General features: G+C 60.4%; 43 protein-coding genes and 8 pseudogenes. 24 read left to right on the top strand and 27 right to left on the bottom strand.

What is annotated here, in order from left to right:
• Positions 1-308, top strand: a 308-nt coding sequence (locus PMN64_RS16490) for a DUF1772 domain-containing protein (protein ID WP_411781376.1), incomplete at its 5' end; no start/stop codon positions are given.
• Between the two features lie 92 nt (positions 309-400).
• On the top strand, positions 401-1,588 hold the full coding sequence (locus PMN64_RS16485) for a hypothetical protein (protein ID WP_411781375.1): 1,188 nt from the start codon (positions 401-403) through the stop codon (positions 1,586-1,588).
• A 61-nt stretch (positions 1,589-1,649) separates the two neighbouring features.
• Here PMN64_RS16485 and PMN64_RS16480 read toward each other — a convergent pair.
• From PMN64_RS16480 to PMN64_RS16450, 7 genes and pseudogenes are all read right to left on the bottom strand, one after another.
• A pseudogene (locus PMN64_RS16480) lies at positions 1,650-1,858 on the bottom strand (Hsp70 family protein); the annotation flags it as partial.
• A 106-nt stretch (positions 1,859-1,964) separates the two neighbouring features.
• Positions 1,965-2,219 (bottom strand): Hsp20/alpha crystallin family protein, encoded by a 255-nt coding sequence (locus PMN64_RS16475; protein WP_411781379.1) that lies wholly within the window; start codon positions 2,217-2,219, stop codon positions 1,965-1,967.
• Positions 2,176-2,286 (bottom strand): annotated as a pseudogene (locus PMN64_RS16470) (Hsp20 family protein); the annotation flags it as partial. The pseudogene PMN64_RS16470 and the gene PMN64_RS16475, both read right to left, overlap by 44 nt.
• Positions 2,287-2,514: 228 nt before the next feature.
• The gene (locus PMN64_RS16465; protein WP_411781374.1) at positions 2,515-3,168 is read right to left on the bottom strand and encodes a BON domain-containing protein; all 654 of its coding nucleotides are present in this window, start codon (positions 3,166-3,168) and stop codon (positions 2,515-2,517) included.
• A 667-nt stretch (positions 3,169-3,835) separates the two neighbouring features.
• Positions 3,836-4,453 carry an HdeD family acid-resistance protein gene (locus tag PMN64_RS16460; RefSeq protein ID WP_225646004.1) on the bottom strand — a complete coding sequence of 206 codons (618 nt, stop codon included), beginning with the start codon at positions 4,451-4,453 and terminating at the stop codon, positions 3,836-3,838.
• Between the two features lie 405 nt (positions 4,454-4,858).
• A complete protein-coding gene (locus PMN64_RS16455) occupies positions 4,859-5,929 on the bottom strand; it encodes an NADP-dependent oxidoreductase (RefSeq protein WP_411781373.1) in 1,071 nt (356 codons plus the stop codon).
• 138 nt (positions 5,930-6,067) lie between these two features.
• Positions 6,068-6,415: a hypothetical protein gene (locus tag PMN64_RS16450; RefSeq protein ID WP_411781372.1), complete on the bottom strand. Its 348-nt coding sequence runs from the start codon at positions 6,413-6,415 to the stop codon at positions 6,068-6,070.
• Between the two features lie 13 nt (positions 6,416-6,428).
• Here PMN64_RS16450 and PMN64_RS16445 point away from each other — a divergent pair, with 13 nt between their 5' ends.
• The 4 genes from PMN64_RS16445 to PMN64_RS16430 all read left to right on the top strand — a co-directional run bounded on the left by PMN64_RS16445 (position 6,429) and on the right by PMN64_RS16430 (position 11,086).
• On the top strand, positions 6,429-7,547 hold the full coding sequence (locus tag PMN64_RS16445) for an AI-2E family transporter (RefSeq protein ID WP_411781371.1): 1,119 nt from the start codon (positions 6,429-6,431) through the stop codon (positions 7,545-7,547).
• Positions 7,548-7,834: 287 nt separating this feature from the next.
• Positions 7,835-9,028, top strand: coding sequence for an HlyD family efflux transporter periplasmic adaptor subunit (locus PMN64_RS16440; protein WP_411781370.1), 1,194 nt, complete (start codon positions 7,835-7,837; stop codon positions 9,026-9,028).
• A 1-nt stretch (position 9,029) separates the two neighbouring features.
• Positions 9,030-10,589 carry a DHA2 family efflux MFS transporter permease subunit gene (locus PMN64_RS16435; RefSeq protein ID WP_283090018.1) on the top strand — a complete coding sequence of 520 codons (1,560 nt, stop codon included), beginning with the start codon at positions 9,030-9,032 and terminating at the stop codon, positions 10,587-10,589.
• Between the two features lie 23 nt (positions 10,590-10,612).
• Entirely contained in the window at positions 10,613-11,086 is a 474-nt protein-coding gene (locus tag PMN64_RS16430) for a phosphate-starvation-inducible PsiE family protein (protein WP_225646010.1), read from the top strand.
• Between the two features lie 471 nt (positions 11,087-11,557).
• Here PMN64_RS16430 and PMN64_RS16425 read toward each other — a convergent pair whose 3' ends face one another.
• The gene (locus PMN64_RS16425; RefSeq protein ID WP_411781369.1) at positions 11,558-11,980 is read right to left on the bottom strand and encodes a hypothetical protein; all 423 of its coding nucleotides are present in this window, start codon (positions 11,978-11,980) and stop codon (positions 11,558-11,560) included.
• Positions 11,981-12,164: 184 nt separating this feature from the next.
• Positions 12,165-13,028: an SDH family Clp fold serine proteinase gene (locus PMN64_RS16420; RefSeq protein ID WP_411781368.1), complete on the bottom strand. Its 864-nt coding sequence runs from the start codon at positions 13,026-13,028 to the stop codon at positions 12,165-12,167.
• 316 nt (positions 13,029-13,344) lie between these two features.
• On the opposite strand from PMN64_RS16420, the gene PMN64_RS16415 reads away from it, so the two are divergent.
• The 3 genes from PMN64_RS16415 to PMN64_RS16405 all read left to right on the top strand — a co-directional run bounded on the left by PMN64_RS16415 (position 13,345) and on the right by PMN64_RS16405 (position 15,535).
• Positions 13,345-13,629 carry a hypothetical protein gene (locus PMN64_RS16415; RefSeq protein WP_283090021.1) on the top strand — a complete coding sequence of 95 codons (285 nt, stop codon included), beginning with the start codon at positions 13,345-13,347 and terminating at the stop codon, positions 13,627-13,629.
• A gap of 438 nt (positions 13,630-14,067) precedes the next feature.
• Positions 14,068-14,748: a dienelactone hydrolase family protein gene (locus PMN64_RS16410; RefSeq protein ID WP_283090022.1), complete on the top strand. Its 681-nt coding sequence runs from the start codon at positions 14,068-14,070 to the stop codon at positions 14,746-14,748.
• A gap of 262 nt (positions 14,749-15,010) precedes the next feature.
• Positions 15,011-15,535, top strand: coding sequence for a DedA family protein (locus PMN64_RS16405; RefSeq protein WP_283090023.1), 525 nt, complete (start codon positions 15,011-15,013; stop codon positions 15,533-15,535).
• A 243-nt stretch (positions 15,536-15,778) separates the two neighbouring features.
• On the opposite strand, the gene PMN64_RS16400 is transcribed toward PMN64_RS16405, so the two are convergent.
• Together PMN64_RS16400 and PMN64_RS16395 are read right to left on the bottom strand one after the other, a co-directional pair.
• Positions 15,779-16,897 carry a site-2 protease family protein gene (locus PMN64_RS16400; RefSeq protein ID WP_411781367.1) on the bottom strand — a complete coding sequence of 373 codons (1,119 nt, stop codon included), beginning with the start codon at positions 16,895-16,897 and terminating at the stop codon, positions 15,779-15,781.
• Positions 16,898-17,396: 499 nt separating this feature from the next.
• The gene (locus PMN64_RS16395; protein ID WP_411781366.1) at positions 17,397-18,071 is read right to left on the bottom strand and encodes an HAD family hydrolase; all 675 of its coding nucleotides are present in this window, start codon (positions 18,069-18,071) and stop codon (positions 17,397-17,399) included.
• Positions 18,072-19,009: 938 nt separating this feature from the next.
• Between PMN64_RS16395 and clpB the strand changes: the two genes are divergently transcribed.
• Positions 19,010-21,649: an ATP-dependent chaperone ClpB gene (clpB, locus tag PMN64_RS16390; RefSeq protein ID WP_411781365.1), complete on the top strand. Its 2,640-nt coding sequence runs from the start codon at positions 19,010-19,012 to the stop codon at positions 21,647-21,649.
• A 457-nt stretch (positions 21,650-22,106) separates the two neighbouring features.
• Here clpB and PMN64_RS16385 read toward each other — a convergent pair.
• A pseudogene (locus PMN64_RS16385) lies at positions 22,107-22,220 on the bottom strand (IS5/IS1182 family transposase); the annotation flags it as partial.
• A gap of 234 nt (positions 22,221-22,454) precedes the next feature.
• Between PMN64_RS16385 and PMN64_RS16380 the strand changes: the two are divergent.
• Positions 22,455-25,322, top strand: coding sequence for a PAS domain S-box protein (locus tag PMN64_RS16380; RefSeq protein ID WP_411781364.1), 2,868 nt, complete (start codon positions 22,455-22,457; stop codon positions 25,320-25,322).
• A gap of 766 nt (positions 25,323-26,088) precedes the next feature.
• On the opposite strand, the gene PMN64_RS16375 is transcribed toward PMN64_RS16380, so the two are convergent.
• Complete coding sequence (locus PMN64_RS16375) at positions 26,089-27,354, bottom strand: DUF1236 domain-containing protein (RefSeq protein ID WP_411781363.1); 1,266 nt, start codon at positions 27,352-27,354, stop codon at positions 26,089-26,091.
• A gap of 319 nt (positions 27,355-27,673) precedes the next feature.
• Between PMN64_RS16375 and PMN64_RS16370 the strand changes: the two genes are divergently transcribed.
• Complete coding sequence (locus tag PMN64_RS16370; protein WP_411781362.1) at positions 27,674-27,907, top strand: DUF6894 family protein; 234 nt, start codon at positions 27,674-27,676, stop codon at positions 27,905-27,907.
• A gap of 395 nt (positions 27,908-28,302) precedes the next feature.
• Here the strand turns inward: PMN64_RS16370 and PMN64_RS16365 are convergent, their stop codons facing one another.
• Positions 28,303-28,917, bottom strand: coding sequence for a response regulator transcription factor (locus PMN64_RS16365; RefSeq protein WP_411781361.1), 615 nt, complete (start codon positions 28,915-28,917; stop codon positions 28,303-28,305).
• Positions 28,907-30,799, bottom strand: a complete 1,893-nt coding sequence (locus PMN64_RS16360) for an ATP-binding protein (protein ID WP_411781360.1) — start codon at positions 30,797-30,799, stop codon at positions 28,907-28,909. Before PMN64_RS16360 ends, PMN64_RS16365 begins: the two co-directional genes overlap by 11 nt.
• 800 nt (positions 30,800-31,599) lie before the next feature.
• On the opposite strand from PMN64_RS16360, the gene PMN64_RS16355 reads away from it, so the two are divergent.
• Positions 31,600-31,782 (top strand): hypothetical protein, encoded by a 183-nt coding sequence (locus PMN64_RS16355; protein ID WP_411781359.1) that lies wholly within the window; start codon positions 31,600-31,602, stop codon positions 31,780-31,782.
• Between the two features lie 118 nt (positions 31,783-31,900).
• On the opposite strand, the gene PMN64_RS16350 is transcribed toward PMN64_RS16355, so the two are convergent.
• Positions 31,901-32,347, bottom strand: coding sequence for a CarD family transcriptional regulator (locus PMN64_RS16350; RefSeq protein WP_411781378.1), 447 nt, complete (start codon positions 32,345-32,347; stop codon positions 31,901-31,903).
• A gap of 594 nt (positions 32,348-32,941) precedes the next feature.
• Here PMN64_RS16350 and PMN64_RS16345 point away from each other — a divergent pair.
• The 3 genes from PMN64_RS16345 (at position 32,942) to PMN64_RS16335 (ending at position 34,795) form a co-directional block, all read left to right on the top strand.
• Positions 32,942-33,187, top strand: coding sequence for an isochorismatase family protein (locus tag PMN64_RS16345; RefSeq protein ID WP_283090030.1), 246 nt, complete (start codon positions 32,942-32,944; stop codon positions 33,185-33,187).
• A gap of 208 nt (positions 33,188-33,395) precedes the next feature.
• The gene (locus tag PMN64_RS16340) at positions 33,396-33,719 is read left to right on the top strand and encodes a hypothetical protein (protein ID WP_411781358.1); all 324 of its coding nucleotides are present in this window, start codon (positions 33,396-33,398) and stop codon (positions 33,717-33,719) included.
• Between the two features lie 14 nt (positions 33,720-33,733).
• Positions 33,734-34,795 (top strand): carbohydrate porin, encoded by a 1,062-nt coding sequence (locus PMN64_RS16335; RefSeq protein ID WP_411781357.1) that lies wholly within the window; start codon positions 33,734-33,736, stop codon positions 34,793-34,795.
• A gap of 27 nt (positions 34,796-34,822) precedes the next feature.
• On the opposite strand, the gene PMN64_RS16330 is transcribed toward PMN64_RS16335, so the two are convergent.
• A complete protein-coding gene (locus PMN64_RS16330; RefSeq protein ID WP_411781356.1) occupies positions 34,823-35,338 on the bottom strand; it encodes an inorganic diphosphatase in 516 nt (171 codons plus the stop codon).
• 73 nt (positions 35,339-35,411) lie between these two features.
• A complete protein-coding gene (locus PMN64_RS16325) occupies positions 35,412-35,927 on the bottom strand; it encodes a ferritin-like domain-containing protein (protein ID WP_411781355.1) in 516 nt (171 codons plus the stop codon).
• 161 nt (positions 35,928-36,088) lie between these two features.
• Between PMN64_RS16325 and PMN64_RS16320 the strand changes: the two are divergent.
• The 5 genes and pseudogenes from PMN64_RS16320 to PMN64_RS16300 all read left to right on the top strand — a co-directional run.
• Positions 36,089-37,580, top strand: a pseudogene (locus PMN64_RS16320) (FAD-dependent oxidoreductase); the annotation flags it as partial.
• Positions 37,581-37,747: 167 nt separating this feature from the next.
• Positions 37,748-39,018, top strand: a pseudogene (locus PMN64_RS16315) (DUF892 family protein).
• 529 nt (positions 39,019-39,547) lie between these two features.
• Positions 39,548-42,072, top strand: a pseudogene (locus PMN64_RS16310) (excinuclease ABC subunit A).
• A gap of 96 nt (positions 42,073-42,168) precedes the next feature.
• Positions 42,169-42,465: a hypothetical protein gene (locus PMN64_RS16305; RefSeq protein ID WP_411781354.1), complete on the top strand. Its 297-nt coding sequence runs from the start codon at positions 42,169-42,171 to the stop codon at positions 42,463-42,465.
• Positions 42,466-42,476: 11 nt separating this feature from the next.
• Positions 42,477-43,334 carry an SDR family oxidoreductase gene (locus PMN64_RS16300; RefSeq protein ID WP_411781353.1) on the top strand — a complete coding sequence of 286 codons (858 nt, stop codon included), beginning with the start codon at positions 42,477-42,479 and terminating at the stop codon, positions 43,332-43,334.
• Between the two features lie 13 nt (positions 43,335-43,347).
• On the opposite strand, the gene PMN64_RS16295 is transcribed toward PMN64_RS16300, so the two are convergent.
• The 4 genes and pseudogenes from PMN64_RS16295 to PMN64_RS16280 form a co-directional block, all read right to left on the bottom strand.
• Complete coding sequence (locus tag PMN64_RS16295) at positions 43,348-43,662, bottom strand: hypothetical protein (protein WP_283090039.1); 315 nt, start codon at positions 43,660-43,662, stop codon at positions 43,348-43,350.
• A 121-nt stretch (positions 43,663-43,783) separates the two neighbouring features.
• Positions 43,784-43,990: pseudogene (locus PMN64_RS16290) on the bottom strand (hypothetical protein); the annotation flags it as partial.
• 123 nt (positions 43,991-44,113) lie between these two features.
• Positions 44,114-45,061 (bottom strand): annotated as a pseudogene (ligD, locus tag PMN64_RS16285) (non-homologous end-joining DNA ligase).
• On the bottom strand, positions 45,058-45,513 hold the full coding sequence (locus PMN64_RS16280; RefSeq protein ID WP_411781352.1) for a hypothetical protein: 456 nt from the start codon (positions 45,511-45,513) through the stop codon (positions 45,058-45,060). Before PMN64_RS16280 ends, ligD begins: the two are co-directional and overlap by 4 nt.
• A 50-nt stretch (positions 45,514-45,563) precedes the next feature.
• Here PMN64_RS16280 and PMN64_RS16275 point away from each other — a divergent pair, with 50 nt between their 5' ends.
• The 3 genes from PMN64_RS16275 to PMN64_RS16265 all read left to right on the top strand — a co-directional run bounded on the left by PMN64_RS16275 (position 45,564) and on the right by PMN64_RS16265 (position 49,068).
• Complete coding sequence (locus tag PMN64_RS16275; protein ID WP_283090042.1) at positions 45,564-45,776, top strand: hypothetical protein; 213 nt, start codon at positions 45,564-45,566, stop codon at positions 45,774-45,776.
• 331 nt (positions 45,777-46,107) lie between these two features.
• Positions 46,108-46,614, top strand: coding sequence for a cell envelope biogenesis protein TolA (locus PMN64_RS16270; protein ID WP_411781351.1), 507 nt, complete (start codon positions 46,108-46,110; stop codon positions 46,612-46,614).
• Between the two features lie 231 nt (positions 46,615-46,845).
• On the top strand, positions 46,846-49,068 hold the full coding sequence (locus PMN64_RS16265; RefSeq protein ID WP_411781350.1) for an exonuclease domain-containing protein: 2,223 nt from the start codon (positions 46,846-46,848) through the stop codon (positions 49,066-49,068).
• Here PMN64_RS16265 and PMN64_RS16260 read toward each other — a convergent pair.
• From PMN64_RS16260 to PMN64_RS16240, 5 genes are all read right to left on the bottom strand, one after another.
• Positions 49,044-50,069, bottom strand: a complete 1,026-nt coding sequence (locus PMN64_RS16260) for a glycosyltransferase family 4 protein (protein ID WP_283090044.1) — start codon at positions 50,067-50,069, stop codon at positions 49,044-49,046. The genes PMN64_RS16265 and PMN64_RS16260 overlap by 25 nt on opposite strands.
• Positions 50,070-50,207: 138 nt before the next feature.
• On the bottom strand, positions 50,208-50,417 hold the full coding sequence (locus PMN64_RS16255; RefSeq protein WP_225646023.1) for a hypothetical protein: 210 nt from the start codon (positions 50,415-50,417) through the stop codon (positions 50,208-50,210).
• 271 nt (positions 50,418-50,688) lie between these two features.
• On the bottom strand, positions 50,689-50,922 hold the full coding sequence (locus tag PMN64_RS16250; RefSeq protein ID WP_411781380.1) for a hypothetical protein: 234 nt from the start codon (positions 50,920-50,922) through the stop codon (positions 50,689-50,691).
• A gap of 475 nt (positions 50,923-51,397) precedes the next feature.
• The gene (locus PMN64_RS16245) at positions 51,398-51,607 is read right to left on the bottom strand and encodes a hypothetical protein (RefSeq protein ID WP_283090045.1); all 210 of its coding nucleotides are present in this window, start codon (positions 51,605-51,607) and stop codon (positions 51,398-51,400) included.
• 936 nt (positions 51,608-52,543) lie between these two features.
• Positions 52,544-52,716: Hsp20 family protein (locus PMN64_RS16240; RefSeq protein WP_411781377.1), on the bottom strand; the 173-nt coding region annotated here is incomplete at its 5' end.

Raw genomic sequence — 52,716 nt, 5'->3', positions numbered from 1 at the left:
GCAATCGGCGCGGCACGCTGGTGCTGTCGGGTGTGGCCGTGCTGTCGGCCGCAATCGCGCTTGTACAGTTCAGGCAGAGTGGCGACGTTCGGTGGATCATTGGGGGCACTACGATTCTGGCAAGCTGGCCGTATACCTATTTTGTAATGATGCCAGTGAACGTCTGGCTGTTTGCTGTTCGAATCGGAAAACCGGTTTCGCCGCTGCGCAGGCTGATGCGGGACTGGGGGCTCTTGGAATGGGGGTACGCGCTGATCGGATTCGCAGCCTGTGGCGTCTTTGCGTGGGCGTTGGAATTGCCGCCCTGATTGATCGCCGTCAATGTCGGAGTGCCGCGCTTCGGCCAAGGTCGGTCTCTCAATGCCACAGGCGAGCGAAGGGTTCTGCCGGGCGAGGGTCAATGTTGCATATCGATATTCCAACGTTGGAGGAGTTCAGGGCGCTGGCGCAGATCAAGGGCGAGACCTGCGTTTCCCTGTATCTGCCGACATCTCCCTTGGGGAGTAACGCCCAGCTCAACCGTACTGTGTTCAAGGACTTGGCCAGGGACGCGCTATCGCAGCTCAAGGTAGGCGGCGCCGACAACAGCAAGATCGTTGCCTTCGAGGGGCAGTTCGATCACCTCGCGGGCGTAGAGCACAATGTCCAGGATGAAGACAAGATCAGAAGGCTCCAGCGTCGAAAGCCGGACCCGGTCGATTCGTTCTGGCATTACCTGTCTACTGGATTGGCGGTGCTCACCACGTCCGCGACAATGCGGACGTTCCGCCTGCCGGAGTCCCCAAAGCCGCTCGCCGAAGTCGCGGACCGCTTCCATCTAACACCGCTGATCCGCGCCATGACGTCGCCGCACGATATCTTCGTGCTTGCGTTGGCGGAGGAGAGCGTTCGGCTAATTCACGCCTTCGCCAATTTTCCGCCAGAACGGCTGCAGGTTCGTGGCCTGCCCAAGAACGCGGCGGAAGCGACCCGGCGGCCGTCATTTCACGTACGCGCCCCGCGCGGCAAACTGCAGAACCTCGAAGGCGAAAAGGTCCTGCTGCACCAGTATGTCAGGAAGGTCGAGCACGCCACCCGCAGCCTGCTTTCGGGACGCAATGCACCACCTCTGGCTCTTGCGGCGGAGGAGCCTCTCGCGTCGATGTTCCGGTCCGTCACAACGTATTCAAGGCTGGCCGACGAGACGATCGAGGGAAACCCAGGCCGGAAGACGGATACCGAACTGGGAGATACAGCGATTCCGATTCTCGACCGTCTCTATTCCCGCGAACTGAGAGCTGTGATCGCGCGCTACGACGAGCTCAAGCCCCGACGTGCAACTACTGACGTTTCCTATGCGGCGCATGCTGCGACTGCAGGTGCTATCGATCAGCTCGTTGTCGATCTTGATGCAGTTGTACCGGGTCTCGTCAGCGGCTTCGATGGCAGCGTGACATATTCAGCTTCTGATGATGCCGAAACCTACAGCGTCGTCGACGAAGTCGCGCGGCGGGCGCTGGCCACCGGCGCTAGGGTCATGGGCGCCAAGCAACATGAACTACCGAATCGGGCTCCACTCACCGCCATCCTCCGCTACGCATTCCATTGAAGCAGGTCAGGCCGCCGTCAGGTGTCGCCACAGTTCGGTCGGACACCTCCGTTGCTGCGTCCGTGTTTTCCGGATTGATGATGCTCTGCCGGTGCCCGACCAGGACGTCCCCATCGTCGATGAACGCAACCAGGGTGGTGCGGGCGCGCCGTCGTCATTTTCGATCAACCTGGCCTTACTTCCCTTCGTCACGACGACGCAAGAGTTGGTGGTTCCGAGATCGATCCGAATTGCTTTTGACCAAGAGTTCTGCTTCGTGGCGACAGCAATCTCTGCGGGAATGAGGGGTGAGGCGCCGCGATGGGCTGTCGGTGATCGTATGCGGGACGCATTGGCCGAGGAGGAGGTGCTACCTACGCGTCCCGCTGCTGCCGGCTCAGGCGGCTTTCTTGGCCTCCGCCTGCGAGGCGTCCTCGACCTCGATCTTCTTCGGCATGGACTTGGCCGGTTTGGGTATTGTGACCTTGAGGACGCCGCCGGACATGGCTGCCTGGACGCTGGACGGATCAATGCCGGAACGCAACTGTAACACACACATGAACATACCGTAGATGCGCTCGCTGTGCTGCACGTTCTTGTCTTTTTGATTATCCTCGATCTTTTTTCTCGCCCTGGATCGTGAGGGTATCATCCTCGATCGATATTTCGACGTCCTTGCCTTCAAGGCCGGGCATCTCAGCGGTTACCTCAACGGCCTCGTCGGTCCGGTGATTTCGATGTTAGGGGTGAGCGACTTCGTGCCGTCGTTTGAGGCTATTGCTTGCACGAGCTCGTTGAACAGCCCGTCGATCTCCCGATGCTGGCCGAACAGTCTGAAATTCGGTCGCGTCGGTGCGCCGCTCTCACGAAACGGAACCAATGACCTTGGCACTCTCCTTGTGCCTCGAAAAGACGTTAACTAACGGGCGGATAACAGGCCGGGGCCGTTATGGACTGACCACAATCCGGTCTTCGACACGGGTGATGCCTGGTGCCGACCATGCGACACGCTCAGCTTCCTCGCGTTCGATCCACGAGCGAACGGTGCCTTTCAGGATGACCTCGCTGCCGTGGGTTTCGACGGCGATGCGATTGGCATCGACCTCCGCATTCCGCTTGAACGCCTCTTGGATCCTGCGCTGAATGTCGGTAGGCTCGACCTTGGGCTTCAGTGAGATGACGTTAGTCACGCCCTTGACCCCTTTTACCTTTCGCACGGCATTTTCGGCGGTGGTTTTCTGGTATTGCCATTCCACTGTGCCTTCGAGGGTCAGCCAGCCGTCTTTGACGACGACCTTGATATTTTCGTGCGAAAGGGGCAGTTGAGCCTTCAGACTGTCAATCGCATCGCGCGCGATGTCCGGATCCGGCCTTTGATCGATCGACGGTAGCCGGACCTCGATGTCATTCGCGACGGCATGCACGCCCGCGACGCGCTTCGCCGCGTGCTCGGCTTCCAGCCGGTCACTGTAACTTCTGGTGAATCCAGCCAGTGTGACCACGCCATCCTTCACTGAGATGGCGATGTCCTTGGCATCGAGATCGGGATCCCAGTTTAACTCTTCGCGGACGTCGCGTTCTATTTCACGGTCGGATCTCATGATTGGCTCCTGGTCTGTACAATGCGGATTGTGGGATCGGCGGGTCATTACGCTACCGATCAACGGCAATCCTAGGAGGTGTCACACGTCCAGCCATGATGCTCATCAACTTTCGCAACAGGTTTCTCGGTACGATCTTCGCGATCCAGTAATCGCTTTGCAGCATCGACCGAGTTGATGATTGCCTTGAGCGGTTGGTTCAAATCGTGAGTGAGCCCTGCGGCCATCTGGCTGGCGGCCGAGAGGCGCGCGATATGCAGCGGTTCGCTTCACAAACTTTCAATGCGGAGACCGGCTTGCGGGCGCAGTCTCCGCCACGAGCGCGTCCTGTTTGCCTCCGCCAATTCGATCGGCGACGCCCAAGAGCGGCGATCGGGGACCGCAGAGCGAAGGTTGATGGTTCTTAGCTACCCGACCCTGCAGGAAAGATTGTGCCGGTCACCAATGCCGTTTTCGAGCAGACTTGGATTTGGCCCGTCGCTCAGGAACGCCAACGCGAGTGAGAGGTATCCAGGCGGGAGGATCGCTTGCCGGAAATGTCTCGATTAGGCTCATCAGGACGAATTCGTCCTCAGCCGGGGTCGTTTCAATTTCGCGGGGAAGCTGGGCTTTGGCCCCGCTCTTGTGACTTTGATTGCTCGATCGTCGTGGCGTCATCACAGGTCCACTAGGCAACCGTGCCCACGGCCGCAGGATTGGTCGCCTGCTGCTGCCGCGCTCGAAGTCGGAACGAGAATATGATCAGGGCGACGCCAAAGGCGATGGCGTACGCGCCCATCCACCAAGTCAGAACGAGAGCCCCGATTAATGGCGTGAAGAAAAGCAGCGCGCCATATGCCAGCGACAGAATGCCACCCAAGACCAGCCACCATCGGCCATGCTCCAGGTTGAGGCGAGAACCCGCAGCCGTCATCAACGCGCCGGTGACGATCGCCCATGAGGCAACCAGTAACACGAAGGCAAGCACGGTAAGGCCCGGCCAGAGGAGGGCTCCGATGCCCACGGCGATATTGACCAGCCCTTCGAAGATCAGAAATCCCCAGCGGCCCCTGCGGCGCATCGCGCGGACCGCCGAGACGATCCCGGCCACGCCATCGACCAGCATGTACGCGGAGAACAGGAGCGCCAGCGACAGCATTGTCGGGCCGGGAAAGATCAATGCGAGACATCCGAAGATGATGCCCAGAATGCCTCGCACCAGGAACAGCCACCAGGTTGGAGCGAGCGCCGCCGTGGCAGCATCGGTATTGGCGTCCGAGGGGCCAGTGAACGTCGTGCTGGTCATGACATGCTCCCGCAATCTGATTGACCTTTGGTGATGCTTAGCGCGTGCCGGATGACGGGCGCCTTGACGGGCGTCAAAAATGCTTCCGTGCACCTTTGGGCCGTATCGATCTTCGCGGGTGACCGCTCAGTCGAAATTGTTGGAATTCTATCGGTCGTTCACGAACTGGAGACCACGGCATTCCTCTCTCAAGGTTCCGGTGGAAAAGGAAACGCTTTATCCCGCCCCAAATTCGTCTGATGTCGAGCACAATATGAACGAACTGCCGATTTCCGATCGGCCATTTCTGATCTAGTGGCAGATGTAATCGCGGGTACGTGGAAGCAGATGTAATCGCGGGTACGTGGAAATTGCCTCCTGTCGGCGAGCTTGGGCGCGCGGAGCGTCGAGATACATGTCTCGCCACTACGAAGCGTGTATCGCTAGGATAATTTTGCCGACTACATGACCCTCGGCTAGACGTTCGTGCGCCTTGTGCGCGTGGGCCAGGGAATAGCATTCCGCGATCGGAACTTTGAGTTTCGCTGCGTGGGCCGCCGCGTTGAGGCGTTCGAACTCGCGAACGCCTGAAATGCCGTCGTAGCGGATCAATTCGGTGCCGCGCCGCTTCTTCGGGGCCGGCTCGATGCCGTTCGGGTGCGCCAGCCGGCCGCCGGGCCGCAGCACGTTCAGGCATTTCTCCAGCGCATCTCCACCGACGAGCGCCAAGATGGCGTCGACGCCGTCGGGCGCGAAGCGGCGCGCTTGGTCATCGATGTCGATGCGCTTGCCGTCGACCACGACATGCGCGTCCATCTCCCGCACGAGTTCCACGCCTTCCTGGCTTGATGCTGTTGCGAATACCCGGGCGCCGCGAAGTCTTGCGAATTGCACGGCAAGCGTTCCGACGCCGCCGGAAGCGCCGTGAATGATGATGGTCTCGCCCTTCTTCAGCTTCAGTGCGTCGTCAATCCCCTGCAGTGCCGTCAATCCCGTAATCGGGATCGCGCCAGCATGTCGCAGGTCAAGCCGTTTTGGGATCGGCGCGACCTTGTCGGCAGGCACGGCGACGTATTCGGCGTAGAAGCCGCCTTTCGGGTTCTCCCAATTGTAGGAATAGACCTCGTCGCCGACTTTCAACCGTCGTACCCGCGAGCCGACAGAGACGACGATTCCGGAACCGTCGTAGCCTAGTATCAATGGAAAATGCGGCTTGCGGGGCGCGTAAAACCCCTCCCGGACGTCGGCATCCCACCTGCCGACGCCGGCGGTGTCGACGGCAATCATGACTTCTTCAGGGTCCAGCGGCGGAACCGCTAAAGCATGACCAGTGATCACCTCCGGGCCGCCGAAGCGGTCGATGGCCGCCGCAAACATGGTGCGGGGGACGTGCATCGTGTGATTCCGAAAAAGTAAAGCATTGCGGGGACGATCGAGCATGATGGCTATCTCGCGTGGGCTTTCCGCCTGCATGGAGGAAATTGCCGGCAGCGACACTGACGTCGGTCAATTTCGGAAGGAAATGCGAGGGCGAGAGCCCGCCTGTGAGCCCGCCGCGCCGCCCTGTCGTTCCGCCGCGTGGACTACCTTGACAGCCTTCAATTGCGGCTTCGGGGTGGAAGAACGCGCCCGAATTCATGCGCGATGAGGAGGAAATGGCGAGATGCGCAGGATACGGATGGTCGTGCTGCGTAGCATTACTTCGTGAAAGCTTTGCCTGGCCACGTCCTCATGAGTTCGGGTTCGAAAGATTTGAGCAAGGGCATCAACAACAAGGCCGGCCGAGATCACACTGGAACAGATAGCCTCAGCTCCGCGGCGAAACCAACTGATGCCTGTCAATTCGATCTGGGTGAATTGAAAACCGCGCCCGCGAACTCGGCACCCATTCGAACGGCGCATCGGCATCGGCAAGTTGATGTCCATCAGCGTGGTGAAGTGGCTAGCCATGTAGCCTGCGAGCAGACGGATCGGTGCCAGCACGATGGGATCCCCAATGCAGCGCGATGACTTCGTGCGAAGCGATGACGGAAGTGGACTTAGCACGCTGGAAGAACCTCCACCCCCATTCGAATCGAATGTGCGGGCGATCACCCAGGCCGTTATCGCAGTCGCAGTGGTGTTGCTCGCGCTTTGGGTCGCGCGCGATTTCCTGGTTGCATTGATTTGGGCGGGCGTGATTGCCATCACCACCTGGCCGATCTATGTTAGGTTTGCGCAGTTGATTTCTAGCCGTCCCTCATCACTGCTAGCATCGTTACTGTTTACTTGCATAATCGGCCTTGTTCTTCTCGTACCCATTGTCTTGACCGTGCGTCAGGTCGCCCAGGGGAGCGACGCTCTTGTGCATGTGCTCGATCGCCTGCGCGAGGGCGGCGTTGTTGTCCCTGCTTGGTTCGCGCAGCTGCCGATCGCCGGCAAATACCTCGATCTCTGGTGGCGTGCCAACCTCAGCAGACCTGAGGCTCTCACGGAATGGTTTCGCGGTGTAAACATCGAAAGTCTGACGAGCTGGACCGGCACGCTCGGCGGCGCACTGCTACATCGTCTCTTTCTCTTCGCCATTACGTTGATCGCGCTTTGCTTGATGCTGCGTGACGGAACATGGCTTGCGAACCGTTCGGTCGTCACCGCTCGGCGGCTGCTCGGCAGACCCGGCACTCGCCTGATCGGCAAGATCGCCGATGCAACTCGCGCCACCGTGAACGGAACGATCGCAGCGGCGATTGTGAAGGGCGCTGTCGTCGGTATCGCCTACGTCGTGATGGGCGTGCCGAGCCCGCTGCTATTTTCGGCGATGACAATTGTGTTGGCGATGGTGCCGCTCGGCGCCTGGGTTGCGCTTGCGGCGGCTGCTCTGACTTTGGTTGTTCAAGACGGGAGCTTGTTGGCGCCTATCGGACTGTTTGTCTTTGGTGCGGCGGTGCTTCTGATCGGCGACAATTTCATTCAGCCGGCTCTTATCGGAGGCAGCGCTGAGCTGCCCTTCCTGCTGGTGCTGGTCGGAATTCTCGGCGGGATGCAGTCGTTTGGATTGGTAGGCCTCTTTCTTGGCCCGGTAATCATGGCGGCGCTCCTGACCATATGGCGCGAATGGATCGGCATTCGGGAGTGACGGTTAAGGGTGATCGTCACGAGGTCCTGTTGCTCTCTCGCCGTTCATTGGGCGGAAAAAGTGGACCGCACGGCTTTCGCCGGCGGTCCAAGTCTTGGGAGGAACGCCCACGCAGGGCAAGCGACGCGGGGGCGCCAAAGTCAAATCGCAAATCGAGCCGCCTCACGCATTGTCGAGGCTCAATTTTCTGCCTGGATTTTGTATTTCGCGAGAGGCTGACACCCATCAAGGTGCCGACGATCGATTGACGCAACATTGCGACTAACCGGGACGGCGAGTATCGCGCCATGCCAGATAGCGGCTTCGAAGCATTTACGGAAGTTGGCGAACCCACCACGGCCCGCGCACTCCCGAGGCGTTCTCCTTACCTGGGTCGGGAACTTCAGGGTTCGACGGAGAAGCCTGGCGTAGAAGGCGAGCCGGCGCCATCGCGAAGCCGCTGGCGCCGACCGCTGTTGGCCCTTGGTCCGGTCGCGCTGGTAGCCGGCGCGCTCGCGCTTTATCTGACGACCGGCCGCTACGTGTCCGAGGAAGACGCTTATGTTCAGGCGGTGAGCGCGTCGATCAGCGCGCAGATCTCGGGCCAGGTCATCGGCATCGCGGCAAGGTCGAACGCGCCGGTGAAGAAAGGCGACCCGCTCTTCAACATCGATACGGAGACATATCGGGTTGCGCTAGCCAACGCCGAAGCGCAGCTCGGCATTGCACGCGACCAGGCGCACACGCTGATCGAGACTTACCGAGCACGCCAGAAGCAGATCGATGAGGCAAGGGCCTCGGTCGACTACACGCGGGCCAATTATGAACGCCAGCAGCAGCTCTACAACACTGGCACCTCGCCTCGGGCGACGCTCGATGCCGCAATCCGCGACTTTCAGGCGGCGAAGGCCAATCTGGCCAGCTTGGAGAGGGAGGCAGCAGCGGCGCTCGCCCAGATTGGCGGCAACCTGGATTTGCCGGTCGACCAGCAATCCACGGTCAAACAGGCGCAGGCGGCCGTCGATCTCGCCGCGCGCAACCTGCGACTGACCTCTATCGTCGCACCTTTCGACGGCATTCCGCACAACATCGAGAGCATCGCGATAGGCGTTTTTTTGAATGCCGGACAAGCCGCGTTTCCGCTGGTAGCGACGCGCGATCTCTATGTCGAAGCCAATATCAAGGAGACGGATCTCACTTATGTGAGGGAAGGAAATCCGGCGCGGGTCATCGTTGACGCCTATCCGGACGCGCCGATTGCAGCGCAGGTAACATCGCTGGCACCCGCGAGTGGATCGGTCTTCGCACTACTGCCGCCGCAAAATGCCACAGGCAACTGGGTGAAAGTCGTGCAGCGCATTCCGGTTCGTCTTTCTTTCGATCAACCCGCGAACCACCCGCCACTGCGCGCAGGGATGAGTGTCAAGATCTCGATCGACACCGGCCACCAGCGATCGCTACGCGAGCTGTGGCGTGACTTCACCGCGATTTTCGGGGCCTGACATGGCGAGCAGCGCCGCAGATAGCAGCATCATGAACCGCGGAATGATCACAGTAACCGTGATGCTTGCGACCCTGATGCAGGCGCTTGATACCACGATAGCCAATGTCGCGTTGCCATATATGCAGGGCAGCCTGTCGGCAACGAGCGACCAAATCAACTGGGTCTTGACTTCCTATATCGTCGCAGCGGCGATCGTTACGCCGGCGACTGGCTGGCTCGAAGCAAGGCTCGGCCGCAAGCCATTATTCCTGACAGCGGTGATCGGCTTCATTGTGACCTCGATGCTCTGTGGGGCGGCCGTATCGCTAGGACAGATGGTCGTCTTTCGACTGCTTCAGGGTATCTTTGGCGCGCCGCTGGTGCCGCTCTCGCAATCCGTGCTGCTCGACGTTTATCCGCCGGAGCGGCAAGGACAGGCGACGGCGATATTCGGCCTCGGCGTCATGTTGGGCCCGATTCTCGGGCCGACACTCGGCGGCTGGTTGACCGACTCCTATAGCTGGCGCTGGGTGTTTTATGTCAACTTGCCGGTTGGCCTGCTGTGCGCGCTTGGCATTTTGCTGTTTCTCGGACGGCGCACCGATCGGCCCCTTGCGCGGCGGCTCGATTGGCTCGGATTTGCGTCGCTCAGCCTGGGCATTGGTGCATTGCAGCTTTTCCTGGACCGGGGCGAGCGCCTCGACTGGCTTTCCTCTCCCGAGATTCAGTTGGAAGCCGCCCTTTTCGTGCTCGGCTTCTATCTCTTTACGGTCCACTCCCTGTCGATGGCCGATCCTTTCATTGATCTTGCGTTGTTCCGCGACCGGAATTTTGTCGTCGGGGTCATCCTGATTTTCATCGTCGGTGTCGTGCTGCTAGCGACGCTATCGATGCTGACGCCCTATCTCGAAAAGCTTATGAACTATCCAGTGCTGACGGCGGGCCTCGTGCTAGCGCCACGTGGTGTCGGGACCATGGTCGCGATGTTGTTGGTCGGGCAACTCATCCGCCATATCGACGGACGCATCTTGATCGCGACTGGTTTCGGACTGACGGCGCTGTCCCTCTATTTCATGACCGGCTTTACTCCCGACGTATCGCAGGGCACCCTGGTCCGCACCGGTTTACTGCAGGGTTTCGGCCTTGGATTCGTCTTCGTACCGCTCGGCACGGTGGCGTTCGGAACCCTTCCCTCGACGTTGCGCACGCAGGGAACCGGGCTCTTCAATTTGATGCGAAATATCGGGGCGAGCATCGGCATTTCCCTGATGAGCTATCTGCTGGTGCGCAATTCAGCCACCGCCCAGGCCGAGCTGGTCGAGCACATCACCCCCTACCGGCAGGTGATACGCGACCATGCCCAGCATTTCGGTCTCGCAACCGTTCAGGGGCGGGCCGCACTTGCCCAGCTCGTTTCAGCACAGGCAGAAGCTGTCGCGTTCATCGACAATTTCAAGCTGATGATGTTCGTGTCCTTGCTGGCGATCCCGCTGGTAATACTGATACAACGTCCACCCCGAGCGCCTGGAAAGAGAGTGCGCCAGGAAGGATTGTGGAAGCGTGAGACGCCAGAAGCGTGAGACGCGGCGTGTCGGAGGCCCTGATGTCGATCAAGCACGAGTTGAGGGATGCGAGAGAACGATTGGGGCTGCTGTCGCTGTATCAACGCTTCGAGTACGTCGTCGTCATGTTCCTCACGGCGTTGATTGCCGTCATCGTCGTCGCCGCCATGTGGACCCTGACCTTGAAGATCTTGTTTGGCCTGGTTCTCGCTGGAGGATTCGATCCATCCGACTACTCGGCGTTTCAGGCTGCATTCGGCATGATCCTGACGGTGATCATTGCACTCGAGTTCAAGAAAACGCTTCTGGTGGTTGCTGAGCGCCGTGATACCGTTGTCCAGATACGCTCGGTCGTGATGATCACGTTATTGGCTATCTGCCGGAAGGTCATCATCCTCGATCTCACAGAGACGGACGCGCTGCACATCTTGTCGCTGGCGGCGGCGATCGTCGCGCTCGGCGTTATCTATTGGCTGATAGGTCGTCGCGATCTGGCGGAGGACGAGATGGCCTGACGTTAGTACGAAGCGCTATCAACTGCTGACGAAAGCCGGCAGTTTTGGGGCGCACTACCTCCGACGGAGGGAAAGGTTGAACTTACGGTAATGGGGAATAGCGTAGGCTGGCCTACGAGACGGGCGAAATCGTTGACGGCGACGATGGCATCGATGTTACCGTCTTTGCCGATTGAAATCCTTGATCCTCCGACCGTCTCGCTCTTATTGACGTCAAGGTTTAGCTTTGGGCTACAGAACGGTAGCCTTGGGCAAGCTCGTTCGTCTTGAGTGCGTGAGCCCGAGTTTCCCGCGGCAGCACGATTCATCCACGGAGCAAGAGCGACGATCGTCGAGACGACCGTCGCTGGCGATGGCAACGAGAAACGAGATTTGACAATCAAATCACTTTCGGTTGCTGCCCGGAGACGCGCCATACGATACACGCGCGTCGCCGGTATCATCCGACGAGATCAATCTAGCTGCGGATCGTTACCGAGAAGGCCGGTCCAAGGTATTGGTCGTCGATCCGCTGGTATTCGATCCCGTGGTGCTCGAATCCGTGGTGGTGCTGTCCATGACGATCTGCGTGACGAGCTTGTTGTCGGGATCGATCAGCACGATCCGGTCCGGCAGTTTGACGAAGAGAAGGTTCTTCGTCTCGGGAACCTTATCGGTAACGTTGCCCGGCATCGACTGCGCTGACATGGAATCGGGAACTTTATTGCCAACCTGCGGTTGCTCGCCGGACGGCGCGGGCTGTGATGGCGAAGACGCGAGTCCCTGGCTGACAGCCTGTTGCTGACTTGCCGTCAAATCGGGGTGAACGTCGCCAGAGGCGCGCTGGGCGGCGGCGAAGCTTACGCTGCCAAGAAGCGCAACGGCGATCGCGCCTCCGCGAATTAGTTGGTGCATGATCGTCTCCTGAATAGAGTGAGGGATCAACCGAGGCGGTCGGGGATACCACGACACTCGAGCCGCTTGGTGATCAGGTATTTATACATGTGACAGAGCCGGGCACGTTGACTGCCGTCAAGTTCACACGAGTTTCGTGACTTGATAATTGATGAGGGCGAATTGATCGTGCGACTTGGATGCGTTACGGAACCCGCGGCCATCCGAACGCATCCATCTTCGGTCCTTCCGATCCGCGCCGCTCGACCGGCAGGTACTCCACGCCGCCGCCGCTTTGCATTCGGACGGGTTGCGGATAGAGCTTGAGCAGCTTGAGGACGTTGTGCGGCATGTCGGTGCTCACGGGCAAGCCGAGCGACGTCGCGACGGAGGCCCATATCGGATAGTCGTGGGTCCACGTGCCGGAGGTTAGGGTGTCCGCGACGGCACCGGCTTTCTCCGCGGATAGTCGACGGGTCAGCAGCTCGCATGCGGCCTGTTTGACCTGCGTGATCGCCTTGCGGCCGACGTCGGCCATGATCAGCGTGCGGTCGTCGACCTTTGCAATCGGCTTGTCTGCCAAGACCTTGATCAGCGAGGCGGCCGGTGAGTCCCCGAGTTGCGGATCGATCGGGCCCAGCATGGAATGCTTGCTCATGACGATTTCGTCGGCGGCGAGTGCGATCAGCGTACCGCCCGACATGGCGTGGTGCGGTACAAAGACGGTGACCTTCGCTTTGTGTTCCCGTACGGCTTTGGCGATCTGCAATGCGGCCAGGACGAGTCCGCCCGGAGTATGAAGCACGAGATCAATCGGCACATCGGCGTCCGTCATCTGGATAGCGCGCATCACGTCCTCGGAATCGTTGATGTCGATGTAGCGCGCAAGCGGAAAGCCGAGAAACCGCATCGTTTCCTGCCGGTGCACCAGCAGGATCACCCGGGACTGTCGCTCGCGCTCGATCTGCGAAATCTTGCGTACCCGCAAGACTTCGAGAAACTGCCGCCGCAGCATCGGTTGGAGCGCTGAGAATATGAAGAACATCCAGACAATATCGCCTGTCGACATCGTGTCCTCCTCAGCGAGCGGAACGCTGGTTAGTCGTAACGACTAGGCCAAAGGCAAAACGCTGCTCCGCGTGCAGAGCACAGAGATATCGTCTTCATCCGAACTCGCGCGGGGAACATTGAGCGCCGTCGTGTCGTGCACCATGATCGTTGTCAATATTTCGTGGCTCAAGGCGGCGCAAATTGACCTTCGTGTCGCATTGTAATTGATGCCTCTTCCAACAGAGGCGCTACCATTTTCTTAGGCCGACCGAACCGAACAATCTGGCGAGCCATCCCCTCGCAAAATTAGTGCAACTCGTTCTTCCATCAGGGAGATGAACGACGAACCTGGTCCCCAATTCCCGCGCAACTGCTTGCGCGGCAAATTCGGCGTTTTCCCTGGTCGGATAGTGACCGAGCTCGCACCCCTTGTCGTCGCGAACGACCCAGTCGTCGAAATTGTCGTCGGGAAAAACGTGAATGGCCGCAACCATAGGGGAACTCCGCACCACGTGCAAAGATACTGCAATGTCGAACAGGGCGCCGTGATAAAGATCAATTTCGTGCCCGGTCCGGGCCGGGTGGTGGTGGTGGTGGTGTGTGAGAGAATGCGAAACTGATGACAAATATCAAGGAGGAGGCTGATCCGTCCGTCGAGTTTCCGATCGCCGCGGGGAAGGCCATTTCGGAATCTTCCGCGCGATGCCTATGGAATTCTCGTTGCAAGAGGGCTGATTTGCGAGCTTTGCAATCAGTTCGTGTTCTCCTGCTTGCACACGAAGCCGTTCTGGCTGTTCCTGCAATGGGTGCCGGCTCAGTGCTTCGTGATCATACTCTGCCGAGAAGCGGCACGATCATCCTTCCATTGACGGACGTCATGGTCGGGCGAGACCTTGTTGGGCAAAGTTCTTTCAAAAGCTTGCTGCGAACCAAGCTGCGAGCCAAGGTGTGTTGCTCGCGATCAGTGCCTATTGGCAAGGCAAGCGGCGTTTTCGTTCGCAGCGGATAGGCGGGAGAGATAGCGGTCGCCGCAGCGCATTCCAGGAAGGAAAGTAACGATGCGCAATCCTGCTGCTCTAGCGATTGAAGACCAGTTGGTAGCCATCCCAGCGGGCTCGGAATCGCTCTACGGCAGGCTGACGGTGCCGCTAGAATCCAGCGGCCTTATTCTCTTCGCGCAAGGCAGCAGTGGCTTTCACAATCCTCGCAGTCGCTACCTGGATCGCTATGTGGAGCGTCTGCTCAACGAGTCCAATCTTGCGACTCTCCTTGTTGATTTGCTGACGGTCGAGGAGCAAGAAATAGACCTCCGCACGAAAAGGTTGCGGCTCAACATTGCGCTGCTCGCCGAACGGCTGATTGGTGTAGCCGATTGGATCACGCAACACCCGGATACGAAGGGCCTACGGCTCGGCTATTTCGGAACTGACACCGGCATAGCGGCAGCATTGGAAGCGGCGGCGGTACGTTCCGATCAAGTTGGTGCGATCACGTCGCGAGGAGGCCGTCCCGATCTCGCCGGTGCTGCCTTGGTGCGCGTCTGCGCACCGACGCTGCTCATAGTAGGCGGAAACGACCTTGAGGCGGTTAAGCCGAACCGGGAAGCGTTCAAGCAGCTGAAATGCGAAAAGCAATTCGCCCTCGTGCCAGGCGCAACACGCTTCTTCGAGGAGCCCGTTGCGCTGGACGAAGTGGCAGCGCTGGCGCGTCGGTGGTATTACAGACACCTCGTTGGGTGAACTCGATCCGCGAAGAGGCGGCAAGGGATCGGTTGAACTACCGTTTCGAAGCCGCTGCGCGAAGCCTGGACGTAAGACATCTAGAGGCGGAGTTCTCGCAGGCTGCCGACGTCAGGGATGTCAAGACCGTTTACCGACTACTCGTCGGCGAGTTCAGCCAAGTCGGACAAAGCGAGGGCGGGCCGCACGCGGAGCGATTGGTCAGTATAGGTAACTGCTGTCTTCTCACATTTCTGTAGATGCTTGGTTGATGCGAATGCCGATGGAATCTTACGCACAGCAAATCATCGACTTCGTGCGTCAGAACGAGGCCTGGGCGCCGCCGATTGTTTTTGCGCTCGCTTTCGGTGAGTCGCTAGCATTCATCTCGGTGTTGGTTCCGGCTTGGGCTGCGTTGATCGCGATTGGTGGGCTGGTCAGCGTGAGCGAGATCAAGTTCTGGCCGATCTGGATCGCCGCCTCGACGGGCGCTGGGCTCGGCGATTGGGTATCCTACTGGATCGGCTTGAAACTGGGGAAGGCCATCTACCACAGGTGGCCTTTCTCCCGGCATCCGCATCTCATTTCGAAGGGGGAGTCCTTCGTGAGGAAATGGGGCGTGTCCGGCGTCTTCATCGGTCGTTTCTTCGGCCCGTTGCGCGCGGTCGTTCCACTTGTCGCTGGCATCTTCGCCATGCCCTATTGGCCCTTTCAGGTCGCCAATTTCGCTTCGGCATTCCTGTGGGCGGCCGTGGTGCTGCAAATTGGCAAATTTGGATCGGAAGCCCTGACTTGGCTCTGGGAGTAGGCGACACCAATTTCGGCGCCCAAGAGCGATGCAATGGAGAAATTCAATGCGAGAAATACTGCTTGGCTGAGGAGGCAACTGGGTATTGCGATTCGTCATTCACACCCGGCGCTGCGAACGCCCACGGCTCGAACGAGACAATCAGGAATATATTCGAGGTCGCGAGCCCGCAGCCTCGCAAGATCAAAATCGACGGCCGCAGAGGGTTATCGAAACCGACAACGTCGGCGATAACCGGTCCGTTCAGGCTGCCGCGGGCCGGTGGCCGCTGCTCAGTCGGTATCCAGGCGGCATGGCGCTCGCGATCATCAGCATTTCGCCTAGCCTTTCGGAACTCACAAGTCCAACCAGCCGGTCCGCACCATCAAGGACGCCGACGGCGGGCGCACCTTTTTCCTGCAGGAGTTTGAGTGCGTCTTCCAGCGTGCAGCGACGATTGCAGGTCGGGAAAGGCGACAATGTCGCGTCCTTTAGCCGAGCCTCGGGACCGAGCTCTTTCAGAGCGCGGATCAGGTCGGCGCGGGACAGGATACCGACTGGCCGCTGTGCATGATCGACGATCGGGAATTCGCTCTGGCTCGTGTGCAGCAGGAGCTCGATCGCCTCGTTGAGACGCGATTCCGGCGTGAGCATTGCGAACTGCGTCATCGTCGCGGCGTCGACCGGCACGCCTTGCGACAAGGAGCGGAGGGCGACCATATGGGCCTCCGAGGAGGCCGCCAGATAAACGAAGATCGCGATGAAGATCAGCATCGGGCTTCCGAACAGACCGATAAAGCCGAGCGCGAACGCGACCCATTGACCGATCATTGCAGCGATCTCGGTGGCGCGAACGAGGCCGAGCCGCGCTGAGAGGAGCGCGCGCAGGATGCGTCCGCCATCCATCGGGAAGGCGGGGACCAGGTTGAAGAGCGCGAGGAACAGATTCACCGATGCGAGCCGGTCGACCATTGAGACCTGGGCGCTTTCGACCGCCGCGAGCGAGCCGCCGTCCAGTGTCGCGCTCGTGAGGAGGACGAGACCGAACGCGACCACGACATTGACCAGTGGGCCCGCGATCGCGATGAGAAATTCCTCAAGCGGCGTTTGCGGAATGCGTTCCAGCCGCGCGACGCCGCCGATTGGAAGCAAAATGACATCGGGTGTCAGAACGCCGAAGGCGCGCGCCATCAGGATGTGGCCGAACTCATGCGCCAGCACGCAGATGAACAGGAGCATCATGAACAGAAGGCTGCTCCAGGCCGCATTGGTCCCGCCCGAGACGTAACTCGCGCCGAAAATCCAGGCGAGGAAGAGGAGGAAAGTGATGTGGATTCGGACGGCTGTTCCGGCGATGGAGCCGAGCTTCAGGTACCAAGACATGGCTTGCCTCACAACGGTCGAGCTTCGGGGCAGGGGCAGGATGAAGCGGCTGTCCTGCTGCTGCGCTGACAAACCGCAACCCCAACGGTGTCAATCCGCTTGCATATTTGGAGGCCGACCCCCGGCTCAGGGTCATATCGTTGCAGGCCGAACACGCTAAGAATTTCGAAATTCTCCGTATGCCCGTGATCAGGGGAAACTCGCAGTTGTCTCGTGCGTGCCTCGATCGCCACTTCGTGACAAGAGCGGCCCTCTCATCAAGGGCGGCTGTCGTGAGCAGGCCGGAGGAGGTGACGTCGTTAGACATCTGAGACGATCACACGCGGCTCATGCACTGACGACAAGGACCAAGCGAGCCAGAAGTCGTTACAAAAAGGCTGCCGTGCGAACGAGAGTTTCCTCTCAACGCGGCTGATTGCGCCTGCAAAATGGGGTTCCGCGGCTGTGCCAGGAAGGTGCGTGAGGTATCTTGAGCGTGGCCGTGCCGCGCGTGCAGGCGTCATCGACGGCCGCCAACCTCGTCGACATGCCTCAACAGATCGGCCGGATCATCGTAAACGCGGATTGCACCGGATTGCCTCAACTCGTCTTGCCCATAGCCACCGCTCAAAAGACCAACACCCAGGGCCCGGCATCGTATTGCCGCCAGCATGTCCCAGACGCTATCGCCCACAACCACTGCTGTTTCGATAGGTGCTTCCAGTCGGGCGGCGGCCGCGAGAAACAGGTCCGGATCGGGTTTGGCATATTTGACCTGATCGCGCGTCACTACCGGGATCCTGTCTGGATCGACGCTGAGCGCGGCCAGATTGACGGCTGCGGTTTCCATGCGGCCGCTGGTCGCAATCGTCCACGGAATACCGGCCTCCGACAACCACGACAGCAATTCTCGCGCTCCCGGCAGAGGCCGGACGTATCTGGCCTGCTGACGGTACGCGGCGGCGTGGCCCTCGCGCAGCCGTTCCGCGCGCTCATCGCTAATCTCGAACCCGGTCTCGCGCAGAAGCTGGTCGGTGAACAAGCCGCCGCTCATGCCGATCTTGCGATGGATGCGCCACACCGATAGCTCAATGCCTTCAGCGTCAAGCGCGTGCTTCCAGGCAAGGACGTGTTGGTACACGCTGTCCACCAGGGTTCCATCAAGGTCAAATATAAAGACGGGCTCGATCCGCATCGATTTCTCCTTCTTCGATAGCATTGTCATCTGCAATGACCGAGCATCTTCAATTTGACGGTGCCAGCGAGCGGCAATCCTCGGCCTTGGCGATCAACCGCCGTTCAGGCAGCGAAGACAAAGGCCACCACAGCGCAACTGCTTCCGACCAGGTAGCGATTTTGCTGACGGTACGACGCCAAGAATGGCCACCGCCGCATCTGACGTGCTCAAGATGTCAGGTGTGAGGCGCGCCATGGACACCCAGGGCTCGCTTAACGTCGACGCCAGCCCCGTTCGAGGCGACCAATAGCCCGATGCCGAGCGCGACCGCGAGACGGGAGACCAGCGCTTGGGGGGCCTTGGACGGGTCCATGTCCGGACTGTTCTAGGTGCGACCATTGCGCCGCTCGGTAATGACTACCAGCGTTCGACCGGGTCTCCCTGGTTGCAACAGCGCAATCCATCATTCACCGAAATCTAGGGGCTCCCGCATCGCGAGCACCTTGATTGACGTCAGCTTGCTTGAGGGTTTTCAGCGGCCAATATCTTTGTCGGCCGCTCGGTGCAGCAATCGCGATGCGGATCGTGCGCGCGCAAGCACGGTATGCAGGCTGTGCTACTACGACTGAGTGACAGCCAAAGCTTTCGGGAAGCTTTATGGAGGTCAACGCGCTGTGGGTTCGGCCTGGACGATCGAAAAACAGGACGTGGAGCGTAAACGTCTCGCCGCACAATCGGATGCAATTCCCTCATTCAACCGGCGCGCCGAGCTAGAGATACTAGTCTGGCTGGTAGCCGGCGGAGAGCGGCACCGCTGCGGCGGGGGGCGCGGCTATGCCAAATGAGGTCGACGACCACCGGCCGGTTGACCGATATCAACGCGGCCAGGCGGAAACTCAATAATGATATTAGGGAGTGCCTTCGGGCTTGAGCGTCGCGCTGAAGGAAGCAAACCGATGAATATCGAGAAATATACCGAGCGTTCGCGCGGCTTCATCCAGTCGGCGCAATCGCTCGCCATGCGCGAGGGCCACCAGCAGTTCTCGACACTGCATGTGTTGAAAGTGCTGCTGGATGACAATGAGGGCCTTGCGAGCGGCCTGATTGACCGTGCGGGCGGCAACTCCCGCGCCATCCTGAAAGCGACCGAGGACGCGCTGAATAAATTGCCAAAAGTGTCCGGCGGCGGGGCTGGACAGGTCTATCTCGCGCCGGAACTGGCGCGCGCCTTCGATGCTTCCGAGAAGGCGGCCGACAAGGCCGGCGACAGCTTTGTCACCGTCGAGCGGCTGCTACTGGGCCTCGCGATGGACAAGAACAGCGAAGCCGGCAATATTTTGAGCCAGGGCGGCGTCACGACGCAGAATCTTAACGCGGCGATCGAGTCCCTGCGCAAGGGCCGCACCGCGGATTCCGCGACGGCCGAAAACGCCTACGACGCGCTGAAGAAATATGCCCGCGACCTGACCCAGGCCGCACGCGACGGCAAGCTCGATCCCGTCATCGGCCGCGACGAGGAGATCCGTCGCACGATTCAAGTGCTCTCCCGCCGCACCAAGAACAATCCCGTGCTGATCGGCGAGCCCGGCGTCGGCAAGACCGCTATCGTCGAGGGCCTCGCGCTGCGCATCGTCAATGGCGACGTGCCGGAAAGCCTGAAGGACAAAAAGCTGCTCTCCCTCGACATGGGCGCGTTGATTGCCGGCGCAAAGTATCGCGGCGAGTTCGAGGAGCGGCTGAAAGCCGTGCTGCAGGAGGTCATCTCCGCGGAGGGCAGCATCATCCTGTTTATCGACGAGATGCACACGCTGATCGGCGCCGGCAAGGCCGACGGCGCGATGGACGCGTCCAACCTGTTGAAGCCTGCGCTCGCGCGCGGCGAGCTGCACTGCATCGGCGCCACAACGCTCGACGAATACCAGAAGCATGTCGAAAAGGATGCCGCGCTCGCCCGGCGCTTCCAGCCGATCTATGTCAACGAGCCCACAGTCGAGGACACCATCTCGATCCTGCGCGGCCTGAAGGACAAATATGAGCAGCATCATGGGGTGCGCATCACCGATTCCGCGCTGGTGGCCGCGACCACGCTGTCGAACCGCTACATCACCGACCGCTTCCTGCCGGACAAGGCCATCGACCTGATGGACGAGGCGGCGGCGCGGCTGAAGATGCAGGTCGATTCGAAGCCGGAAGAGCTCGATTCGCTGGATCGCGACATCATCCGGCTGAAGATCGAGCAGGAGGCGCTAAAGAAGGAAAGCGATCCGGGTTCCAAGACCCGGCTGCAGACGCTGGAGAAGGAACTTGCCGATCTCGAAGAGAAATCCGCGGCGCTGACGGCGCGCTGGAGCAAGGAGAAGAACAAGCTTTCCGATGCGGCGAAGCTGAAGAGCGAGCTCGATGCCTTGCGCATTGAACTTGCCAACGCGCAGCGCCGCGGCGAATTCCAGCGCGCGGGCGAACTTGCCTATGGCAAGATTCCCGAGCTTGAGAAGAAACTCGCCTCCATCGAGGACAACGAGGCGCCCGGCGAAATGATGGAGGAGGCGGTCACCGCCAACCACATCGCGCAGGTCGTGTCGCGCTGGACCGGCGTGCCCGTCGACAAGATGCTGGAAGGCGAAAAGGACAAGCTCCTCAAGATGGAGGAGGCGCTTTCCAGGCGCGTCGTTGGCCAGGCCGAAGCGGTGCACGCGGTGGCGACCGCCGTTCGGCGTTCGCGCGCGGGCCTGCAGGATCCGAACCGGCCGACCGGCTCGTTCATGTTCTTAGGACCCACCGGCGTCGGCAAGACCGAGCTGACGAAAGCCTTGGCGGAGTATCTCTTCAACGACGAGACCGCGATGGTGCGCCTCGACATGTCCGAATACATGGAGAAGCACTCGGTCTCCCGTCTGATCGGCGCGCCTCCGGGCTATGTGGGTTATGACGAGGGCGGCGCGCTCACGGAAGCGGTGCGGCGGCGGCCCTACCAGGTCGTGCTGTTCGACGAGATCGAGAAGGCGCACCCGGACGTCTTCAACGTGCTGCTGCAGGTGCTCGACGACGGCCGCTTGACCGACGGGCAGGGCCGCACCGTCGACTTCCGCAATACCCTGATCATCATGACGTCGAACCTCGGTTCGGAATTTTTGGTGAACCAGCCGGAAGGCGAGGACACCTCGGCCGTTCGCGATCAGGTGATGGGGATGGTGCGGGCACATTTCCGCCCTGAGTTCCTCAACCGCGTCGACGAGATCATCCTGTTCCACCGCCTGCAGAAGAGCGAGATGGGCCGGATCGTCGAGATCCAGTTCGCGCGGCTGCAAGAGCTGCTCGAGGATCGAAAGATCGCGCTGACGCTCGATGCTTCCGCACGCGACTGGCTGGCCGACAAAGGCTGGGACCCCGCCTATGGAGCGCGCCCCCTGAAGCGGGTGATCCAGCGCAGCGTGCAGGATCCGCTGGCCGAGATGATCCTGGCCGGCGAGGTCGCCGACGGGGACCGCGTTGTGATCTCGAGCGAAGGCAATGTGCTGACCTTCAATGGCAAGGTGGCGCAGACCGCCGAGGTAGCCCAGTTCGAGGCGCCGCAGGCCAGGCGCAAGCTGCATTAAAAGGGAATGACGTCGTGCTGATCGACGGCGCCTCATAGCCGGACAGCCATGTGTGCGGGCGATTAAGCTGAAGTATCCCACCGGGATAGAAGCGAGCGTAGACGTGGGGTGGCCCGCGGAGGCGGAACCCGGGGAGGGCGCCCGGGTTCCTAGCCCGCCGCAACAACATCCCTCCCTCCAGGGACCGCTCGGCATGGCCGCCCTGTTATGTTCACAAGCCAGCTGAACGGTCGGTGAACTATGCACTTTTAGGAACTAAGAGCGCATGAAACAATTGGTTCGGCCGTGAGAGGTGGCCGGCTGTGCGACGATAAGCGATTTCCGCGAGCCGCCAAGTCGACTTCACCCCGGTCATCACAGAAGTCCGTTTTTGAGCCGGGCCATTGCTGCGCGGCTATGAACACGTTCTGGGGGGAGCAAGGTACGAGGAGGACCGAACACACAGCCGATTATTATGTGCCTCACCGGGCGTGAGCACGAGACGGACCGGTAGCCCGTCGGTGTCCACCACCGCGTGTATCTTGCCCGTGAGACCTCCTCGCGAGGGACCCATAATTGCGGGGACCAAGCCAACTTTTTGACGCTTGATTGCCCGGGCCAATCTTTTGACGCTTGATTGCCCGGGCCAATCTATCGTACTTGAGGACAATAACGTCCGTTTCGCCTGCGCCCGCGAGAAGGCCCAGTGGGCAAGGACCTTCACCGAGGACGATCAGCTTGGCCGTCCAGCGGTGGCGAGATGGGCGCGCGCGATCGTACGTCAGGACAATGATGTCCTTTTCGCCAGCGCCCGCGAGAAGCCCAGGTGGGCAAGGACCTTCACCTAGGACGATCAGCTTGGCCATCCAACGGCGGCGAGATGGGCGCGCGCGTTCGCGCGTTCGATTGGGAGAAGACTTCGCTTGGGCCGATTGCCAGTTGGCCCCAGAGCCTCAAGACCACCATTGACCTCATGATGGCATCGCAACTCGCGATGAATCTGATCTGGGGTCCCGAGCGCATCCTAATCTACAATGAGGTCCATCGGGCGTTCATGGGGACGATGCATCCTCGTGCCTTCGGTCGACCGGGGCGCGAAGTCTGGGGCGAGGTATGGGAGGCGGCTGAAGCGGCGATCCACCGCCGTGTTTTCGCGGGCGAGACCGTTACGCTGGAAGACCATCCCTGGACGCTTCTGCGCGACGACGGTCCTGAGGAAGCGTTTTTCACGTCTTACTTTACGCCCATCCGCGACGAGACGGGCGCGGTCGTCGCCAATCTCGCCACTGCTTTCGAAACCACCAACGCCATAAAGGAAAAGGCGGCGCGAGACCAGGCCGAACGGGCCTTGCGCAAGAGCGAAGCCAGCCTGCGCGAGGTACTCGAAGGGATCGGCGAGGCCTTTTATGCGCTTGATCAGGATCAACGTTTTCTTTACGCAAGCCGCAAGGCACTCGAGATTTGGGACAAGAAGCCCGACGATTTGATAGGCGTCCCGTTTCTCTCAGCGTTCCCGAACGCTGTCGGCGCGCTGGACTATGAGGCGCAGCGGCGCGCACTCGAGACTGGCACGGCCCAGCATTTCGAGAGCACCTCGCCTTTGATTGGGCATTGGTTCGAGGTCGACATCTATCCAGTCTCGACGGGCGTTTCTGTTGCGTTCCGAGACATCGATCGGCGTAAACAAGCAGAAGCGTTGCTGCTGGCCAGCGAAGCGCGGCTAAAGGCGGCAGTCGGACTGATCGGCTTATCGCCTTATTCTGGCGACCCTAGGACCGGCGCTCTCGACTGGGATGCACGCCTTAAGGCAATGTGGGGATTACCCGCTGACACCACCGTCGACGCGCCGATGGCTGTCGCGGCCATACACCGTGACGACCAGGCTCGGGTCGCAGCGGCGTGGGAGGCCTCACTCGACCCCGATAGCGATGGCGTTTTCGTGGCCGAGTACCGTGTGCAGGGAATCGAGGATGGCATAGAACGTTGGGTCTCTACCCACGCCCAAAATTTCTTTGAAGGCCGACAGCCGGTCGGATTCATCGGTGCCATACGCGAGATCACAGAGGAGAAGCATGCCGAAGCGCGTCTGCGCGAGAGCGAAGCACGGCTGAAGGCGGCCGTCGATCTCGCGCGGCTCGGCCGCTATGCTTGGAATCCGCAAACCAATGAGTTGCAATGGGATGACACGTTGCGGGCAATGTGGGGCCTGGCTGCAGGCACGCCTGTCGATTACGAGGTGTGGAGGGCCGGCGTTCATCCAGACGATCTTGCACGTGTCGAGGCTGCGGTCCAGCGGTCCGTCGACCCGCGGGGCGATGGGGTCTACGATATCGAGTACCGGGTCATCGGAAATACGGACGGCGTGGAACGCTGGATCGCGACGCGCGGGCGGACCAATTTCGAGAACGAGGCGCCAGTTGCGTTTTTCGGTATCGCCTTGGAGGTCACCGAGCGCAAACGTATTGAAGAAAGGCTCGAGCGCCGCATTGAAGACCGGAGGCGCGAACTGGAGGAGGCCAACCGGCAGCTCCGCTCTCAAATGGAGAAACGTAAGTTTGCCGAAACCGAAGTCCAGCAGTTGCAGCGGCTCGATGCGATCGGGCAGATCACGTCAGGAGTGGCGCACGATTTCAACAACCTACTCACAGTCGTGCTGACCAATGCGCGTCTGCTCGCTCGTACAATGGAACGCCCTGACGATCGGGAAGGCATCGAACTCATCCGGACCGCTGCTGACCGGGGCAGGAAGCTCGTTGCGCAACTCCTCGCCTTTTCGCGGAAACAGCAACTTGCACCCCTCGAGGTTGATCTAAACAGAAAGATCGCCGGAATCGGCGATCTGCTCGGCGCCACCTTGGGCGGGACGGTGCAACTCAAAACAATATTTGCTCCGGATCTCTGGCCCGCTCTGGTCGATCCAAACCAAATCGAGATGATCGTTCTCAATCTCGCCATCAACGCCAGGGACGCGATGCAGCCGGGCGACACGCTCACTATCGAGACGTTCAACACCGTCATCGAAAGCGAGTCCTTTCGGCCGGAAGAGCCGTTGCCGGGAGACTACGTGGTTCTCGCCGTCAATGATACCGGCACTGGTATCCCAGATGATGTCCTGCTGCATGTGTTCGAGCCTTTCTACACGACGAAAGAACCAGGAAAGGGCTCGGGCCTCGGATTGGCGCAAGTCTTCGGTTTTGCCAAACAGTCCGGTGGTGGCGTGCGTATTGAGACTCGCCTCGGTCAGGGCACTGCGGTGAAGGTTTTCTTGCCGCGCGCGGGGGTCGACAATGCTGATCACCATGCGGACACCGTTGATGCGAGCAAGCCTCTGCAGACCACCAAGAGATTTCGTGTTCTGGTCGCAGATGACGAAAAGGCTGTCCTGAAGTCCATGGTTAGGATGCTCGATCTTCTCGGATATGCAACGGTGTCGGCGGAGAGCGGCGGCGAAGCGCTTCGCATGCTCGCAAGTAATCAGGAAATAGATCTCGTTCTCGCGGATCTCGCCATGCCGGAAATGAGCGGCGGCGAGCTTGCGAAAGCGATCCGTGCGATGCGGCCAACTTTGCCAGTCATCCTTATCACCGGCTATGGCGATCGCGCCGCCCTGAATGAGTTGAACGACTTGCGAATTATTTTGAAGCCGTTCACGGAAGACGAACTAGTTAACGCGATCAGCGCCGCACTAGAATAGGCGAGCTTCCGATGTCGTTGATGGCCCGTCGTATCATTCGCTGCGATGCGGAATTTGATCGCTACGGGGGCATAGCGGACTTTCGCGAGCCGTCAGCTCCGCCCATTTAGGTGTGCCGGATGAAAGCTTTTCACGTGAGTCTAATTGAGATGCGAGGCCGATCGGGATTCTTGTCGAGCAACGACAAAAATGCGCGTCTTCCTTTGAGGAAAGATGCTCTCCCTATTGATTCTCGAACGCGGACAGCCACGCGAGCGGCACTCACCATCCTTGTAGGCAATTCCGCGCTTTTGGGTTGCCCTGTCGGCACTGAGCTGGGCCGGGTAATTGCAATCAGCACTTGGCTGATCTAGGTTCGCTTCAGGCCTCTTTCTTTGGTGCGCGTTCATCACCCTCAGAGATGCCACCGAGTACGTCGGCAAGCTGCCCGAGGCGAAACTTACCCTGCCGGACGGGCAAGCCGCCATGGAAGCGCTGATCCTGGTGGCGGAGAGCGGCGGCCCGGTGATGCTGGCGCGGATCGGCGTCATGCGGCATTGAACCGCAACCAAGTCCGCGAATTCAATCCGACGCGAAAGGATGCGCACCGGGGCCGGCACAAGCTCAAGAGGAATCAGCGATCGCCGTTTTCGTCTATGTCCACATCAGGATGCCGGTCGGCGAGGTTAACCACCAGGGTGTCTGCAAACCGGGTTGCCGCGGAAACGTGCAGCTCCTCACCCCGACCCTCTCCCCGTAAGAACGGGAAGAGGGAGAACAGCCAGCCTCAGTCGATCACCTGGACGATCTTCTGCTGCTGCGGGTCAACCAGCACCACCTCGTCGCCGATGGCGAGATAGCGGTAGTTGGCGAGCTCCGGATGGTTGCGCGCCAGTTCTTCCGGCACCGGCTGCAGCGACAGACAGTTCGACGCGGAGGTTCCGCCGCCGGCCGAAGGCGAGGTCGAGCCGACCGTCGTCGAAGAGCTCCGCACCAATTCTCTGAACCGTCTGCGCATGTCATCGCTGATGACGACATGATCGCGGCTGTAAGCGGCTGCCCTGCCGTAACCCGGTCCGTCGTCGAGAATATCGACAACCTCGCGCCGCCGCGGATCGATAATGGCAACGCGGTTGTCGATCACCGTGTACTCATAGTCCCGGTATTGCGGCATAATCCGCACGATATCGGGCGGCAACCGGCGCGCCTGCACGCCCCGCGGCAACCGCGTGCCGACATTGACCTGAACATTGAGCTTTTGGCTGGTGGCAGTCCTGTCGCGCCGCAACTGATCGACGACTTGCCGGCGCTGATCGTCGTTGAGCGCGGCCGAGGAAGTCTGGCCGTTCGATTGGTCCGGCTCTTGGCCAGTCTTCTGGGTCTGTGTGTTGTCTGCCGGCCGCGCGTTCTGCTGCGAGGACGTGGAGGGCCGGGCGGCCTGATCGCGTTGCTCCTTGCGATCGCGATCGATCTGCTGCTGGGTCTGCTGCTGCTTCGTATCGGCCGGCCTGGTGGCGTCCTGCGCGCGGTCCTGCTTGGCCTGACCCTCGCGGCCCCGCAGCTTTTCCTCAGCCTGTTGCTTCTGATCGGCAGCCGGCTTGGCATCGCGGCCCTGCTGCAGTTCCTTCTGCTGCGCTGTGCTCGAGGGAGCGCGCTCGCCACGGCTGGGCTGATCCTGGCTCTGCCGGGTCGGTTCCTTGGACTCGCGGCCCTGCGACTTCTGCGCCTCCTTACTGCGCTCGTCCGGCAATGGGACCTCACGGCGCTGCATATCCTTGGTGCCACCCTTCGGCTCGGACTGCGCGCGCTCCTTGATGCGATCGGCCGCGCCGTCGCGATCCATCTCCTTCGACTGGGCGGCTGGACGGTCCATTTCCCTAGACTGAGACGCTGGTGACTGGGCGCGGGGGCTCTCCTCGCGCTTCTGCGAACCTTCCGGCGATTGCGCAATGGCGGGACCGGCGCCAATCACCAACGCCATCGCCGTCGTGTAAAGCCAATTAATCCTCATGGGAGAATCTCCTGTTGGTTCCCCCCGTCTCGGGTTCGGCAAACTAGGTTGCCGCGTTTGGTTCCACCATGACGACGGTCAACCGGGCCGAGGCGATCCGCGCAGCGGGAGGACCAAATCCCAGGCAAGTGGCTGGTAGCCCGCTGGCGGGCGGTGCAGCCTTTTCTTGACGCCTGGAAGAAGGTAGCTGCAAACAAAGGTTTGGAATTGTAGGCGGCCGGTCAGCGAGGCGTCGAATTGTTGAAGCGTGATGGGCGCGGCTTTCGGAAACTCTGACGGAACTTAGGGCTGATTTGCGGTTTATGACAGCCAGAATAATCTTGTTGATCGGAACGAAAGCTAGCCCTCCTCATTCCTTGGTATGACCCGATTTTACTTCCATCGACACCTGAACGGGCAGGCGGTAATAGATCAAAAGGGTGTAGTGCTGGACGACGCCGGCGCAGCATGCAGTTACGCTGTGCGTCGCATGCCAGGTGCGCTTAGTCGAGCTCTTGGCCAGCAACAACCTGATGTTCACGCGGCGACAGAAATTTCCAACGGCACAAGAACCCTCTATATTATCAGGGGGAAAATCGTCGTGGAGAAAAAGTAGATTGTCGTCTGTCCATTAGCCTCGATGCAATATCACCGATCCGCCGCGTTTTCTACGCGCTGATCCCGCCACATTTTGGGTGGCGCGGTCGACGTGTCGCGTTCATTTGCCTTGATAGTACGTCGCGGTGGTGCTCCGAGTGATCGCGCTCGCCCTCTTCGACGCCTCGACGAACGATGCATCACCCATCTGTTTAGCCTGCCTGCTACATCAACGGCCTGTTACAAGACGTTTGACGACGGCTGAGATCGGCAAGATCCCGCAAGCCATTACGACTTAGCGAGACGTTCGTGCTAGCGAGGCTAAGATCTTAGCACAGCGATGATTTCCGGCACGAAGCAAAGAGGCGCGGCTTCCTCCTGTCGAACAATGCCATTGGACAGAGTTACTGCGGATCAGCCAGGCCTAAGCCTCGCCACGACGCCGAGCCGGATGGCTTCTGAGAGCTGGCGTACTTCAAGCCGATCCATCATGCGCGCGCGATGTACCTCAACGGTACGCACGCTGAGGCCGAGCTCGTATGCAATCAACTTGTTGGGACGACCGGCCATCAGCCCGTCAAGAACGTCCCGCTCGCGTGGGCTGAGGCTTGCCACCCGCCGGACTGCGTCGGCGCCCTCAAGATCGCCCGTGATCTGGGACTCCTTAGTGAATGTCGCCTCGATTGCCCCAAGCAACGCATGATCGCTGTACGGCTTTTCTAGGAAATCGCTGGCACCCGCCCTCATCGCCCGGACTGCCGTTTGGATGTCGCCCTGGGCGGTGACGATAATGACCGACAGGTCGCTCCGCATCCGGGTCAATTGTGCCTGGACTTCCAGCCCGTTCGTGTCTGGCAGACGCACGTCAAGCAGCACGCATGCCGGTTTGAACCCCATGGCGGCTGCCAAGAACTGATCCGCTCTTTCGAAGGTAACCGGCTCGAAATTGGCGGAACTCAATAGACGTTCCAGCGAACGACGCACGGCTTCGTCGTCGTCGAGAACGTAGACGGTTCGCTCAATTGGCATCGCCTAGACCTTCGGACGGAATGGTGAAGCGGAAGCTGGTGCCGCCGCCCGCCTTTGACTCTGCCGTCAACTGTCCGCCATGCGTCTCGATAATCCAGCGTGAAATTGGCAGGCCAAGTCCCATCCCATTGTGCTTGCTTGAAACGAACGGCTCGAAGAGCCGGCAGGCTATATCCTCGCTGATTCCAGGGCCGATGTCAGCGACTGTGACCTCGACCATCCTATCGTCTACTACTCTTGTCGCCAGAGTAATTTCGCGCTGTTCCTGATCTGCCATCGCTTCAAGCGCATTGCGAATGAGATTTACCAGGACCTGTTGGATTTGGACCCGACTTACAAATGCGTGCGTGGCTCTAGCGTCTAGTTCAAACTTGAGATTTGCCCCGGGCGGAGCAGCACTGCCCAACGCGAGCTCGCTGGCTTCCTCAATCATCAAAGACAATGCTTCGATTCGTCGTTCCTTCTCCTCTGGTCTGACGAACTGGCGGTGCCGCCGGAGGATTTCGCTTGCTCGGAGCGCCTCGGCAGCTGCTTCGCTCGCAACGCCCTGCGCTATCGCGAGGCTGGCGCGGTCCGTGCGATTCAGAAGCCGTTTTGTCGCATTCATCGAGTTGATGATTGCCGTGAGCGGCTGTGAGATTTCGTGGGCAATCGACGCAGCCATGTGGCCAGCTGCCGTGAAGCGCGCCATACGAAACATTTCGTCGCGCAATTTCCGGAAGCGGAGATCGGATTGCTCACGTTCGAATTGTTCCGCCATGAGCTTTTTGTGTGCCGCGGCCAGTTCGATTGTTCGCTGCTCCACGCGTCGTTCGAGAGTTTCGTTGAGGTGGCGCGATTCTGCCTCGGCATGAGTCTCCAAGCTTAGATCGCGGCTAACGGTTGCGACGTTCATCGGTTGCCCGGTTCGCGGATCGTCGATCCTGAAGCAATCCACAAGGAAAGGAATCGGAAGTCCGGACCCGAAGTGCACAAGATCGAGTTCTCCTTTCCATTGACCTGTACGCAGCACCAAGGGCCAAATCGTTTTCCGGACGACCTGCCGGTTTTCGCGTGATACGAAGTCGAGTACGCGAAGTCGCAATGCATCGTCGGGCGTGGCAAGACCCACCGATTGTAGGCCAGCCGGGTTGACGTATTGAATATGACCGCTCAATGAGGCAATGCCTATAAAGTCAGTCGATCGCTGCGCCAACATGGTGAATCGTCTCTTGTCGGCATCGCCCAACCAGTGCTGGAACGCGATCGCCGCCTGATTAGCCCCGATAGTGAGCAGCAATCGTTCCGCTTTGGTTGGAAACGCGGCGCGAAAGGAGCCGGCAGCAAGCACAGCATACTCGCTTAGCCCGATTGGTGCGGTTGCGACCTGCAGGTTGCGGCCGCTGGATCCGTTGGCGACGATAAACCCCTGACCGTCGCCAAATGTCGCTCTTTCGCGCTTCAGCACGGCCCGTACATGATCCACACTTGCAGGATCCAAGTCAGGATCACAGCGGAGCAGCTCCGTGAGGTGAGTGTCATGATTCTGCGGGATAATGAGGACAAAGTCAGCGCGGAGCATCGTGAATAGCGCGCCGGCGATGCTGTCGCACATCCGCCGCAAATCATAGTTTCGCCACGCCTTCGGAAGCATCGAAAGGGCGACAACGTCGCGCATACAACGCCGCAACTCATCAGGATCTGCAAGGGGATCGGTCCACGGCATTGCGCTGGCCTCGCAGCGACCCGGATGAATTTGATACCTATTTTGCGAGGCCGGCAACTTCCGGGCAGCCCTCATGGCGGTATCCTCGTCTGTGTATTCCAGAATGATGATGCTGTCTGTTCCCGAAAACGCAGCGGGGTTCGATACGTCGAGAATAATCAGTGGTGGCTTGGTCATTCCGACGGTGACCCGTCAGGCCTTTGGCGATGGTCTACGGTAGGCCCCCTGACCAATCTTGCATTTAGCTAGGTTAAAGGGCGGCCAGGGCGCGGCGTTACTCCTTCCGCTCGACCATCCGGTTCACGACCTTGCCAGATTGCTCTAGAAGGCGAGCGCTTTCGGCGAGCACGCGATAGCTATCTGCAAGCGTGCTAAGTTGTTGCCGCGAATGTCGATCAGGGGCAGCGTCGGCAGCCAACGCTTAGTGACGTTCCAGCCGCGAATACTCTTTGGACGGCTTCCTGCTCGCGTTAATGACGGGAGCGCGACCGTTCCGGCTCACCGGATCGATTTCAACAACGCCTCAATAGACCTCATGCCGTATCTAAGTTCCTCTCGAGGGAACGGCTCTTCTTCCTGCGGCCCATGACGATGTCAGGCGGCGGCAGTGGGTCAGTTTGATTGTGGCAGGGTTCCTCACTGGTATGTTGACTGTCGAGGGCACACACGCGCGGCGTCAGCTTAACTTGGCCCGCGTGGCATAGCGGCCGATTTGATTGCAGAAGGTACCGCAGGTTTTCCGGGTGTGGGGAAAGGCGGTAACGCTCCACTGACTCGAACCCGCCGCGACGCTTCATCCCTTGGTTCGTTCGGGCGGCTCGAATTTGGTATCACGCCGGGGGCGATCCCCTCCGCTCGGCTCGCTCTGGCACTTGCTACCCCGGATCGGCTCGCGGAGGCCGTGTCCGTCGATATGATGGGCTACTGGCGGCCGACGCGTCACCAAGGCGCGTATTCTGGAGGCAGTCTGCGAAGGCGTGAGCGAGGAAGCGGCCAGCTTGGCGGACAGGAAGAAGGTCGACATGGCAGAAGCTGCCAAGCAGTCGCTAGCCGCGACCGACTGGCTGCGTTCCTTGCTGAGGACGGTTAAGCCGCAAGGTCTGGTCGATGCATCCAGCGATTCCCAGGGTGGAGGCATCTTCTCGCAAGCGGCCGAATGAGATTCGCGCCGGGGCCACGCGAAAGTGGCCCGGCACATTGCGGAAATTTTGGCCTCGCGCCTGACCGCGCGCGGCCGTTTTCGATGGAAGCAAAGCCGCGACTGTCCGAAGGCCCCGACTAGGCGCTGCGCCTGGCCTCGGCTGTCATCAGGCTTTCCAGCTCTTTCCCGGCTTCTTCTTCGGTCATGCCGCTTACAAGAGCAACTTCTTCGGACAAGCGATCAACCGCCGCCGTGTAGAGTCGCCGTTCGGCGTAGCTCTGGTCTGGGCTGTTAGCGCGTCGGTGGAGGTCGCGCATCACTTCAGCAATGGCGACAATATCACCCGAATTGATCTTGATTTCGTACTGTTGAGCAAGTCGAGGCCAATTGCCCCGTCCCTTATGAGGTGGTTGACCCAGGATTCGTCGTATGTGCTGGATGGAGCCCGGATCGGATAGGTGACGCATACCGGTGTTTGTCGCTTTGCTCGTTGGAACGCGTAGCGTCATCTTGCTCTTTGCGAAGTAGATGACAAAGAACTCGAGACGAACGCCGGCCACCGTCTGCTCTTCGAGCGCAACGATTTGTCCGACACCGTGTGCAGGGTAAACGATCGAGTCAGTTGCTTTGAATCCAAAGCGCGTTTCACTGCACTGGCCTTCATTCGCTGGATCGGCAGAAGTCGTAGCTGAATGCGTGGGACTGAATGGTTAGTCCTGGATCGATTGTCAAAATTCATTTCGTAACTAGCTCCAATAACATCTCGAATTGGCTTGCCGCCAGTTCTGGCGCTGATCAATGAACTTATTAGAAACAAACTGGCGGGGCTCAAAGATAGTCGCCCCAATTATTCCTCACCAATAAGCTGGGAGCGCGAGCGCCGCCACGATAATGACGCCGCCAATGTCCATTCCGTTCGATGACGTGGCTTCTTGGCAACGTGTTCACAGCCTACGAATCCAGCAGTTGCCATGCTTGCAGGCAAGTGTCTGACAAACCTGGCGTGCGAATGGGAGACACAGTGAACTTTCACTGCCACACGAATCGAAGATCGTCGGGAATAAATTGCGAACATATGAGGCCAATGCACCGGCATGCGCGCGCGTGCGCTGTCAGGAATTGTCTGCTGTACCGCAACGGTCTTTACGCGAGGATGTGGCTGAGGTTGGACGTCTCGTTTGTGTGATGTCTTTGTCACGATGGCGGGTGACCCGGGCTCGCTTTTCGATCTGGCGCGCGGGAATGGGAGGCTGCATTCCTTCCTGAATGAGCGTCAGGTAGACACGCTGATCGTTGCCGGCGGTGAGACGGACGTCTTTGCGTTGGCAACCGCGTTGGCTACGGTTGATCGTGGCTATCGCGTGATGCTGGAATGGCTCTGCAGCTGCTCCGATGAAAGCCGTGCCGCGCTGCTCAATCTCTAGACCAGGACGCCTCAGCTTGAAGATCGAGGTGGCTCCGTTGCGTTGGTCGGTCGATGACCGCCCACCCGATTCCGACGGGAACTTTTCGTTTCGTCGTTAACCTAGGTTAGGTGATTCACGGCAATATCGCTCCGCAGCTCAGTGGACTTGAATTCAAAGCGACCACATGGCTCGATACGCTTGCATCCCGCCGCTCAGGATCGAAACTGTGAGACGTACCAGGAGGCGCCTTGGAGAACTACTTCTCGCCGCCACGTTGCTTGCGGCGGGGACAGCGGCCGCCCAGGAGGACAAGAAGACCGACGAGGATAAGCCGTCCGACCCCGACACGGGCGAAAGCACCGTGGAGGAAAAGACGCTTGGTCTTCTCCCTAATCCTTTGCAAAAGTACGGCGTCAAGTTTGCAGCCACCTATATCGGCGAAACGTTGGGCAATCCATCCGGCGGATTGAAACAGGGGTCTGTCTATGAAGGGCGCCTGAACCTTGCCGTTGATCTGGACTGCAAAAGCTCGCCGGTCTCGACCAACTAACATTCCATGCCAACATGTTCCAGATCCATGGCGGCGGCCTGTCGCGCGGCAGTTTGCAGAATTATTTCGTGGTCAGCGGCATCGAGGCGTTGCCATCCACCCGTCTCTATGAGGCCTATTTCGAAAAGCGGTGGGACAACAAGAAAGTCTCGCTAAAAGTCGGACAACTCGCGGCCGACAGCGAGTTCTTCAACACGAAATACACCGACGTGTTGACAAACGCCTCGATGGGTTGGCCAGCGATCACCTCGCTGGATCTGCCGAGCGGCGGTCCATCGCCGCCATTGGCCGCGATGGGAGCCCGTCTTCTCGTCAACTTCACCGACCAGTTGTCTGTTCTCGGCGGCATCTTCGATGGCGACCAGGCTGGACCTGGCCCCGGTGATCCGCAAGAGCGCAACCGATATGGCCTCAACTTTCGCGTCAACGATCCACCCCTCCTGCTCGGTCAGATCCAGTATGCGTGGAACAACAAAAAGGGCGATCCAAATCTTGCCGGCCAAATCAAATTCGGCGGCTGGCGACATTTTGGGTCTTTCGCCGATCAGAGATTGGCATCCAATGGTGTCTCGCTTGCCTCCCCAACCAGCACCGGCGAACCCTTTCTCCTGTCCGGCGATATCGGCGGCTGGATGGTGTTTGAGCAGAAGATCTATCGTGTACCGAAAAGCGATGATCGCGGCATCGGCATTTTTGCGCGCGTCTCGGGTGCACCAGCAGACCGTAATCTGATCGATCGCTACGCCGACGCCGGCATCGAATTCATCGGGCTCGACGATCACCGTCCCGACGACAAGTTCGGGATCGCGGCCGGCTATGCGCATGTGTCGAAACGCGCACAGGCGCTCGATGTGGATTACCGCACATTGGTCGATCCTGTCTGGCCGGTGCGGAGTTTCGAGGGGCTTTTTACAGCCGCGTATCAATATCAGATCAAGGACGGCTGGACGTTGCAGCCCAGTCTTCAATACATCATCCACCCTGGCGGAGGTGCCACCAGCCCTTCCAGCGCGATGCCCGGCAAGGTTCTTCACAATGCAACGGTGCTTGGCTTGCGAACGACCCTGAAGTTCTAGTCCGCCCCCCTCTGTAAGGGCCGTGGGTTAACGGGCGAGCCGTTTGATGGTTTTGGTCGCCCGGTTCGGCCCGTGCCAGCCGAGAAATTTCAGGTCCTTGTTCTCCAGCGCGTTCGTCGCCCGAAAAAACTGCTCAAGATCATCGCGCGCACGGGAAGGGAGATTACGGATGTCCTTGAGATCCGTCTCGAGCGGCGACCGGTCAGGTACTGCAAAAATGCGGTCGTTTCGCTCGGTCTTGCGCTTTCTCTTCTGCTCGACTTCGAGAATGCCGATGGGACGGCAGCGCAGCACGATCCCCGGATAAGTCTGCGCATCATGCAGGATCAGCACATCCAGGGGGTCTCCATCCTCAGCTTTGGTCGAGGGAATAAAACCCCAATCGTAAGGATAGGTCAGACCCGCCATCAGCGGCTTTGCCAGGGAAAAAACGCCAAGCTTGGGGTCGAAATCGAGCTTGCAGGTACTGCCGCGCGGCGTCTCGACCACGGCAAAGATATTGCCGTCGTCGGCCCAGCTCGGCAGTTTGGTTAGATTGGTCATGGTGCCGTCGATCGATTGGGCCTCGAAAGGAGCAAGCGGTCCGACAGAAAATTGATCCGTCAGGCCCGCCGGATCAGGCGACGGTCGAGGCCTTTTTGTTGACGCCCTTGCGCAGCGCAACTGTGTTGAGCTTGGTGTTAGCCACTTTCTCCTCGTTGAGGTTCGTCGTCAGAAAACGCACGATATCGTCGCGGCCGAGCTGTTCCGCCCAAGCGATCAGCGTGCCGTAGCGGCAGATCTCGTAATGTTCGACGGCCTGAGCGTTGGCGACGATCGCCGCATCGAGCACCGTCTTGTCCTCGATCTCGCCGGCGGTCTCATCGGCTTCCTTGATGATACCGTCGATAGCCGGACATTGCGTGCCGCTTGGCGATTGGCCGAGTTTCTCGAAGACCTTCTCGAGACGCTCGATTTGCTTATTGGTCTCCTCGAGATGGTTCTTGAGTCCTGTTGCCAGATCACGGTTGGTCGCTTTGTCGATCATTTTCGGCAAGGCCTTGGTGATCTGCTGCTCCGCGTAATAAATGTCCTGCAAACTATGCAGCAGCAGGTCATCCATCGTCTTGATGTCTTTCGTGAATATTCCCATGGCGTCCCTCCTCGAATTCAATGCGATGGAACGGCGGCGGCAGAGCTTTGTTCCTGGCGGTCGCTGCTTCCGGCCGCGCGATCACTGCGGCGAAGGGCTACCCACGCTTGCAGGAACCCGCGTAAGTAGGCGGTATTTTGTCTCTTTGCATGGAGTCCAGGATGGTCAGTAGCTCGCTCTGGATGGAGACCGAGGTCCGGCCCGGGGCGCCCACGCTCAAGGGCGAGGTGCAGTGCGATGTGGCCGTCGTCGGCTCCGGTATTGCCGGGGTCTCGACGGCCTATGAACTGATGAAGCGCGGTCAATCTGTCATTGTCATTGACCGTAAAGGTATCGCAAGTGGTATGACAGCGCGCACGTCGGTGCACTTAGCGCCGCTTTGCGACGATCTGATGAGCGAGTTCAGAAAACTGCGCGGTGCTGAGAACGCGAAGCTTTTCTACGAAAGTCAGGCCGCCGCCGTCGACCGCATCGAGGAGATCCAGAAGAGAGAAGATCGCTTACGACTTTCGTCGCCTGGACGGCTATCTGTTCCAGGGCAACGGCATGCCGGCCGACATCTTCGATGAGGAACTGGACGCGGTGCGCGAGGTTGGCGCGCCCGTCCATCGGCTGGTTGGCGTCCCGCTCAAGGGCTGCAAGCACCGGCCTGTGCTCCGGTATCCGCGCCAGGCTAGATTCCATCCTCTCAAATATCTCGCGGGTCTTGCCGCCGTTTGCGAGGCCGGCGGCGTGCGCTTCTTTGCCAATAGTCCAGTCGAAGACGTCGCGGAGCGGGACGGCGGCATTACGCTGCGAACCGCCCAAGGACAGGTCACTGCCGGACACGCCGTGATCGCGACCAACGCATCTATCGCCGATCGCTTTCAACTCCATACCAAAGTCGCTCCTTACCATACCTACGTGCTCGCTTTTGCCGTCGCGCGGGGTGAACTTGCCGACGCGCTTTATTGGGATACGGAAGATCCTTACCATTATGTGCGGCTGCAAACGGGCGCCGGCGATCATGACTGTGTTCTTGTCGGCGGCGAAGACCATAAGAGCGGCGAGGCCAATGACGCCGAGCAGCGCTTTGCACGGCTGGAAAGCTGGGCACGCGAATTGATCCCGGCCCTTGGCCGTATCACCCATCGTTGGTCGGGCCAAGTTCTCGATACGATCGATTATGCCGGCTTTATCGGCTGCGAGCCCGGTAGCGGGCGCATCTACCTCGCGATGGGCGATTCAGGCCAGGGTCTGACCCATGGAGGGATGGGTGCGATGCTAAACGCGTCCCTCATTATGGGCGAAGATCATCCGTGGAAGCCGGTCTATACGCCGGATCGCAAATCGCTCACGGCGGCCAGGAATTTCTTGCGCGAGAATATGACGATTCTGCAGAACCTCGCCGAGTATGTGGCGCCCGGCGAAATCGCTTCGCTCGAAGAGCTTGGGCGGGGCGAGGGTGCCATCCTGCGTCAAGGTCTCGAAAAGATTGCTGCTTACAAGGACATGGGTGGCGAGCTGCATCTTCACTCGGCCAGTTGCACCCATATTGGCTGTCATCTGCACTGGAACAGTTTTGAGAGTTGCTGGGACTGCCCGTGCCATGGCTCGATCTTTGCGCCAAACGGGCAGCCCATCAATGCGCCGGCCGTGTCCGCCTTGGACCCGTGGAGGCCTAAAGAATCTGCCGAGCGAGGGCGTGAGGCCGGTCTGCAGCGAGAGGATATGCTTTTGCAACGTCTCTTGGTGTGGGACTTTCGTCACTGGACAGCGATAGGAACAACCACAGCGCCTGTCCGTTCGGGATTAGATCTTCCTGCAGCCCGAGGCCTCCGATGTATCACCATGTCAAGAAGCTTATGTTCACGGTCCGTGTCGATGAGCCGGACCCCCGCTTTGGCAATATGCTTCTTGAACAATTTGGTGGCGCCAACGGCGAGCTCGCGGCCGCCATGCAATATTCGATACAGGGCCTCAATTGCGAAGACCCCGATCGCAAGGACCTTCTGATGGATATCGGCACCGAGGAGCTGAGCCATCTGGAGGTCGTCGGTACACTGGCGCGCATGCATCTCAAGCCAGCAAAATTCGACCGCCAGGCGGCGGAGGCCGATCCGCTGATCGCGATCGCGGGTGGGGGTGGGGTGAACCTCTTCAACTCGCAAGGTAACGCCTGGACCGCCGATTATCTGAAGATCACCGGCGAACTTGACGTTGATCTGCGCAGCAATATCGCCGCCGAGGCGCGGGCCAAGATCGTTTACGAACGTCTCATCAACTTCTGCGACGACGCCGGCACCAAGGATGCGCTGCAATTCCTGATGACACGCGAAATCACCCACTGAAGGCTTTTTCGCTCGCGCTCGAAAGCATGAGCAAGCCGGCCTTCAGCATCGGCCGTCTCGCGCCTACGCCCGGCCTTGTCGATCAGTTCTTCAACGACTCCACGGGCACGGGCGATCACGGCGAGATCGATACGCGCGGGGCCTGGAACGAGGGCGGGGAATGGGTTTTCACGGAATCGCCAGCCATCCAGGCCGGCGAACCCGGGCCCGCGTCAGCTATCGTCACCGAAAGCTCATCGCCGGTTGACGAGGCCGGCCTTGGCGATCTGCTGGTCGACGAACTCCGCGATATCTTGCACGCCGAGAAGCAATTGACGAAGGCGCTTCCCAAGATGGCGGAAGCGGCGCGTTTCGATCAATTGCGCGAGCTGTTCGAACAGCATCTCGGCGAGACCGAAACGCAGATCGAGCGGATAAACGAATGCTTTGAGTTGCTCGGCAAGCCCGGCCGCGCCAAACCTTGCAAGGGAATGACAGGCCTTGTCGAAGAAGGTCAAGAAATCATGGACGAGGGTGAGAAAAAGGAAGATGCCGCGGCTGACCTTGCTCTGATCGGCGCGGCCCAGCGCGTCGAGCATTACGAGATTGCTGGCTACACGACCGCGCGCAACCTTGCTCAGCAGCTTCGCCATAGCGCCATTGTTAGCCTGTTGTCGAAATCACTCGCGGAAGAGGAAAACGCTGACCAGTTGCTCAACCAGGTCGCCCGATCGTTGATGTCAGTCGCGAAGATGCCGGCCGTGGTTGAACAGACCGAATAGTAGACCAAAGGCGGCACTGCTGCGTTAACTGCCGCAAGCGCTGCTAGCGTCAGTCGCCAGCGCTTTCTGTTCAGTTGGAGGCGCTGAGATGTCGTCAATCTTTCCTGTCCATGACGAACAGGATTGTATTTCGTTGAAGGCGACCATGGCAAAATATCACTGGCCACCTTCTTTATCGGCCTTCCCGCGAGTAGCGCGCATCGTCGGCTTCGAGCTGGTTTTAGTAGTTTCAGATGCAAACGTGCGAGGTCTCGGAGTGCATGCCGCGTCGCGCATTTTCCGTGTCGACGACTTTGCCGGACTATCAGACGCTACAAGCGTATTCCTTCATGGTTCCTTGACGCACCCTGGCGACCCGGCCGGCCGCAATGGTCCGGGATGTTCCCCGACCGGAAGGACAATGAGAGCCATTCGGTTTGTAAATTCTCCTGTTGGCATCGCCGTCACGTGGGTATGACGCTGAGGGAGAGGTGCAGTGCAGTTGGTGTCCCTCGGGAACCACGCGATGCGGCCGGGCTTTTACCTCCCTATGGACGGGAAAGCCGAAACAAGTGAAGAACTGACTTCCGGGACGGCCGACGCTTTCGTCCGTGTCCGCGGAGCGCGGGAGCATAACCTCCGGAACGTTTCGCTCGACATCCCGCGCAATAAGCTCGTGGTCTTCACGGGGGTGTCGGGATCCGGCAAGTCCTCTCTAGCGTTCGGGACGCTATACGCAGAGGCTCAACGCCGTTACCTCGAATCCGTCTCACCTTACGCACGTCGCCTATTCCATCAGATGCAGGTGCCCGACGTCGACACAATCGAGGGATTGCCGCCGGCGGTAGCCCTTCAGCAGCAGCGCGGTTCGCCGACGACCAGGTCGTCGGTCGGAAGCGTCACTACCCTGTCCAACCTCTTGCGCATGCTGTATTCGCGGGCGGGAAGATACCCGCGCGGGCAGCCCTTGCTTTACGCGGAGTCCTTCTCGCCTAACACGCCGGAAGGCGCCTGTCCGAACTGCCACGGCATCGGGCGAGTTCATCAGGTCGTCGAACGAAGTCTGGTACCCGACGACACTCTGACGATCCGCGAGCGCGCCATCGCGGCCTGGCCTTCCGCCTGGCAGGGCCAGAACCTTCGGGACATTCTTGTCACCTTGGGGTACGACGTCGACAGGCCATGGCGCGAGCTTACGAAGAAGGATCGTGACTGGATTCTCTTTACGGACGAGCAGCCGACCGTACCTGTGTATGCGGGGTACACCACAGCCGAGACGCGAAAAGCCCTGAAGCGCAAGGAGGAGCCAAGCTATATGGGCACCTTCACCGGCGCTCGCCGATACGTACTCCAGACATATGCCACTACGCAGAGCGCAATGATGAAGCGGCGTGTAGCGGAGTTTCTGTCGAGCGACGATTGCCCGGTCTGCGACGGGAAGCGGCTAAAGCCGGAAGCACTTTCGGTCAATTCGCGGGAATGGACATCGCCGAGATGTCTCGCCTGCCGTTGGGAAAGCTCGACGAGCTCATCAAACCATACATCGACGGAAGCAAACGGGACGAAACCGACGGTCATTCAGAAAAGGTGCTTGTCGTTCAGAGAATCGTCGAGGATCTCGTCGAGCGTCTCGAAGTTCTGCTTGATCTCGGCCTCGGCTATCTGACCTTGGAGCGCAACACGCCGACGTTATCGCCGGGCGAACTGCAGCGCTTGCGGCTCGCGACGCAAGTCCGATCGAACCTGTTCGGGGTCGTCTACGTGCTGGACGAACCCTCTGCGGGCTTGCATCCGGCGGACACCGAAGCGCTCCTGCGGGCGCTCGGACGCCTGAAGGCATCGGGAAACTCGCTTTTTGTCGTTGAGCACGAATTGGACGTGGTGCGCGAGGCCGACTGGATCGTCGACGTCGGACCCGCTGCGGGAGACCGGGGCGGTCGAATCCTCTACAGCGGGTGCCTTGCCGGTTTGGCAGAAGTGGAGGCTTCCCAAACACGCCGCTATCTGTTCGAAGACGCCGCAAAACCGCAACGCAAAGTCCGTCGGCCGAGCGGCTGGCTGAAGCTGCGGAACGTGACGCGGAATAACCTGAACTGTCTCAATGCCGATCTTCCTCTCGGCGTCCTTACCTGCGTGACTGGCGTCTCGGGCTCGGGCAAGTCCACTCTCATCAGCCAGTCTCTCGTCGAGGCGATCGCGGAGACGCTGGGTCAGCGCCGCGAGACCGATCCGGAAGAAGTTGAATTGCAGGAGACGGTGAGAACGCTGAGTGGGGAGATCACGGAAGGGTTGGACCACGTCAAGCGGCTCGTCGTGGTCGATCAGAAGCCGATCGGGCGGACCCCGAGGTCCAATTTGGCGACCTACACCGGCTTGCTCGATCACGTGCGAAAGCTTTTCGCCGGGACGAAGCAGGCGCGTGCCAGGCGCTACGACGCGGGCAGATTTTCCTTCAACGTGGCCAAGGGCCGTTGCGAAACCTGCGAAGGCGAAGGCTACGTGTGCGTGGAGCTGCTGTTCCTTCCGAGCGTCTATGCTCCGTGTCCGACCTGCAGGGGCGCTCGCTATAACGCGAAGACGCTCGAGATCAAGATACGGCACAAGTCGATCGCCGACGTGCTGGCGATGACCGTCGACGCGGCTTTTGAGTTCTTTGGAGACGATGACGTTCTTTCTCGCTCTCTGGGCGTTCTGCGCGGGGTTGGGCTTGGTTACATTAGGCTCGGTCAGTCGGCCACCGAACTTTCAGGAGGAGAGGCGCAACGCGTCAAACTTGCCACGGAGCTCCAACGCGCTCATCGGGGCGGTACATTATACGTGCTCGACGAGCCGACAACTGGACCGCATCCCTCCGACGTCGCAAAGCTCGGTAGTCAGCTGCAAGGCCTCGTCGAGGCGGGAAACACCGTCGTTCTGATCGAGCATGATATGTCGGTTGCAGCGGAGAGCGACTGGATCGTAGACGTCGGCCCTGGCGCCGGAAACAGAGGAGGCCGCATCGTGGCGTGCGGACCGCCGGATCGAGTTGCTGCCTCCGGGAGCCGGACAGCAGAATATTTGAAGCGGGCCCTCTGACTTATTGGCGGAACTTCACTGCGACGGGGGCCTAGCTCCGTAGGAACAGCGGTGCGCCCGATTGGTTGTTTGCCAGTACGCCGGAAAAAGACACGCATGGAACGCACTCCGATCGCCGAATTCGATACCCGCCGCGCGGCGGAGCTCGCGGTTGAGCACGTGGTGCAGGAATGCGGCGTCCAGAGGACCTACGTGTTCGGACAGCCGGCGGGCGCCGACAACACGTCAGGCGATCGACCGGCCGGTGTTGTCGTGAAGACAGCGCCGAGGCGGAGCAGGGCGGGAAGCTCGAAGGCCCGATCGAAGTGTCCGTCGAACTTCCATGGCGACGATCCGAAGCGCGTCGCGGACGCGCTGACATCCGCAGGCGCTAAGGCCGTCCAGACGAAGTGAAGGCGAGGACTATGCCCGATTATCCCAAGCCGCCATTCCCAAGCCAGCGACAGCCCATGCCGGGCTCGACCAAGAAGATGGATCCGCGTCCGGATCACGGTGAGACCAGCTACAAGGGCGCGGGACGGCTTCAAGGTAGGCGTGCCATCATTACCGGCGGCGACAGTGGCATCGGGCGCGCGGTCGCCATCGCGTTCGCCCGCGAGGGCGCAGATATCCTGATCGCCTACCTCGACGAGAGCGACGACGCGAAGGAGGTTGTGGCGCTGATCGAGAAGGAAGGGCGCAGAGCCATCCGTGTCGAGGGCGACCTCCGCTCGGCCGATCATTGCCGCGCCGTCGTCAGCCGCGCCGTTCGGGAACTTGGCGGCGTCGACATTCTCGTCAACAACGCCGCGCATCAGGCGACCTTCGCTGACATCGGCGAGATCAGCGACGATGAATGGCGCATGACCTTCGAGGTGAACATCCATGCGATGTTTTACCTCGCCAAGGCCGCGGTCCCACACATGAAGCCCGGAGCCGCAATCATCAATACGGCATCGGTGAATTCCGACATGCCGAACCCGATCCTGCTTGCCTACGCGACGACGAAGGGCGCGATCCAGAACTTTACCGGCGGCCTCGCCCAGATGTTGGCGGACAGGGGCATTCGGGTGAATGCCGTGGCGCCCGGTCCGATTTGGACCCCGCTCATTCCCTCTACGATGCCAGAGGACGCCGTAAAGAACTTTGGCAAGCAGGTGCCGCTGAAGCGGGCTGGCCAGCCGGCGGAGCTCGCCACAGCCTACGTGATGCTCGCCGATCCTCTGTCCAGCTATACGTCGGGCACGACCGTCGCGGTGACCGGGGGCAAGCCCTTCATCTGAGATATGGCCGGCATCAAGCATCCCGGCGCAGCGCTTCACGATGGCCGAGGTGCGCCTGTCTTCTATCTGCAGCGTCCATTGCTTTGCTGGACTTGCCGATGAAGTCGAAGCCTAGTACGCCTCGCCCGATCCTCACGTGCCTCCGCCGCATCGTCGTCAGCTCGCAGGACTTGTTCTTCTCCGCGTATTCTGCGTTGCCGACACAAATGCGCGTCTTCTCGAGCAGGCTCACGATTGTCGCCAATACCTTCTGGCGGGGGAGGCCGTCCAGTTTCATGTCCGACGCAACGCGAGCGCGCAAGGCCCGCGGGGTGTTCGCAAACTGCATAACATGCTCGTCTGGGCTCTGCTCGCGGAGCTCGCGCCATTTCGGATGGCACCGGTATCGCTTGCGTTTGGCGCGCGTGGAGACCGGTCGCCTGTATGTGGCCGTTGGAAGTGGAACGGATCCAGACGAATTCGTACGCTGGAGGGATGCCGATGGACTTGATGCGGCGGAACAGCCTTGTCAGTGACGCGCATGCCGTCCTTGTCGTAGTAGGAGAACGACGTGTCGGTGCGCTTGCGGCGGTAGCCCGGCGTCGCGTCGCTAGCGTAGCGTAGGCCGTCCTCCGCGATAGCGGCGGCGACGAAGGCCGTCCGGTCCAGAATCTCACGGTCCTTGCCTTCCGCAACGTTCTTCGCGTCCTTGCCGGATAGCGCAACGATCAAAGTCCTCGATAGGAGAAGGTTGGATTCGCATTTGGTTCCGCGCTGCGGACCGCGGCGGCCTTCGGCAGCTATCTTCTTGCCCGCGGCCGTTCGCGCACGACGTCGTTCGCCATCTTCTCGGCGCGAAGCCCGAGATAGACCGGCTGGCGGAGCTCGCCTTTGCTCGTCCACTCCGCGAACTTCACCTCGGCGACCAAGGACGGCCGGACCCAAGTCGTGACGGCCTCGTTCTTCACCTTGGCGGGAAAGGGCGATTTGGCGGCTTTCAGCTTCACGAGCTTGCCATGGAGCTCCTCGAGCATCTGGTGGTTGAAGCCGGTGCCGACGTGTCCGATGTACCTCCACGCTCCGTCCTCCTGCACCGCAAGAACGAGCGCGCCGAAGTACGGCCGCGTGCGGCGCGGCGCCGTAAAGCCCGCGATCACGACCTCCTGCCGCTGCGCAGTCTTTACCTTCAGCCAGTCTGCCGTACGGCTGCCGGACACATAAGGGCTGTCGGCGCGCTTGGCCATGATGCCTTCGAGGTGTCAGCGCTCGGCTTCGGCGAAAAACTTCTTTCCGCTGCCTTTCCGGTGTTTGCTGAACGCGATCAGCTTGTGGCGTGGCAGGATGGTCTTGAGCCGCTTCTTGCGTTCGATCAATGGCAGTTCGCGCAGGTCTTCGCCGTCCGCGAACATAAGGTCGAATGCGCAGTACAACAGCTTGGCTTCGTGGCGCAGCGCATTCTGCAGCAGTTGGAAATGCGAGACGCCGTCGTGGCCGATGGCGACGAGTTCTCCATCGATGACCGCGTCGCGCCTCACGCCTTCGAGCGCTTTCGCGACCTCGATGTAGGAGTGGCTGATGATCTTGCCGTTGCGGCTGTAAAGCGCGACCTTGCCGCGGCGGATATCCGAGACCATCCGGAAGCCGTCATACTTGTCCTCGAACACCCAGCCGGGATCGTCAAAGGGCGCCTCGGTCAAACTGGCCAGCATCGGCTGTAGGCGCTTTGGCAGTGTCGACTTGCGGCTCATCTCCGGGGATACCGTCGGTCGGAGAACGGCTCGGTGTGCCAAGGCCGTGGGGAGGGCGCGGAAGAACCTCGGTCAGGGCGAAGTCCGATACAATGCTTGAGGACCCGCCACAAGCGGGCCCGGACCCGGACGGAAATGAATCCTTCCCACAGCCTTGCGAACCAGGAAATGCTCAAGAGCTTCGGCTTCACGATGACAAACAGCCTCTCGACGATCAGGAGGCTGAAGGCGTAGCAGGCTGCAATCATCGCCGTGCCGGTGATCCAGTGACCCTTGCCCGCCAGCGCCACGGCAGCAAGCTTCAGCGGCTCGACCGTCGCGATCGGAAGCGCCAAGAGCAGCAGCGAAGGGTAGGGTCCAAGACCTTCGATCAACCGTCTCAGGCTCATGCGCGGACGTCTCCTTGCCGAGCTAACTGCGACGACGTCCGGACGTTCCGGACGCTGGAACATAGGGCACTTCTGCCGGTTTTATGCGGCGGGCAATGGGGAAGGGAGACGAGATGCGCGCCACCATCGAAGACCGCGGCGGGGAGGCCGCCGGATCCCCCAGCCTGGAGGCCGACGCGGCTGCTTGGCGCAGCAAGCGCGGCGGTAGGCCCGTGTCCATTGCCGGCGAAGTCCTCGTGGTCCGCATTCGCCGGCGCAAGCGCTCGGTGTCATCGCCCGTTTCTTCTGCCGACCGTCCGCCGCGCCACGCTAAAGGTCCGCGTTAGATGCGCCGCCCATGGTAGATGCTACGAAAGCAGGCGCGAAGAAATCCAAAGCTGTGACCGCTCGCGCTGAGACACGGAAGCCGCTGCCGCTCGCCCCGGGCGCGCGCAAGAGCGCCAGGGTCGTGTTTCGCGCCGGGTCATGGCAGCGCCGTCGGCGTCGGCGGCGCTGCAAGGCTCCCGTTCCTGCTGGCCTTTATCGGAATCTTCGGCGGCCTAGCCGCGTTTGGCCTGATCGGACAATTTGTCGGGCCGGTTATCATGGCGGCGCTTCTGGCGATGTGGCGTGAGTGGATTTTCCGTCCGGCGCCTCAGACATGATACGCTGAAGCAGATGGCCAGAAAGCTGAAAACCTTCGTGACCTCGCTGGGATTCTTCGACCAGGCGATCGCTGCACGGTCGATGAAAGCCGCCTTGGTGGCTTGGGGAGCCGACAGCAACCTCTTCCATCAGGGAGCGGCCAAAGAGACGGACGATCCGGACATCGTCGCGGCGATGATGGCTGCGCCGGGCGTCGTCCTGAAGCGCCCGGTCGGATCGCGCGGCGCCTTCAGGGAGCGTGCGGATCTCCCGACCGAGATGGAAGTGGAAAATGCGTCCAAAAAGACCGCGAAGGCGAAGGCCGGCAAGCGGCCCCAAGCTACTCGACCCAAGCGACAGTCCGATCCGGCGGCGGAACGCAAGGTTGCAGCGGCCTATGAGCTTGGGGAGCGGCACCGAGATCGCCAGCGAGCAAAGGAGCAGGCCGCGCGCGACCGACTGCGCAAGCGCAGGCAACTGGCGATGGAGAAAGCGCAGCTGACGTTGGATGTAGCGCGCGAACGACACGAGGGCGCGTAGCCCAGATCCGCGCTCAGATCGACGTGCTGGAAAATAAGCTTCGGGTCGACGACGAGCGCTGGAAAAGGAGAGCTCGCGCTTGGAGGCCGCCCTCAAGCGTGCACGCGTTGGTGGAACCCGTTGAACGCTTCCAGACCGCGGGCCGCTTGACAAATTCGCGCGCTAGAACAAAAAAGGAACGGTGCCTGCACGCGATAGCGACGATGCGGAGCCAGAAGATTAGGTCCCCGGATGACGCTTCCCGTCCTACCGACGTATTACTATCGCGATCATTTCGTCGAGATGCTGCAGTTTGCAGAGAGGACTTACGGCGAAATCTTGACTGAGGAGCATCGCGCATTCGTCGCGTGCTTCCATGGCCTATCGCACGACGCGCAATGCCTTCTGATCCGTATGGTCAACCGACGCGGCGCGATCTTTAATCGCGCGCTGTTCAGATACGCCGAGATCTCCGACATCCAGGCCGCGACCGACGCGCTCATGGACTGCGGCCACGTCCGCGCGCTGGCAAGCCAGGACTATTCGGCTTTCGTCGCGTGCCTCACGAAGGTTGCGCTTCTTGACGGGGCCCGCGCTGCCGGCTTCGGGTCCGAGGTCCGGGCGTCATGGTCGAAGCAGGTCTTCGTCGACTTCTTCGTCGCTCGGATTCCCTTTGCCGTAGCGGTCGAGCATTGCGGCGGCGAGAGCTTCGTCGCGCTGGCCGATACCCGGCCGATCGAGTTCCTGCTTTACTTGTATTTTGGGAAGACCGCCGAGAATCTGAAGAACTTCGCGCTTCGCGACCTCGGTGTGCTGCGGACTAATCGGGAAACTTCGTTCAGCGCACGCTTCGCCGATGCCAAAGAGGCGCATGCGTGCTTCCACTACAGTCAGGTGCTGGACCGCATCGAAATCCGCTCCGCCGAGATATGCGAGAAGGCTGCTGTAGACATCCTAGAGGGACCGGAACGGACGACCGAATATGCCACGGACCTTGCGGGCCGTGCGGCCTGCCAGGTTGGGCAGTTCTTTGAAAGGCAGGGCGACAAGGATCTCGCAGAGCGACTCTACCGCTTTGGCGGCTCCGCCGAATGCCGAGAGCGCCTCGTCCGGCTCCTGCATGCGCGGGGCGACAAGTCTGCGACGGAGGATCTGCTGCGGCAGATGATCGACGATCCGGAGAGCGACGACGAGCATCTGTTCGCCGGCGACTTCTACGCCCGCAAGTTCGGGGGACGACGGACCGGGTTGTGCACCGACCTTCTGCGGGCGGGACGCACGATCACGGTTGACGACACGCATCGCGGAAATCCCGAGGCGGGCGTGGCCGGAGTGCTGCGGCGTCAGGGCGGACAAGTGTTCTTTGCCGAGAACACGCTCTGGCTTTCGCTGTTTGGACTTCTTTTTTGGGACGAGCTTTTCGAGTCCGGCCAGATGACCAGTGGGTTCGACTGGATCCCGCACTGCCTGCGCGATCGCACGTTCCGCAAGCGGTTTGCCACGCAGATCGATGCTAAGCTCATGGCGCTCGGATCCGGCGGTGGGTTGCCGATCGTTCTCCGCACCGTTGCCGCCAGATGGGGGCGTCTCAATGGCATCTTCTCCTGGGACCACGTCCAGATGGCGGCGCTGCGGGTCTTGTTCGAGGGCACAAGCGCGTCCGGCCTTGCCGAAATCCTCCGAACGATGTGTGACGACTTTCGTGGCATGCGGGACGGGTTTCCCGACCTGATGCACGTCCGCGACGGCAAGGTCACGTTCGTGGAGGTAAAGGCCGAAGGCGACGCCATACGGCGCAACCAGCTCACGCGTCTTCGCCAGCTCGCACATGCCGGGATCCCGACCGAAATCGGCCGCGTGGACTACCGGTTCGATCCGGAGCAGGACTATGTCATCGTCGACATCGAGACTACCGGCGCGTGGTCATCGGGCGACCGCATCACCGAAATAGGCGCAGTGAAGGTCCAGAATCATGAAGTCGTCGACGAGTGGCATTCACTGGTGAACCCGCAGCGGTCGATCCCGGCTAGGATTGTGCAACTGACCGGCATCACGAACGAGATGGTTCGAGACGCGCCCTTGTTCTCCGACATCGCGGACAGCTTCATGACGTTCATGGGCGACGGCATCTTCGTCGCCCACAACGTGAACTTTGATTATGGTTTTCTATCGTACGAATACGAACGGCTGGAGCGGCGCTTCCGCTTTCCGAAGCTTTGTACTTGCGCTGGCATGCGTCGCAGATATCCTGGACACAAATCTTATGCTCTCGGCAAGCTCTGCGCGATCTACGGCATCGAGCTCGAGGATCACCATCGCGCGCTGTGCGACGCCCGCGCCGCTGCCAGGCTACTGAACCTGATAAATCGCAAGCGCGCCGCGGAGACCCCCGGCGCCGTCGGTGGAAGTGGCCGCTTAACCGCACTCAGGGCAGGTGAAAGGGGGGCCCTTCAGGTGGCGATTAGGCCGCGGTAGGCTTGCTCGTACTCTCTCGCCATCCGGCTCGCGGAGAAGCGCGCCTCGAACCGGGCGCGTATCCTCTTCCGATCCAACCGACCGAGCTCGGCCACCGCTCTTGTCGCCTGGTCTACATTCTCGACGATGAAGCCCGTTACACCGTCCTCTACAACTTCCGGCACGGAGCCGGATCGGTAGGCGATCACGGGCGTTCCGCAAGCCATGGCCTCGATCATGACGAGACCAAACGGCTCGGGCCAATCAATCGGAAACAGGAGGGCCGCCGCGTTGGCCAGAAAAGGTTGCTTTTTTGCCTCATCGACTTCCCCCACCAGGTGAACCGCTCGGCCATCGATCAGCGGCTCAATGGTTTTCTTGAAGTATCGGGTCTCACCGCGAGGAATCTTGGCCGCGATTCGCAGCGGCTTTCCAGCCGCCTGTGCGATTCGGATTGCATCTTCGGGACCTTTCTCCGCGGTGAAGCGGCCGAGAAACGCGAGATAGGATCCCTGCTCATTCGACGGGTTGAAGAGATGCGATGGCAGCCCGTGCTGAATTGTCGCGATCCAGTTCGCCCCTGGAAGCGGCAGCCGCTGATGTTCAGAGATCGAGACGAACCCCGCGTCCGGAAATTGGCGCACAACGTCAGGAAGGCCCGGGAGGTCCAACCTGCCATGCATTGTGGTCAGGAAGGGCACGGAGAGCCGGCCAAGCAGCGGAAGCGGCAGCCAATCGATGTGAGCGTGGATCACATCAAAGTCCTTCGCGCGTCGCGCAACGGATTCCAGGAGCATGGCACAGGCTGCACTGGGATCGACGCCCTTACGTCCTAGGCGCAGGGCGCGCGGCCATACGGGATGCAACTTGCCCTTCGTCCTGGAATCTCCACTTGCAAACAGCGTGACGTCGTGTCCGAGCCCGACCAGTTCGTCAACCAACCACGCCACCACGCGCTCGGTGCCTCCGTAGAGCTTCGGGGGCACACTTTCAGCGAGGGGAGCAAGTTGAGCGATGCGCATCATGGATCCGTTAGATAGGAAGCATCGCTCCGAGGAGTAAGACGATGGCCGCTGAAGCGAGTTCAGCAATGACCAGCAGCGTCCACTCCGGTCTTGCGCTGCCGATCACCGCGTACCTGACGAACTCCTCCATCAGCCTCAACATTCGTCCTTGGGAAGACGGTCGAGATAAGCCAGGCCGAATCCAGTGAGTTCATCGGCTTCGCTCACGTTCGCTTCCCATCTCCCTTGAAGGTGACGCTCCAGCAGACAACGACGGCTGTCCGCAATGTCGACATCGCGATGTTTTGCCCGATAGAGGCACCAAACCGTATCCACCACGCTTCTGAGCGGCACGTCGTCGACCATGTATCGGCTCCAGCAAGAAAAATACTGTGAAGCCAACTCGCGCTCGGGCCGATGTTTCCAGTTTTTCCTGACACTCGCGCCTAGTAACTTAGTCGGACGCTCTGTGGCGCAGACCTCGAGTGCTCCCCAGGATGCCGACCCTGTGGTTAGGATTCACGCCGACGAAGAATTCGCGCTGCTTCCTCAAGACGTCATCTCTTGTCGAGGTCGGACCGCCACACCGCTACTGCAAAGGAGGGGCCGCTCCGAAGGAGCGGCCCCTGTGTAGCGGCTACCGGCCGCGGGTGCCAAAGCTGAAGCCGACGCCGGGGCCGCTGTCGTAATAACCATAGCCGCGATCATAGTAGGCGGGGCCGCCGTAGGAACCGTAGCTCCGGCGCGCCACATAGCCGTCATCGCCGTAATAGCGCTGGACGTAGCGGGGACCATGGCTGCGGAAGCAGCGACCGTACTCGTTGCAGACGAGCCGGACCTGGCGAATGCCGGAGAGTTCGGGCGAGCTCACTCTGGAGGGGCTGAGGGGAGCTGCGGTCGCAGCCGATCCCAAAAGGGCGGCGCGCAGCCTCGGTTCGCAAGCGATCCTGCTCGTTGACGCGCGCGGAGACGAGCGTGCCGCCGCGACGAACGCCTTCGTCGTATCGCGAGGCTTCATCTTCGGGCACGCCCGCCTGGGTTAGCGCGCCGATGACCCCGCCCGTCGCAGCGCCGCCGACGGCGCCCGCCGTAGTGGAAACAAGCACGATGTTCTATTACTCACGTGACCGCAGGGGCGGGCATCCCCAAGCGCCCGGACCAATCCGGGAAGCGGCGTGTTGGGTCCATGCGCGGCGCCCATTCGACGGTGCCGGTGCTGGCCAAGGGCAAGACCGATACGGCACGCGGCTCGGCGATTTGGCTTGGCCCCAGCATGATCCGGATGCTGGGGCCACTTCTTCAGAGTGAATTGAGGCGGCCTTTGTCGCCCCTCACAGTTGAAGTCGTCACCAATCGGTTCTTAGTTGATACCGTTGCTTCAATCTAAACGTCGTGGCTCCCGCGGCGTGCTGGATTCGGTTGAGATCGGCGCCGTCCCTGACCGTCGCATGAAGCCTCCAATCCGCGCTCGATGGAATAACTTCCACATGGCACACATATTCACCGCCGGGAAAACTGCGAATCTCGCGCAGCGCGATCAGCTCCAGGTCCTTCACCGATATTGGCGTCCTCATGCCGTCTAAGCCTTGCCGTCCACGTTGCCTTGAACGGTACTGATCAGGCCGCTTGGGCTGGCCGAGCGAGATCAGCCTGCAGCCGTTCCAGGTTCCGCTTCTCTTCCTCGATCCGTTTCGCGAACGTGTTCCGCTCCTGTTCCGATTGGGCCGTGTCCAACAAAAACTGATAGTGACTAATAACCTTTTGGCTTCCACGTATCAGAAATTTCGTCGTGCTCATGGTGAGGCACCTTCCGATCGACTGGCCGTGCCGAGTGGTTGTTCATGAACGAGAAGGGGAATGTCAGCCGCCAGATTTTCCATCGCCGACGATTCCTCGGACAGACGTCGTTCGATAAAGTTGCGCTCGAGGTCGCTCAGCTGTGTGCTGAGTAGCCATCGATACCGCTGGATGTTGTTGCGATGCGCCCGAAGCAGTTCGAGCTGGCGGTCGACGATCTCGCGTCGAGACCTGCCGGGCGCACCAGCGGGCTTCGATCCTGTCCACTATGTGTTTCGGAAGGTTGATGTCGTTCATGTCACCCTCCTAAGCGGCGAGCGGACGCGCGGTTGAGCGAAGACGACGGGGTCTACCTCCCGGCGGATGATGAGGATCGCTGTCGAGACGGCATAGGGCGTCGAGAATAGCCTCGAGCTTCACCGGTGACCGTAAATCCCGAGGTGCCCGAAAGTCTGGGCGGCACGGAATCGCGGCAGCATCAGACGCCCATGACGCCAAGAGAGCGCGTTTTTCTTCCGTGGTCAGGGACAGATCCGCCAGGACATCTCGGGGATGATTAAACCGCGCCTCTTTGCGGTCAGATGTGTTCAAGGAAATGACGTTCGCGGTCGTCGGCCGCATGTTTGCCTCCGTTCCAAGACGAGAATTGAATGATTGAAGCCGCGTGCGGCAGATCCGGACGCGGCTCGCGGCTGTCAGGCTGCAGCGGACTCGAGCTGTTGCGGCCGGCTCGGCTGCGTGATTGCGATCCGCCGCGGCTTCATGGCTTCCGGAATTTCGCGCGCCAGCTCGATCTTGAGCAGACCGTTGTCAAACGCGGCATCCTTGACCAGAACATGGTCGGCCAAGCTAAATTGCCGTCGGAATC

The sequence above is a fragment of the Bradyrhizobium sp. UFLA01-814 genome, from assembly GCF_046718885.1.
Lineage (GTDB): Bacteria > Pseudomonadota > Alphaproteobacteria > Rhizobiales > Xanthobacteraceae > Bradyrhizobium > Bradyrhizobium elkanii.
This window is presented reverse-complemented; position numbering and strand designations above follow the sequence as displayed.

What these genes read in the sequence shown, in the direction of transcription:
- PMN64_RS16330 (WP_411781356.1), bottom strand. Translation starts at nt 35,338, where the DNA reads ATGACCAATCTAACCAAACTGCCGAGCTGGGCCGACGACGGCAATATC.
- PMN64_RS16435 (WP_283090018.1), top strand. Translation starts at nt 9,030, where the DNA reads ATGGCGAGCAGCGCCGCAGATAGCAGCATCATGAACCGCGGAATGATC.
- PMN64_RS16445 (WP_411781371.1), top strand. Translation starts at nt 6,429, where the DNA reads ATGCAGCGCGATGACTTCGTGCGAAGCGATGACGGAAGTGGACTTAGC.
- PMN64_RS16255 (WP_225646023.1), bottom strand. Translation starts at nt 50,417, where the DNA reads ATGGTCGACGACGTGCCGCTCAGAAGCGTGGTGGATACGGTTTGGTGC.
- PMN64_RS16440 (WP_411781370.1), top strand. Translation starts at nt 7,835, where the DNA reads ATGCCAGATAGCGGCTTCGAAGCATTTACGGAAGTTGGCGAACCCACC.
- PMN64_RS16305 (WP_411781354.1), top strand. Translation starts at nt 42,169, where the DNA reads ATGGAACGCACTCCGATCGCCGAATTCGATACCCGCCGCGCGGCGGAG.
- PMN64_RS16415 (WP_283090021.1), top strand. Translation starts at nt 13,345, where the DNA reads ATGAACGACGAACCTGGTCCCCAATTCCCGCGCAACTGCTTGCGCGGC.
- PMN64_RS16370 (WP_411781362.1), top strand. Translation starts at nt 27,674, where the DNA reads ATGACCCGATTTTACTTCCATCGACACCTGAACGGGCAGGCGGTAATA.
- PMN64_RS16365 (WP_411781361.1), bottom strand. Translation starts at nt 28,917, where the DNA reads ATGCCAATTGAGCGAACCGTCTACGTTCTCGACGACGACGAAGCCGTG.
- PMN64_RS16485 (WP_411781375.1), top strand. Translation starts at nt 401, where the DNA reads ATGTTGCATATCGATATTCCAACGTTGGAGGAGTTCAGGGCGCTGGCG.
- PMN64_RS16325 (WP_411781355.1), bottom strand. Translation starts at nt 35,927, where the DNA reads ATGGGAATATTCACGAAAGACATCAAGACGATGGATGACCTGCTGCTG.
- PMN64_RS16295 (WP_283090039.1), bottom strand. Translation starts at nt 43,662, where the DNA reads ATGCAGTTTGCGAACACCCCGCGGGCCTTGCGCGCTCGCGTTGCGTCG.
- PMN64_RS16400 (WP_411781367.1), bottom strand. Translation starts at nt 16,897, where the DNA reads ATGTCTTGGTACCTGAAGCTCGGCTCCATCGCCGGAACAGCCGTCCGA.
- PMN64_RS16360 (WP_411781360.1), bottom strand. Translation starts at nt 30,799, where the DNA reads ATGACCAAGCCACCACTGATTATTCTCGACGTATCGAACCCCGCTGCG.
- PMN64_RS16275 (WP_283090042.1), top strand. Translation starts at nt 45,564, where the DNA reads ATGCGCGCCACCATCGAAGACCGCGGCGGGGAGGCCGCCGGATCCCCC.
- PMN64_RS16430 (WP_225646010.1), top strand. Translation starts at nt 10,613, where the DNA reads ATGTCGATCAAGCACGAGTTGAGGGATGCGAGAGAACGATTGGGGCTG.
- PMN64_RS16465 (WP_411781374.1), bottom strand. Translation starts at nt 3,168, where the DNA reads ATGAGATCCGACCGTGAAATAGAACGCGACGTCCGCGAAGAGTTAAAC.
- PMN64_RS16410 (WP_283090022.1), top strand. Translation starts at nt 14,068, where the DNA reads ATGCGCAATCCTGCTGCTCTAGCGATTGAAGACCAGTTGGTAGCCATC.
- PMN64_RS16460 (WP_225646004.1), bottom strand. Translation starts at nt 4,453, where the DNA reads ATGACCAGCACGACGTTCACTGGCCCCTCGGACGCCAATACCGATGCT.
- PMN64_RS16265 (WP_411781350.1), top strand. Translation starts at nt 46,846, where the DNA reads ATGACGCTTCCCGTCCTACCGACGTATTACTATCGCGATCATTTCGTC.
- PMN64_RS16260 (WP_283090044.1), bottom strand. Translation starts at nt 50,069, where the DNA reads ATGCGCATCGCTCAACTTGCTCCCCTCGCTGAAAGTGTGCCCCCGAAG.
- PMN64_RS16420 (WP_411781368.1), bottom strand. Translation starts at nt 13,028, where the DNA reads ATGTCGACAGGCGATATTGTCTGGATGTTCTTCATATTCTCAGCGCTC.
- clpB (WP_411781365.1), top strand. Translation starts at nt 19,010, where the DNA reads ATGAATATCGAGAAATATACCGAGCGTTCGCGCGGCTTCATCCAGTCG.
- PMN64_RS16280 (WP_411781352.1), bottom strand. Translation starts at nt 45,513, where the DNA reads ATGTTCCAGCGTCCGGAACGTCCGGACGTCGTCGCAGTTAGCTCGGCA.
- PMN64_RS16425 (WP_411781369.1), bottom strand. Translation starts at nt 11,980, where the DNA reads ATGCACCAACTAATTCGCGGAGGCGCGATCGCCGTTGCGCTTCTTGGC.
- PMN64_RS16335 (WP_411781357.1), top strand. Translation starts at nt 33,734, where the DNA reads ATGTTCCAGATCCATGGCGGCGGCCTGTCGCGCGGCAGTTTGCAGAAT.
- PMN64_RS16300 (WP_411781353.1), top strand. Translation starts at nt 42,477, where the DNA reads ATGCCCGATTATCCCAAGCCGCCATTCCCAAGCCAGCGACAGCCCATG.
- PMN64_RS16270 (WP_411781351.1), top strand. Translation starts at nt 46,108, where the DNA reads ATGGCCAGAAAGCTGAAAACCTTCGTGACCTCGCTGGGATTCTTCGAC.
- PMN64_RS16395 (WP_411781366.1), bottom strand. Translation starts at nt 18,071, where the DNA reads ATGCGGATCGAGCCCGTCTTTATATTTGACCTTGATGGAACCCTGGTG.
- PMN64_RS16475 (WP_411781379.1), bottom strand. Translation starts at nt 2,219, where the DNA reads ATGATACCCTCACGATCCAGGGCGAGAAAAAAGATCGAGGATAATCAA.
- PMN64_RS16405 (WP_283090023.1), top strand. Translation starts at nt 15,011, where the DNA reads ATGGAATCTTACGCACAGCAAATCATCGACTTCGTGCGTCAGAACGAG.